Annotated in this window: 48 protein-coding genes, 1 tRNA gene and 1 pseudogene (2 of these 50 running past the window's edge); 21 read left to right on the top strand and 29 right to left on the bottom strand. The window is 70.5% G+C overall.

Going from position 1 to position 57,671, the window contains the following annotated elements; genetic code table 11:
• From AC3EVP_RS12165 to AC3EVP_RS12100, 14 genes are all read right to left on the bottom strand, one after another.
• Positions 1–376: the beginning of an MraY family glycosyltransferase gene (locus AC3EVP_RS12165; protein WP_435129131.1), read on the bottom strand. The gene continues 977 nt to the left of window position 1, outside the view; the window shows 376 of its 1,353 coding nt (coding positions 1–376); its start codon is at positions 374–376; the stop codon falls past the left edge of the window.
• A gap of 378 nt (positions 377–754) precedes the next feature.
• Entirely contained in the window at positions 755–1,435 is a 681-nt protein-coding gene (locus AC3EVP_RS12160) for an arsenate reductase/protein-tyrosine-phosphatase family protein (protein WP_435129128.1), read from the bottom strand.
• A complete protein-coding gene (locus tag AC3EVP_RS12155; protein WP_335974763.1) occupies positions 1,432–2,079 on the bottom strand; it encodes an L-threonylcarbamoyladenylate synthase in 648 nt (215 codons plus the stop codon). The genes AC3EVP_RS12160 and AC3EVP_RS12155 overlap by 4 nt, the downstream gene beginning before the upstream one ends.
• 53 nt (positions 2,080–2,132) lie before the next feature.
• Complete coding sequence (gene prmC, locus AC3EVP_RS12150; RefSeq protein ID WP_335974766.1) at positions 2,133–2,978, bottom strand: peptide chain release factor N(5)-glutamine methyltransferase; 846 nt, start codon at positions 2,976–2,978, stop codon at positions 2,133–2,135.
• Positions 2,979–2,991: 13 nt separating this feature from the next.
• Positions 2,992–4,071 (bottom strand): peptide chain release factor 1, encoded by a 1,080-nt coding sequence (gene prfA / locus AC3EVP_RS12145; RefSeq protein ID WP_335975252.1) that lies wholly within the window; start codon positions 4,069–4,071, stop codon positions 2,992–2,994.
• Positions 4,072–4,215: 144 nt separating this feature from the next.
• Positions 4,216–4,440 (bottom strand): 50S ribosomal protein L31, encoded by a 225-nt coding sequence (rpmE, locus tag AC3EVP_RS12140; RefSeq protein ID WP_202236258.1) that lies wholly within the window; start codon positions 4,438–4,440, stop codon positions 4,216–4,218.
• A 147-nt stretch (positions 4,441–4,587) separates the two neighbouring features.
• Entirely contained in the window at positions 4,588–5,706 is a 1,119-nt protein-coding gene (locus tag AC3EVP_RS12135; protein WP_435129123.1) for an LCP family protein, read from the bottom strand.
• 197 nt (positions 5,707–5,903) lie between these two features.
• Entirely contained in the window at positions 5,904–7,931 is a 2,028-nt protein-coding gene (gene rho / locus AC3EVP_RS12130; protein WP_435129120.1) for a transcription termination factor Rho, read from the bottom strand.
• A 362-nt stretch (positions 7,932–8,293) separates the two neighbouring features.
• Complete coding sequence (thrB, locus tag AC3EVP_RS12125) at positions 8,294–9,217, bottom strand: homoserine kinase (RefSeq protein WP_335974779.1); 924 nt, start codon at positions 9,215–9,217, stop codon at positions 8,294–8,296.
• A 285-nt stretch (positions 9,218–9,502) separates the two neighbouring features.
• Positions 9,503–10,567: a threonine synthase gene (gene thrC / locus AC3EVP_RS12120; protein WP_335975255.1), complete on the bottom strand. Its 1,065-nt coding sequence runs from the start codon at positions 10,565–10,567 to the stop codon at positions 9,503–9,505.
• A 34-nt stretch (positions 10,568–10,601) separates the two neighbouring features.
• On the bottom strand, positions 10,602–11,951 hold the full coding sequence (locus AC3EVP_RS12115) for a homoserine dehydrogenase (RefSeq protein WP_335974783.1): 1,350 nt from the start codon (positions 11,949–11,951) through the stop codon (positions 10,602–10,604).
• A gap of 300 nt (positions 11,952–12,251) precedes the next feature.
• Positions 12,252–13,643, bottom strand: coding sequence for a diaminopimelate decarboxylase (gene lysA / locus AC3EVP_RS12110; protein WP_335974787.1), 1,392 nt, complete (start codon positions 13,641–13,643; stop codon positions 12,252–12,254).
• Between the two features lie 146 nt (positions 13,644–13,789).
• A complete protein-coding gene (gene nrtL / locus AC3EVP_RS12105; protein WP_435129115.1) occupies positions 13,790–14,926 on the bottom strand; it encodes an ArgS-related anticodon-binding protein NrtL in 1,137 nt (378 codons plus the stop codon).
• A 57-nt stretch (positions 14,927–14,983) separates the two neighbouring features.
• The gene (locus tag AC3EVP_RS12100) at positions 14,984–15,442 is read right to left on the bottom strand and encodes a response regulator (protein WP_435129112.1); all 459 of its coding nucleotides are present in this window, start codon (positions 15,440–15,442) and stop codon (positions 14,984–14,986) included.
• Positions 15,443–15,599: 157 nt separating this feature from the next.
• Between AC3EVP_RS12100 and AC3EVP_RS12095 the strand changes: the two genes are divergently transcribed.
• Positions 15,600–15,671, top strand: a tRNA-Arg gene (locus AC3EVP_RS12095).
• A gap of 543 nt (positions 15,672–16,214) precedes the next feature.
• Here AC3EVP_RS12095 and AC3EVP_RS12090 read toward each other — a convergent pair.
• A complete protein-coding gene (locus AC3EVP_RS12090) occupies positions 16,215–16,466 on the bottom strand; it encodes a DNA cytosine methyltransferase (protein ID WP_435129419.1) in 252 nt (83 codons plus the stop codon).
• A 109-nt stretch (positions 16,467–16,575) separates the two neighbouring features.
• On the opposite strand from AC3EVP_RS12090, the gene AC3EVP_RS12085 reads away from it, so the two are divergent.
• On the top strand, positions 16,576–17,382 hold the full coding sequence (locus AC3EVP_RS12085; protein WP_435129109.1) for a DUF6602 domain-containing protein: 807 nt from the start codon (positions 16,576–16,578) through the stop codon (positions 17,380–17,382).
• A 71-nt stretch (positions 17,383–17,453) separates the two neighbouring features.
• On the opposite strand, the gene AC3EVP_RS12080 is transcribed toward AC3EVP_RS12085, so the two are convergent.
• The 3 genes and pseudogenes from AC3EVP_RS12080 to AC3EVP_RS12070 form a co-directional block, all read right to left on the bottom strand.
• Positions 17,454–18,563: an SRA domain-containing endonuclease gene (locus AC3EVP_RS12080; protein ID WP_435129106.1), complete on the bottom strand. Its 1,110-nt coding sequence runs from the start codon at positions 18,561–18,563 to the stop codon at positions 17,454–17,456.
• A gap of 718 nt (positions 18,564–19,281) precedes the next feature.
• The gene (locus tag AC3EVP_RS12075; RefSeq protein WP_435129103.1) at positions 19,282–19,719 is read right to left on the bottom strand and encodes a phosphotransferase family protein; all 438 of its coding nucleotides are present in this window, start codon (positions 19,717–19,719) and stop codon (positions 19,282–19,284) included.
• 929 nt (positions 19,720–20,648) lie between these two features.
• A pseudogene (locus AC3EVP_RS12070) lies at positions 20,649–20,956 on the bottom strand (helix-turn-helix domain-containing protein); the annotation flags it as partial.
• A gap of 266 nt (positions 20,957–21,222) precedes the next feature.
• Here AC3EVP_RS12070 and AC3EVP_RS12065 point away from each other — a divergent pair.
• The 5 genes from AC3EVP_RS12065 to AC3EVP_RS12045 all read left to right on the top strand — a co-directional run bounded on the left by AC3EVP_RS12065 (position 21,223) and on the right by AC3EVP_RS12045 (position 25,762).
• Positions 21,223–22,209: a DUF4129 domain-containing protein gene (locus AC3EVP_RS12065; RefSeq protein WP_435129100.1), complete on the top strand. Its 987-nt coding sequence runs from the start codon at positions 21,223–21,225 to the stop codon at positions 22,207–22,209.
• Positions 22,206–22,742: a hypothetical protein gene (locus tag AC3EVP_RS12060; protein WP_435129097.1), complete on the top strand. Its 537-nt coding sequence runs from the start codon at positions 22,206–22,208 to the stop codon at positions 22,740–22,742. Before AC3EVP_RS12065 ends, AC3EVP_RS12060 begins: the two co-directional genes overlap by 4 nt.
• A gap of 64 nt (positions 22,743–22,806) precedes the next feature.
• Complete coding sequence (locus tag AC3EVP_RS12055) at positions 22,807–23,814, top strand: AAA family ATPase (protein ID WP_435129094.1); 1,008 nt, start codon at positions 22,807–22,809, stop codon at positions 23,812–23,814.
• Positions 23,811–25,157: a DUF58 domain-containing protein gene (locus tag AC3EVP_RS12050; RefSeq protein ID WP_435129091.1), complete on the top strand. Its 1,347-nt coding sequence runs from the start codon at positions 23,811–23,813 to the stop codon at positions 25,155–25,157. Before AC3EVP_RS12055 ends, AC3EVP_RS12050 begins: the two co-directional genes overlap by 4 nt.
• Positions 25,154–25,762 carry a hypothetical protein gene (locus AC3EVP_RS12045; protein ID WP_435129088.1) on the top strand — a complete coding sequence of 203 codons (609 nt, stop codon included), beginning with the start codon at positions 25,154–25,156 and terminating at the stop codon, positions 25,760–25,762. Before AC3EVP_RS12050 ends, AC3EVP_RS12045 begins: the two co-directional genes overlap by 4 nt.
• 134 nt (positions 25,763–25,896) lie before the next feature.
• Here AC3EVP_RS12045 and AC3EVP_RS12040 read toward each other — a convergent pair whose 3' ends face one another.
• Entirely contained in the window at positions 25,897–26,556 is a 660-nt protein-coding gene (locus AC3EVP_RS12040) for a TetR/AcrR family transcriptional regulator (protein ID WP_435129085.1), read from the bottom strand.
• 72 nt (positions 26,557–26,628) lie between these two features.
• On the opposite strand from AC3EVP_RS12040, the gene AC3EVP_RS12035 reads away from it, so the two are divergent.
• Positions 26,629–27,204 carry a cupin domain-containing protein gene (locus AC3EVP_RS12035; RefSeq protein ID WP_435129082.1) on the top strand — a complete coding sequence of 192 codons (576 nt, stop codon included), beginning with the start codon at positions 26,629–26,631 and terminating at the stop codon, positions 27,202–27,204.
• A gap of 283 nt (positions 27,205–27,487) precedes the next feature.
• Here the strand turns inward: AC3EVP_RS12035 and AC3EVP_RS12030 are convergent, their stop codons facing one another.
• Positions 27,488–28,408, bottom strand: a complete 921-nt coding sequence (locus AC3EVP_RS12030; RefSeq protein WP_335974842.1) for a TerC family protein — start codon at positions 28,406–28,408, stop codon at positions 27,488–27,490.
• A 342-nt stretch (positions 28,409–28,750) separates the two neighbouring features.
• Between AC3EVP_RS12030 and AC3EVP_RS12025 the strand changes: the two genes are divergently transcribed.
• From AC3EVP_RS12025 to AC3EVP_RS12015, 3 genes are all read left to right on the top strand, one after another.
• On the top strand, positions 28,751–29,614 hold the full coding sequence (locus AC3EVP_RS12025; protein ID WP_335975259.1) for an isocitrate lyase/PEP mutase family protein: 864 nt from the start codon (positions 28,751–28,753) through the stop codon (positions 29,612–29,614).
• A gap of 55 nt (positions 29,615–29,669) precedes the next feature.
• Positions 29,670–29,945: a hypothetical protein gene (locus AC3EVP_RS12020; protein ID WP_435129078.1), complete on the top strand. Its 276-nt coding sequence runs from the start codon at positions 29,670–29,672 to the stop codon at positions 29,943–29,945.
• Positions 29,946–30,506: 561 nt separating this feature from the next.
• Positions 30,507–31,751, top strand: coding sequence for a cytochrome P450 (locus tag AC3EVP_RS12015; protein WP_435129075.1), 1,245 nt, complete (start codon positions 30,507–30,509; stop codon positions 31,749–31,751).
• 85 nt (positions 31,752–31,836) lie between these two features.
• Here the strand turns inward: AC3EVP_RS12015 and AC3EVP_RS12010 are convergent, their stop codons facing one another.
• Together AC3EVP_RS12010 and AC3EVP_RS12005 are read right to left on the bottom strand one after the other, a co-directional pair.
• Complete coding sequence (locus AC3EVP_RS12010) at positions 31,837–32,610, bottom strand: hypothetical protein (protein WP_435129072.1); 774 nt, start codon at positions 32,608–32,610, stop codon at positions 31,837–31,839.
• Between the two features lie 402 nt (positions 32,611–33,012).
• Positions 33,013–34,524 (bottom strand): hypothetical protein, encoded by a 1,512-nt coding sequence (locus AC3EVP_RS12005; protein WP_435129069.1) that lies wholly within the window; start codon positions 34,522–34,524, stop codon positions 33,013–33,015.
• 296 nt (positions 34,525–34,820) lie between these two features.
• On the opposite strand from AC3EVP_RS12005, the gene AC3EVP_RS12000 reads away from it, so the two are divergent.
• From AC3EVP_RS12000 to AC3EVP_RS11985, 4 genes are all read left to right on the top strand, one after another.
• The gene (locus AC3EVP_RS12000; RefSeq protein ID WP_335974856.1) at positions 34,821–35,072 is read left to right on the top strand and encodes an acyl carrier protein; all 252 of its coding nucleotides are present in this window, start codon (positions 34,821–34,823) and stop codon (positions 35,070–35,072) included.
• A 47-nt stretch (positions 35,073–35,119) separates the two neighbouring features.
• Positions 35,120–36,376, top strand: coding sequence for a condensation domain-containing protein (locus tag AC3EVP_RS11995; RefSeq protein ID WP_435129066.1), 1,257 nt, complete (start codon positions 35,120–35,122; stop codon positions 36,374–36,376).
• Positions 36,377–36,399: 23 nt separating this feature from the next.
• Entirely contained in the window at positions 36,400–36,606 is a 207-nt protein-coding gene (locus AC3EVP_RS11990; protein WP_435129063.1) for an MbtH family protein, read from the top strand.
• Positions 36,607–36,693: 87 nt separating this feature from the next.
• Entirely contained in the window at positions 36,694–38,025 is a 1,332-nt protein-coding gene (locus AC3EVP_RS11985; protein ID WP_435129060.1) for an FAD-binding oxidoreductase, read from the top strand.
• Between the two features lie 77 nt (positions 38,026–38,102).
• Here the strand turns inward: AC3EVP_RS11985 and AC3EVP_RS11980 are convergent, their stop codons facing one another.
• The 3 genes from AC3EVP_RS11980 to AC3EVP_RS11970 all read right to left on the bottom strand — a co-directional run bounded on the left by AC3EVP_RS11980 (position 38,103) and on the right by AC3EVP_RS11970 (position 42,750).
• The gene (locus tag AC3EVP_RS11980) at positions 38,103–40,643 is read right to left on the bottom strand and encodes a non-ribosomal peptide synthetase (protein ID WP_435129057.1); all 2,541 of its coding nucleotides are present in this window, start codon (positions 40,641–40,643) and stop codon (positions 38,103–38,105) included.
• Positions 40,644–40,708: 65 nt separating this feature from the next.
• Positions 40,709–41,074, bottom strand: a complete 366-nt coding sequence (locus AC3EVP_RS11975; RefSeq protein ID WP_435129054.1) for a cupin domain-containing protein — start codon at positions 41,072–41,074, stop codon at positions 40,709–40,711.
• Complete coding sequence (locus tag AC3EVP_RS11970; RefSeq protein ID WP_435129051.1) at positions 41,071–42,750, bottom strand: condensation domain-containing protein; 1,680 nt, start codon at positions 42,748–42,750, stop codon at positions 41,071–41,073. Before AC3EVP_RS11970 ends, AC3EVP_RS11975 begins: the two co-directional genes overlap by 4 nt.
• 274 nt (positions 42,751–43,024) lie before the next feature.
• On the opposite strand from AC3EVP_RS11970, the gene AC3EVP_RS11965 reads away from it, so the two are divergent.
• The 5 genes from AC3EVP_RS11965 to AC3EVP_RS11945 are packed head-to-tail and all read left to right on the top strand — an operon-like array spanning position 43,025 to position 51,332.
• Positions 43,025–45,571 carry an amino acid adenylation domain-containing protein gene (locus AC3EVP_RS11965; RefSeq protein ID WP_435129048.1) on the top strand — a complete coding sequence of 849 codons (2,547 nt, stop codon included), beginning with the start codon at positions 43,025–43,027 and terminating at the stop codon, positions 45,569–45,571.
• Complete coding sequence (locus AC3EVP_RS11960) at positions 45,568–47,064, top strand: argininosuccinate lyase (RefSeq protein ID WP_335974887.1); 1,497 nt, start codon at positions 45,568–45,570, stop codon at positions 47,062–47,064. The genes AC3EVP_RS11965 and AC3EVP_RS11960 overlap by 4 nt, the downstream gene beginning before the upstream one ends.
• The gene (locus tag AC3EVP_RS11955; RefSeq protein WP_435129044.1) at positions 47,061–48,014 is read left to right on the top strand and encodes a GHMP family kinase ATP-binding protein; all 954 of its coding nucleotides are present in this window, start codon (positions 47,061–47,063) and stop codon (positions 48,012–48,014) included. The genes AC3EVP_RS11960 and AC3EVP_RS11955 overlap by 4 nt, the downstream gene beginning before the upstream one ends.
• Positions 48,001–50,292 (top strand): pyridoxal-phosphate dependent enzyme, encoded by a 2,292-nt coding sequence (locus AC3EVP_RS11950; protein WP_435129041.1) that lies wholly within the window; start codon positions 48,001–48,003, stop codon positions 50,290–50,292. The genes AC3EVP_RS11955 and AC3EVP_RS11950 overlap by 14 nt, the downstream gene beginning before the upstream one ends.
• Positions 50,289–51,332 carry a GntG family PLP-dependent aldolase gene (locus AC3EVP_RS11945; protein WP_335974892.1) on the top strand — a complete coding sequence of 348 codons (1,044 nt, stop codon included), beginning with the start codon at positions 50,289–50,291 and terminating at the stop codon, positions 51,330–51,332. Before AC3EVP_RS11950 ends, AC3EVP_RS11945 begins: the two co-directional genes overlap by 4 nt.
• 57 nt (positions 51,333–51,389) lie before the next feature.
• Here AC3EVP_RS11945 and AC3EVP_RS11940 read toward each other — a convergent pair whose 3' ends face one another.
• The 4 genes from AC3EVP_RS11940 to AC3EVP_RS11925 form a co-directional block, all read right to left on the bottom strand.
• Positions 51,390–52,157, bottom strand: coding sequence for an endonuclease/exonuclease/phosphatase family protein (locus AC3EVP_RS11940; RefSeq protein WP_435129038.1), 768 nt, complete (start codon positions 52,155–52,157; stop codon positions 51,390–51,392).
• A 72-nt stretch (positions 52,158–52,229) separates the two neighbouring features.
• A complete protein-coding gene (locus tag AC3EVP_RS11935; protein WP_435129035.1) occupies positions 52,230–53,813 on the bottom strand; it encodes an amino acid adenylation domain-containing protein in 1,584 nt (527 codons plus the stop codon).
• 63 nt (positions 53,814–53,876) lie between these two features.
• Positions 53,877–54,929 carry a hypothetical protein gene (locus tag AC3EVP_RS11930; RefSeq protein WP_435129032.1) on the bottom strand — a complete coding sequence of 351 codons (1,053 nt, stop codon included), beginning with the start codon at positions 54,927–54,929 and terminating at the stop codon, positions 53,877–53,879.
• An 85-nt stretch (positions 54,930–55,014) separates the two neighbouring features.
• On the bottom strand, positions 55,015–56,316 hold the full coding sequence (locus tag AC3EVP_RS11925) for an MFS transporter (protein ID WP_335974905.1): 1,302 nt from the start codon (positions 56,314–56,316) through the stop codon (positions 55,015–55,017).
• Positions 56,317–56,408: 92 nt separating this feature from the next.
• On the opposite strand from AC3EVP_RS11925, the gene AC3EVP_RS11920 reads away from it, so the two are divergent.
• Positions 56,409–57,671, top strand: partial view of a condensation domain-containing protein gene (locus AC3EVP_RS11920; RefSeq protein ID WP_435129029.1) — the 5' portion only. The gene runs 63 nt beyond the window's last position; 1,263 of the gene's 1,326 nt are visible here — the first part of the coding sequence; its start codon is at positions 56,409–56,411; its stop codon lies beyond the right edge, outside the window.

The raw sequence follows: 57,671 nt of genomic DNA, 5'->3' as shown, positions 1-57,671 counted from the left end.
GGATGGCCAGGCCCTGGAAGACCATCACGCCCGCGGCGATCATCTGCACGCCGAGCTTGATCAGCGCGTCCACGCCCCACTTGTCGTCGAGCACGCCCAGCAGCCAGATCAGTCCGGCGCCGGAGAGCAGCGCCCGCGGCTCGCTGGAGAGTTTGAAGACCGCGGAGAGGTTGTTGAGGTGGGCGGCGACCAGCAGCCCCGCGCACAGCCCGCCGAACATCGCGATACCGCCCAGCCGCGGAATCGGCTCCTTGTGCACGTCCCGGTCGCGGATCGGGGGCATCGCGCCCGCCGCGATCGCGAACTTCCGCACCGGGCCGGTCAGCAGATAGGTGACGGCCGCGGAGACGCACAGGGTCAGCAGGTACTCGCGCACAGGCAGCCTCCGACGTATTCGGGGGTGCGGCGGGCACGCGCACACGTCCGGGGGATCTTCACAGCGTCACACCCTAGTGGTGGCCGGGCCGGGACCGCGAACACCTACCCAGACTCACAGGGGGCCCGGAGGGTTCCCGGGCACCGGTAGCGGGCAGGTAACAAAGTCGCGCTCGCCATGGCGGCCGCCGAAACCGCAGGTCGGCGGCGGGTGCGCGCAATGCGCCCGGCGGCGGCGGGCGCACGGGGCCGCCGCGGAGCGACCAAGATCACGTTCAGGACGCAGCACGGCGGCGGTCAGGTCACGGCCGCCGGGCCGCCCGTGCAGGGGCGTGCGGGCGTCTCCCGCGGCCGGGCGGCGGGGCGTGCGGCCGCGGGCTCAGACCCGGGCCGGAATCCCGGTGAGCGCGGTCACGACCGGGTCCAGGGCGTCCTGGATCTCGTCGCCGATGCTGCGGAAGTACGTGATCGGGGCGCCGTACGGGTCGTGGACCTCGTCGGCGTCCGGGCTGGGCGCCAGCAGCCAGCCGCGCAGCGCGGCCGCGGCACGCACCAGCGCGCGGGCCCGCTCGGTGACGCTGCCGTCGGGCAGGGTGGCCGGGTCTATCGCCCGCACCAGCCGGGTGAACTCCTTGAGCGTGAAGGTGCGCAGGCCCGCCGCGTGGCCCATCGAGATGACCTGGGCGCGGTGGTCGCGGGTGGCGGTGAGCACCAGGTCGGCGTCGATGACATGGTCGTCGAGCAGTTCGCGGCCGGTGAAGTCCGCGGTGTCCGCGCCGTGTTCGGCGAGGACGGCCGCGGCGTGCAGCTCCATCGGGGCGCCTTCGTGGCCCCAGGTGCCGGCGGACTCCACCAGGATGGCGTCCGCGTCGGCGCCCAGCCGCTGGGCGAGGCCGTGCCGCATCAGCCGCTCGGCCATCGGGGAGCGGCAGACGTTGCCGGTGCACACGTGCAGTACGCGCAGCACATCGTGGGGGGCGTGGACGGGGAGGCCGGCTCCCCCGATCGCGGTCGGTGAAGCGGTGAGTCCTCGTATGGCACGCCCGTTGGGCGCGGTCAACGGCGCTCCTGGAGGTCGGGGGCGACCTTGCGCAGTTCCTCGGCGCTGATCGCGCCCGCCCGCAGCAGCACCGGGACCTTGCCGGTGACGTCGACGATCGAGGAGGGCACGGCGGCGGGCGTCGGGCCGGCGTCGAGGTAGACGGCCACGGAGTCGCCGAGCATGCCCTGGGCGGCGTCGCAGTCCTGCGGGGAGGGCATGCCGCTGAGGTTGGCGCTGGAGACGGCCATCGGGCCGGTCTCGGTGAGCAGTTCGATGGCGACCGGGTGCAGGGGCATGCGGACGGCGACGGTGCCGCGGGTCTCGCCCAGGTCCCACTGGAGCGACGGCTGGTGCCTGGTGACGAGGGTCAGGGCGCCCGGCCAGAAGGCGTCGACGAGTTCCCAGGCCTGCTCGGAGAAGTCGGTGACGATGCCGTGCAGGGTGTTCGGGGAGGCGACCAGGACCGGGGAGGGCATGCTGCGGCCGCGGCCCTTGGCCTCCAGCAGGTCGCCGACGGCGTCCTTGTCGAAGGCGTCGGCGCCGATGCCGTAGACGGTGTCGGTCGGCAGCACCACGAGTTCGCCGCGCTTGACCGCCGAGGTGGCCTCGCGCAGCCCCGTGACCCGGTCGGTCGCGTCCGCGCAGTCGTATCGCCGTGCCATCTTTGTCTCCCTGCGTAGTGGTCTGTCGTCCTGCCGAGGCAGGGCCCGGGTCATCAGGGCATCGCCTTGCGGGCCGTGGTGAAGCGCGGCCGGTTGTTCAGGTCCGGGTGGTCGGCCGCGTCCGCCCAGCCGGCGTCCTCCTTGAAGATCCACGGCACCTGGCCGCCCTGGGAGTCGGCGTGCTCGACGACGACCACGCCGCCGGGCCGCAGCAGGCGGTGGGCGGCGCGTTCGATGCCGCGGATGGTGTCCAGGCCGTCCTCGCCGGAGAACAGGGCGAGTTCGGGGTCGTGGTCGCGGGCCTCGGGGGCGACGTACTCCCACTCGGTGAGCGGGATGTAGGGCGGGTTGGAGATCACCAGGTCGACCTGGCCGTTGAGTTCGGGGAACGCGGCCAGCGCGTCGCCGTGCCGCAGGTCGACCTTGCTGCCGGCGACGTTCTTGCGGGCCCACTCCAGGGCCTGTTCGGACAGCTCCACCGCGTGCACCCGGGAGCGGGGCACCTCCTGGGCCAGTGCGAGGGCGATCGCGCCGGAGCCGGTGCACAGGTCGACGATGAGCGGCTCGGCGACGTCCATGGCCCGGACGGCGTCTATCGCCCAGCCGACCACCGACTCCGTCTCCGGGCGGGGCACGAACACCCCGGGCCCGACCTGGAGTTCCAGGTAGCGGAAGAAGGCGCGGCCGGTGATGTGCTGGAGCGGTTCGCGGGCCTCGCGGCGGGCGACGGCCTCCCAGTAGCGCGCGTCGAAGTCGGCGTCGGCCACGGTGTGCAGCTCGCCGCGCTTGATGCCGTGTACGTAGGCGGCCAGTTCCTCGGCGTCGAAGCGGGGCGAGGGCACGCCCGCGTCGGCCAGGCGCTGGGCGGCCTGGGCCACCTCGGCGAGCAGCAGGTTCACGTGGGGCCCCTTCTCAGCTGCCGTCGCCGGCGGCGGCCAGCTTCGCGGCGGAGTCGGCGTCGACACACGCCTGGATCATCGCGTCGAGGTCGCCGTCGAGCACCTGGTCCAGGTTGTACGCCTTGAAGCCGACGCGGTGGTCGGAGATCCGGTTCTCCGGAAAGTTGTACGTCCGGATGCGCTCGGAGCGGTCGACGGTGCGGACCTGGCTGCGGCGGGCGTCGGACGCCTCGCGCTCGGCCTCCTCCTGGGCGGCGGCCAGCAGCCGGGAGCGCAGGATGCGCATCGCCGACTCCTTGTTCTGCAGCTGGCTCTTCTCGTTCTGGCAGGAGACCACCAGGCCGGTGGGGAGGTGGGTGATGCGGACCGCGGAGTCGGTGGTGTTGACCGACTGGCCGCCGGGGCCGGAGGAGCGGTAGACGTCGATCCGCAGGTCGTTGGGGCCGATCTCGACCTCGACCTCCTCGGCCTCCGGGGTGACCAGCACGCCGGCGGCAGAGGTGTGGATACGGCCCTGCGACTCGGTGGCGGGCACGCGCTGCACGCGGTGCACCCCGCCTTCGTACTTCAGGCGGGCCCAGACGCCCTGGCCGGGCTCATGGGTGCTCTTGGCCTTCACGGCGACCTGGACGTCCTTGTAGCCGCCGAGGTCGGAGGCGTTGGCGTCGAGGATCTCGGTCTTCCAGCCGACCCGCTCGGCGTACCGCAGGTACATCCGCAGCAGGTCGCCGGCGAACAGCGCGGACTCCTCGCCGCCCTCGCCGGCCTTGACCTCCAGGATGACGTCCTTGTCGTCGCTGGGGTCGCGCGGCACCAGCAGCAGCCGCAGCCGGTCGGTCAGCTCCTCGCGCTGCTTGTCCAGCTCCTTGACCTCGGCGGCGAACTCCGGTTCTTCCGCGGCCAGTTCGCGGGCGGTCTCGGCGTCCTCGCCGGCCTGCCGCCAGGAGCGGTAGGTGGCGATGATGGGGGTGAGTTCCGCGTACCGCTTGTTGAGGCGGCGGGCGTTGGCCTGGTCGGTGTGGACCGCGGGGTCGGCAAGCTGCTTTTCGAGGTCGGCATGTTCGCCGATCAGTTCCTCGACCGCCTCGAACATCATGGCTTCCTGGAGGAGTAGGTACTGCCTGGGACCGGGGCGCCTGGGACGCGGCGCCGCCGGCTTCGGACGCGGGGCAGGACGACAAAGCGCCGGTCCGGTCGCCCTGGGCGGGGCGACCGGAGACCGGCGCTGGTCGGGCCGCTACTTCTTGGCGGACCCGGCGTTCTTGCCGAAGCGGGCCTCGAAGCGGGCCACGCGGCCGCCGGTGTCGAGGATCTTCTGCTTGCCCGTGTAGAACGGGTGGCACTCGGAGCACACGTCCGCACGGATCTGGCCGCTGGTCTCGGTGCTGCGGGTGGTGAAAGAGGCGCCGCAGGTGCAGGTGACCTGGGTCTCTACGTACTCGGGGTGGATCTCGCGCTTCACGGGTGCTCCTAGGTTCGGGAGGGCGCCGGGTCGCTCCTGCGGGTTTGCGTGAGCGTGAACCGGGACCAGCGGACCAGTCTGCCAGGACTGGCCGCAGCTACCAAAACCAGCTCCGGGCCCGAATCATTCCCGGGATGTCCGCCCAGGTCAGCGCGGTGCGGACGAGGAGCTGCCGACCACCTTGCCGGCCTTCTCCCGCTCGGCGACCGAGCCCTTGGTGGCGTCGGCGGGGATCGGCTTGTCGGCGCGCAGCGCGGCCCACACCCGCGCGGCCTGGGCCTGGATCGGCTCGACCCGGTTGTGGTCGGCGGGGTCGTAGCGGACCGGCAGCGTCACCATGTGCACATGGTCCGGTCGCAGGTGCTGCACGCTCTGGGCGAGCCCCATCAGCTTGTTCACCGAGCCCAGGCCGGTGTCGGTGGTGACCGCCTTGGTGGCGGTGTCGGCGACGGAGAACAGCTTCTCCGGGTTGGTGAACAGCCCCAGGCCGCCGACCCGGTGGATCAGCGCCTTGATGAACGCCTGCTGGAGCTGGATACGGCCCAGGTCGCTGCCGTCGGCGACGCCGTGCCGGGTGCGGACCAGGCCGAGCGCCTGGTCGCCGTCGAGGGTGTGGGAGCCGGCCGCCAGGCTCAGGTGGCTCTTGTCGTCGTGGATGGCCTTCGTGGTGGTCAGCGGCACCCCGCCCAGCGCGTTGACGAGGTTCTTGAAGCCGGTGAAGTCGACCTCGATGTAGTGGTCCATCCGCAGCCCGGTGAGCTGCTCGACGGTCTTGACCGCGCAGGCGGGGCCGCCGGTCTCGTAGGCGCTGTTGAACATGACCTGCTGCTGGGCGGGCTCGGCGGCGCCCTTGGCCCCGGTGCACGCGGGGCGGTCGACGAGGGTGTCACGCGGGATGCTCACCACGCTCGCCGTGCGGTGGCCCTTGGCCAGGTGCACGACCATCGCGGTGTCCGAGCGGGCGGTGCCGCTGTCGTGGCCGTACACGCGGTTCGCGCCGGAGCGGGAGTCCGAGCCGAGCACCAGGATGTCCATCGAGCCGTTGCCGAGCTTGGCCGGGCGGTGGGTGCCCAGCGCGCCGTCGATGTCCACGCTGTGGATGTTGGCGTTGAACCGGTGGTAGAGGTAGCCGGCGCCGCCCGCGCCCAGCAGCACCACCCCGGACACGGCCCACGCGGTCGCGTGCAGGGCCCTCCGGCGGCGCCTGCGGCCCTCTCCGGCCCCACTGGGGCTGGAGCCGGTCCGCGGCTGCTGTGCGTCCGGCATGGGCAGCACCTCGGCTTCCTGCGTCCTCGACGAGCCGGTCCCCCGGACCTTCCATCGTGCGCCCCCGGGGCCGGGTGCCGCCATCCGAGCGCCGGGCCACTCCACCGGCACAACGCAGGACCGCCCGCGTATCCCCAGGTCAACGGGGTTACGCGGGCGGTTCGGCCGATTACGGCGACATGCGCCGCCGGCGACGGTCAGTCGTTGTTCTGGCCAGGGGTGGTCTTGGCGATCTGCATCAGGAACTCGGCGTTGGACTTGGTCTGCTTCATCTTGTCCAGCAGCAGCTCGATCGCCTGCTGCGAGTCGAGCGCGTGCAGCACCCGGCGCAGCTTCCAGACGATCGCCAACTCCTCGCGGTCCAGGAGGATCTCCTCCTTGCGGGTGCCGGACGGGTCGACGTCCACCGCGGGGAAGATGCGCTTGTCGGCGAGCTTCCGGTCGAGCTTGAGCTCCATGTTGCCGGTGCCCTTGAACTCCTCGAAGATCACCTCGTCCATCCGCGAGCCGGTCTCGACCAGCGCGGTGGCCAGGATGGTCAGCGAGCCGCCGTCCTCGATGTTGCGCGCGGCGCCGAAGAAGCGCTTCGGCGGGTAGAGCGCGGTCGAGTCGACACCGCCGGACAGGATGCGGCCGGAGGCGGGCGCGGCCAGGTTGTAGGCGCGGCCCAGGCGGGTGATGGAGTCGAGCAGCACCACCACGTCGTGGCCCAGCTCCACCAGGCGCTTGGCGCGCTCGATGGCGAGCTCGGCGACGGTGGTGTGGTCCTCGGCGGGCCGGTCGAAGGTCGAGGAGATGACCTCGCCCTTCACCGAGCGCTGCATGTCGGTGACCTCTTCGGGCCGCTCGTCGACGAGGACGACCATCAGGTGGCACTCGGGGTTGTTGGTGGTGATCGCGTTGGCGATCGCCTGCATGATCATCGTCTTGCCGGTCTTGGGCGGGGCGACGATCAGACCGCGCTGGCCCTTGCCGATCGGCGAGACCAGGTCGATGATCCGGGTGGTCAGCACGCCCGGGTCGGTCTCCAGCCGGAGCCGGTCCTGCGGGTACAGCGGGGTGAGCTTGTTGAACTCCGGACGGCCGCGGCCGGAGTCGGCGCCCATGCCGTTCGCGGAGTCCAGGCGGACCAGCGCGTTGAACTTCTCGCGCCGCTCGCCGTCCTTGGGCTGGCGCACCGCGCCGGTGACGTGGTCGCCCTTGCGCAGGCCGTTCTTGCGGACCTGGGCGAGCGAGACGTACACGTCGTTCGGCCCCGGCAGGTAGCCGGAGGTGCGGATGAACGCGTAGTTGTCGAGGATGTCGAGGATGCCCGCGACGGGGATCAGCACGTCGTCCTCGGCGACCTGCGGCTCACCGGCGCCGAACTCGTCCCGGCCCCGGCCGCGGCCGCGGCGGTCGCGGTAGCGGCCCCGGCGCCGGCCGCGGCCCTCGCCGAACTCGTCGTCCTCCTGCTGGCCCTGCTGGTGCTGGCCGCCGCCCTGGTGCTGCTGGCCGCCGCCGCCCTGCTGGCGCTCCCGGCGGCTCTGGCCGCCGCCCTGCTGGCCCTCGCCGCCGTCCTCGCCGCGGTTGCGCTGGCGGTCGCGCTGCCGCTCACGGCGGTCCCGGGGGCCGCGCTGGCGGTCCTGGCGGTCGTCCGCGCCGCCCTGGTGCCTGGTGTCGCCGCCCTTGGCCTCCCGGCCCTCGGCGGTGTCGGCGACGGCCTCGGCGGCCTTGTCGGCGCCGCTGTCGGCCGGTGCCGCCTGCGCCCCCTGCGACTTCTCGCCGGCCGCGGCGGCGGCCTTCGCCTTCTCACCGGCCGGCTGGCCGGGGATCTCGATCTGCTGCTGCTTCGCCTTCTCCGGCTCCTTCACGGCCGGTGCGGCGGCCGCCGGGGCCTCGGCGGCCTTGTCCGCCTGCTCCAGGCGGGCGCGCGAGGTGGCGCGGCGCTTGGGCTTCTCGGCCGGCGCGCCGGCCGCGGGGGCCGCCTTGTCGGCCGCGGCGCCGCCGCCGGCCTGGCGCTCCTTGATCGTCTCGATGAGCTGGCCCTTGCGCATCCGCGCGGTGCCCTTGATGCCGAGACCTGCGGCGACCTGCTGGAGTTCGGCCAGGACCATGCCCTCCAGGCCGGTCCCGGACCGACGGCGCCGGGCGGCCGTGGCAGCACCGGAGGCAGGCGCGTCGGCTTCGGACGCGGCGACAGTGTTGTCTGCGCGCACGCCCATCAGATCGGTGGTGTCGCTCACGAAGGGTCCTTCCCTGGAGCGGGCGTCGGCCTGTCTGGCTCGGCGACCGGTCGTGCTGTCCGGGTCTTCGCGTTCCCGCTGCTTCGACCCGGGGCGGTGGTCTGCCTGATGACGGCAGAAATACATGAATGCTCTCGGCACGGAGAGAACTCGTACCGAATCCGGAGCGTGCTCGGCACGTCCCGCAGAGGCTGTCCGGCCGACCCGGACTGGCTGCCTATACGGGGTGGGAGGCTCCCGGAAGAAGTGCGGTCCCACTGCGGGGACACAGCCCATCGCGCCCAAAGGGCGGCGAATGCTGGCTTGAGGTTAACACTACCCGGTCCAACAGATATTCCCCCTCTCTTCGACCGGCAATCGTGTCACTGCCCACCTGCGAGCGGCAGGACACTCGCCCCGGCGGCGTCCAGCGCCAGGCGGTTGGCCGCCCAGCCGTCCCCGGCGAGCCGGGACACCTTGTCCGCGGCCCCCTCGTCGGTCAGGGCCAGTACGGTCGGCCCGGCACCCGACACGACAGCAGGGACGCCATCGGCCCGCAGACGGTTCACCAGCGCCAGGGTCTCCGGCATCGCCGGGCCCCGGTACTCCTGGTGCAGCCGGTCCTCGGTGGCCGGCAGCAGCAGCTCGGGGCGCCTGGTCAGCGCCTCGACCAGCAGCGCGGCCCGGCCCGCGTTCGCCGCGGCGTCCACGTGCGGCACGGTACGGGGCAGCAGCCCGCGCGCGGTCTCGGTGAGCACCGGCACCGCCGGCACGAAGACCACCGGGACCAGCGAGGCGGCCGGCTCCATCCGGACCGCCCGCGCGGCCCCGTTCTCGGTCCAGGCCAGCGTGAAGCCGCCCATCAGGCACGCCGCCACGTTGTCGGGGTGCCCTTCGATCTCGGTGGCCAGCTCCAGCAGGGCGGTGTCGCCGAGCCCCGCCGGGCCGCCTATCGTCACCGCGCGGGCGGCCATGATGCCCGCGCAGATCGCGGCCGACGACGAGCCCAGGCCGCGGCCGTGCGGGATGCGGTTGGCACACACCACCTCCAGGCCGCGCGGCTGGCCGCCGAGCAGGTCGAAGGCGGTGCGCAGGCTGCGCACGACCAGGTGCTTCTCGTCGCGGGCCAGGGTGTCCGCGCCCTCACCGGCGATGTCCACGTGCAGACCGGAGTCGGCTACGCGGACCACCACGTCGTCGTACAGCCCCAGGGCCAGGCCGAACGCGTCGAAGCCAGGGCCGAGGTTCGCGCTGGTCGCGGGGACGCGCACTCTTACTGCGGCGGCGCGGAACGCAGGACCGGCCATCGTTCGACGAATCTCCTTGGTGCGTACGCCCTGCGGGCGTGGCTCCGTTGCCATGCGGCAAGGCGGGAAATGGCGATGCGGCGGCATCAGCCGGAACCGGGCGCGATTGCGCCGCTGGGGTAAGCCTATCGAAACAAGGTTCCCCCGCGACATAGGGCGCACGGACCGCGCGTGATGCGTGTCGCCGCGGCGGTGTGCGCCCCTTACGGGGGTGGCTGCTGGGAAAAGGGGTGCGCGGGAGGGGCGCGGGGAGCACACGGCTCCCCGCGCCCCTCCGCAAGGGGTTCAGGCCAGGCCGAGTTGCGTGGCGGCGGCGTCCGCGTCGACGGGGACCGTGATGGGCTGCGGGGCGCCGGCGACGGCCCAGTCCGGGTCCTTGAGCCCGTTGCCGGTGACCGTGCAGACGATGCGCTGGCCGGGGTCGACGCGCCCCTCGTCAGCGGCCTTGAGCAGCCCGGCGACGGAGGCGGCGGAGGCGGGCTCCACGAAGACGCCCTCACGGCCGGCCAGCAGCCGGTAGGCGGACAGGATCTGACGGTCGGTCACCGCTTCGATGAGCCCGCCGGACTCGTCGCGGGCGGCCTCGGCGAACTGCCAGGACGCCGGGTTGCCGATCCGGATGGCGGTGGCGATGGTCTGCGGCTCGCGCACCGGCGCGCCGTTGACGATCGGCGCCGAGCCGGCCGCCTGGAAGCCCCACATCCGCGGGGTGCGGGTGGCCAGGCCGTCGGCGGCGTACTCGCGGTACCCCTTCCAGTACGCGGTGATGTTGCCCGCGTTGCCCACCGGCAGCACGTGGATGTCGGGCGCGTCGCCGAGCGCGTCCACGATCTCGAACGCGGCGGTCTTCTGCCCCTCGATCCGCACCGGGTTCACCGAGTTGACCAGGGCGACCGGGTACTTCTCGCTCAGGCCGCGGGCCAGGTCCAGGCAGTCGTCGAAGTTGCCGTCGACCTGGAGGATGCGGCTGCCGTGCACCAGCGCCTGGCCCATCTTGCCCAGCGCGATCTTGCCCTGCGGCACCAGCACCGCGCAGACCATGCCGGCGCGGACCGCGTACGCCGCCGCCGACGCCGAGGTGTTGCCGGTGGAGGCGCAGATGACCGCCTGGGCGCCGGCCTCCTTCGCCTTGGTGATCGCCATGGTCATGCCGCGGTCCTTGAAGGACCCGGTGGGGTTGGCCCCCTCGACCTTGAGCCGGACGTCGCACCCGGTGCGCTCGGACAGCACCTGGGCCGGCACCAGCGGCGTGCCGCCCTCCAGCAGCGAGACCACCGGCGTGTCCGCGCCCACCGGCAGGCGGTCGCGGTACTCCTCGATGATGCCCCGCCACTGGTGGGTGCCGGACATTCGGCGCTGCTCGACCTTGACGTTCATAACGGTGCTACTCCCCTTCAACGCGCATGATGCTGGCCACGCCGCGTACGGTGTCGAGTTCCCGCAGAGCCGCGACGGTCGCCGACAGCGCGGCGTCGGTCGCGCGGTGGGTGACGACGACGAGCGAAGCCTCGCCGCCCGCGCGCTGCCCGCCACTGCTCTGCTCGACCGCGGCGTCGTCGCCGCTGCCTTGGTTCCTGCCCTGCTGCCGCACCGTGCCGATGGACACTTCGTGCCGGGCGAACACCGTCGCGACCTGAGCCAGGACACCCGGTTTGTCCGCCACGTCGAGGCTGATGTGGTAACGGGTGACCACATCGCCCATGGGGCTGACCGGCAGCCGCGTGTACGCGGACTCGCCTGCTCCGATGGTAGCCGCGAGCTTGTTGCGGCAGGCCGTCACCAGGTCGCCGAGGACGGCGGAGGCGGTGGGAGCGCCGCCCGCGCCGGGCCCGTAGAACATCAGCCGGCCGGCCGCCTCCGCCTCGACGAAGACGGCGTTGTACGCCTCGCGGACCGAGGCGAGGGGGTGGCTGAGCGGGATCATCGCCGGGTGCACCCGGGCGGTGACCGAGCGGCCGTCGGCGCTGCGCTCGCAGATCGCGAGCATCTTGACCGTGCAGCCCATCTTGCGCGCGGAGGCGATGTCGGCGGCGGTCACCTCGGTGAGGCCCTCGCGGTGCACGTCGTCGATGGTGACGCGGGTGTGGAAGGCGATCCCGGCCAGGATCGCCGCCTTCGCGGCGGCGTCGAAGCCCTCCACGTCGGCGGTCGGGTCGGCCTCCGCGTAGCCGAGCGCGGTGGCCTCGTCCAGCGCCTCGCTGTAGCCGGCGCCGGTGGAGTCCATCTTGTCGAGGATGAAGTTGGTGGTGCCGTTGACGATGCCCAGCACCCGGTTGACCCGGTCCCCCGCCAGCGACTCGCGCAGCGGCCGGATCAGCGGGATCGCCCCGGCCACCGCGGCCTCGTAGTACAGGTCGACGCCGTGCTCGACGGCCTTGGCGTGCAGGTTCGCGCCGTCGGCGGCCAGCAGCGCCTTGTTCGCCGACACCACCGAGGCGCCGTGCTCGAACGCGGTGGTGATCAGGGTGCGGACCGGCTCGATGCCGCCGATCACCTCCACCACCACGTCGATGTCGCCGCGCTTGACCAGCGCGGTGGCGTCGGTGGTCAGCAGCTCGGCGGGCACCCCGGCGCGCACCTTGTTCGGGCGGCGGACGGCGATCCCGGCCAGCTCGATCGGCGCCCCGATCCGCGCGGCGAGGTCGTCCGCCTGCGTCGTGATGATGCGCGTGACCTCGGAGCCGACCACACCGCACCCCAGCAGCGCCACCTTCAGCGGACGCGTACGCATCATCCGACCTCGTCTCTCGTCACACGTGTCTGGCTCGTCGAACGGGGCCGGGCCCCGCCCCCGCCGGCCCGCTCGCGCGGGGTGCGGAGGGCGCCCGCACCTCGTTGAAAGGACCAGTCTCACGCACCGAACGGGAGAAACCACGCCCTGTCCGGATCGCGAGACCCGCCGTACGCCCCATGAGATCTTCCGCCCCCGCGCGGGCGGAGCCGGACGAATTCGGGGAGCGCGCCGAACCGCACGCGCAACCCTCCGCCGGTGAACGGTCCCGGAAGCGGCGCCGCCCACCGGCGGAAGCGGGCCTCAGCCCACGTCGAGCGCGAGCAGGTCCTCCTCCGTCTCGCGCCGCACGATCACCCGGGCCTCGCCGTCGGCGACCGCGACCACCGGCGGCCGCAGCGCGTGGTTGTAGTTGCTGGCCATCGCCCGGCAGTACGCGCCCGTCGCGGGCACCGCCAGCAGGTCCCCCGGCGCGAGGTCGGCCGGCAGGAACGCGTCCTTGACCACGATGTCGCCGCTCTCGCAGTGCTTGCCGACCACCCGCGACAGCATCGGCTCGGCGTCGCTGGCCCGCGAGACCAGCGCCACGCTGTACTCGGCGTCGTACAGCGCGGTACGGATGTTGTCGGACATGCCGCCGTCGACACTGACGTACGTCCGCAGGCCGTCGAGCGGCTTGACGGTGCCCACCTCGTACAGCGTGAAGGCGGTCGGGCCCACGATCGCCCGCCCGGGCTCGACGGACAGCCGCGGCGGGGTCAGCCGCGCCGCGTCGCACTCGCGGGCGACGATCTCGCCGAGCGCCTTCGCGATCTCGTGCGGCTCGCGCGGGTCGTCCTCCGGGGTGTAGGCGATGCCCAGGCCCCCGCCGAGGTCGATCTCGGGCAGTTCCACGCCGTGCTCGTCGCGCACCTCGGCGAGCAGCGAGACCACCCGGCGGGCGGCGACCTCGAACCCGGCCATGTCGAAGATCTGCGAGCCGATGTGGCTGTGGATGCCGGCCAGCTCCAGGCTGTCGAGCTGGAGCACCCGGCGGACGGCCTCGGCGGCCTGCCCGTCGGCCAGGCCGATGCCGAACTTCTGGTCCTCGTGCGCGGTGGCGATGAACTCGTGGGTGTGCGCCTCGACCCCGACGGTCACCCGGATCTGCACCCGCTGCCGGCGGCCCTGCCGGGTGGCCTCGGCGGCGACCCGGGCGATCTCCTGGAAGGAGTCCAGCACGATCCGGCCGACGCCCTCGCGCACCGCCCGCTCGATCTCGGCGGCGCTCTTGTTGTTGCCGTGCAGCGCGATCCGCTCGGCGGGCATCCCGGCGTCCAGGGCGACCGCCAGTTCGGTGCCCGAGCAGACGTCGAGGTTCATGCCCTCCTCGTACAGCCACCGCACCACCGCCCGGGACAGGAACGCCTTCCCGGCGTAGAACACGTCGGCCTCGTGCCCGAAGGCGGCGCGCCAGGCGCGGCAGCGGGCCCGGAAGTCGGCCTCGTCCAGGAAGTAGGCGGGGGTGCCGAACTCGGCGGCGAGGTCGCGTACGTCCAGGCCGGCGATCTCCGCGGCGCCGTCGCCGTTGCGGGTGACGGTGCGCGACCAGATCCGCGGGTCGAGGGCGTTGAGGTCGGCGGGCGGGCCGGCGTAGTGCCCTTCGGGCAGGACATCGGCGTGGCGGGGGCCGGCGGGGTGTGCGGAACGGCTCACTTGGGGCTTCCTCGGGGCGGTCGTGGTCCGGGCGGGGCAGGGCCCGGGCGGTTGTTCTGGTGGGGTGGGGTCCGGCTCGGGTGGGCTCCGGTCCGGGTGGGTCCGGCCGCCGGGGGTCAGATCCGGTGGGGTCAGATGCGGTGGAGTCAGATGCGGTCGGGGGCGCTGATGCCGAGCAGGCGCAGGCCGTCCGCGAGCACGATCCCCGCCGCGTCGGTGAGGCGGAGCCGGGCCGCGTGGACGGCCGAGGGTTTCTCGTCGCCCTTCGGCAGGACCGGGCACTCGTCGTGGAACCGGGCGAAGGCGTCGGCGAGGCGTTCCAGGTGCCGGGCGACCCGGTCGGGGCCGCGGCGGCGGGCGGCGCTCTCCACCACGCGGGGGAAGTCGGCGATCAGGCCGAGGAGTTCGGTCTCCGCGGGGTGGTGCGGCAGGCCGGGCGGGCCCGGTGGCGCCGTCGCGGACCCGTCGCCGTCGACGAAGGTGCCGCTCGTACCGCTTCCTTCGACCGTACACGGGTCCGCTTCACCGTACGGGTCGTCGTACGGGGCCGGGCCGTCGGACGGCATGCCCAGGTCGCGGGCGTTGCGGAGGAGGGCGCGGGTGCGGGCGTGGGCGTAGCGGACGCGGAAGAGCGGGTTGGCCTCGGTCTGGGCGAGCAGGGCGGCGCGGGCGGCGGCGTCCAGGCGCGGGGGGTCCTCGGCGGGCGGGCGGAGCAGGGCCCAGCGGGTGGCGTCGGGGCCGAGGAGGGTTTGGAGGGCGGCGTACGTGAGGGGGGTGGGTGCGCCGTCGGTGGGCGGTTCGGCCACGTCCAGGGGCTCGGGCGGGGTGCCGGGGTGGGCGCCCGCGGCCCGCAGCAAGCCGTTCACCACTTCGGCGACGAGCGTGCCCCGTACGGTGCCGGGGGCCGCGGCCACGGTGGCGTGCAGGTCGGCGAGGCCGTCGCCGTACCCGTACCGCTCGCGCTGCTCGCGGACCCGGTGGACCACGACATCGTACGCGCGCGAGCTGAGCGTGATGTTCAGGAAGCCGGCGCCGGCGATCTGCACGTCGGCGATGCCCGGTTCGCGGGTGAGGCGGCGGCGCAGGATCTCCGCGACCTCCCGCGGGGTGCGGCCGGCCGGGCCGGCGAGCTGGAGTGCCACGTTCGTGGCGTAGTCGCCGCAGCCGGGGCGGGGCGGGCGCTGCACCACCACCTTCTCGGGGACCGCCACGGCCAGCTCGGCCGCGTCGACGGCACGGCGCACCGTGGTCAGGACGGCGCGGGACAGCTCGGCGGGGGTCACGGGAAGAGCGTAGGCGAGGGTGGGGGTGGGGCGGCGAGCGGGTTTACGGGGTGGGGCTCACGGGGCGGGTGCGGTTTCGGGGTCCTTCGGCGGGGCGGGGTCCGTGGGGGAGGTCGGGTCCTTCGGCGGGGCGGGTGGGCGCGGGCCGCGCCGGACCAGCCTGCGTACGGTCTCCACGAGCACCGCGGGCTCGAACGGCTTCGCCAGATACGCGTCGACCCCGCCCGGACCGCCGGCCGCCTCCGGGAGGCCGCCGGCGCTGACCATCACGATGCCCACCTGGCGGGTCCGCGGGTCCGCCCGCAGCCGGCCCGCCGTCCGCACCCCGTCGAGGCGGGGCATCACCACGTCGAGGGTCACCACGTCCGGCTGCACCGAATGCACGATCTCCAGGCACTCGGCACCATCGGCCGCGGTCACCACCTCGAAGCCCTCCAGCTCCAGGTTGACCCTGATCAGCTGCCGGATGACCCTGTTGTCGTCGACAACGAGCACCCGGCCGGACGCGCCCGCCACACCCGGAATCGTAGGCGCCCCCTCGCGACGCGTCCGCGTTTTGCCCACTTCTTCCCCGCCAGGGGTGAACCCTCCCCCGGGCCCCGCCCGACCTCCCACCCCCACCCCGAAACCCCGTCACGCCCACCCTCCCCAACCTGCTAATGTTCTTCCCGTCGCCCCCGTAGCTCAGGGGATAGAGCAACGGCCTCCGGAGCCGTGTGCGCAGGTTCGAATCCTGCCGGGGGCACACTGTGCAAGTGTGCCAAGACCCCGCCGCCAGCCACCTCGCTGCGTGCGGGGTCTTCGTCTGTGTGCGGCCAGATGCGGCTCGCGGCAGCCGTCTGACGGTGATCACGTTGTAATAGCGTGTTGATCTTGAAGGGCTTCGCAGGGGACCGGAGAGCGTCTCACGGACTTCCGACGCACGCAGGTAACGCCGGAAGCCACGTCGCCCACGAGGCGATGAGTCAGCGGTGGACGTCCAGGTGGAGAAGATCTGGAGAGCAGGCCGATCGGGGGTGCGTCGGCTGCGGGAGTGCCGCCGCTCCACTGCGGCAGACGATCAGCACGGCGCAACGGCGTGTTTGCGGGACACCGAACTCCTCTGCATTCAATACTCCGTGCACGACCGAGCAGCCCTCGGCGGGGAGCGCTTTCCCTATTTCCTCCAGGCTGGCAAGGCGGTTCCGCTTGCTCCAGCACGACGGTTTCGTAGGGTCGTCCGGATTCCACGGCAGCAAGGGCCCATCGCAGCGGTCCCAATATCAGACTCGTACGCGGGTCGTCCATGTCAGCCAAGCATGCCGAGATGTTCTCCCGATGCACTACCCGTTGAACAAGGTGCTGCACAGTCGCTAGAGCGCGCCGCCTCCCACCATGACCAGCGACGGAAAACCTGGCACGGCGGTCCAGCCACCAGGACGTTCGCATGCGGGAAGTCGACCGGGGAGAACTTACGGACGTCTCCTTCCACGGTTGCTAGCCCTGCGGCGCGACGTCTAGCACAAGCATGCCGATCCCCTTCGATAGCAACGGCCGGCACACCCAGGCTCACCGCCCCCTTCGCGTTGCTTACGAACCGGACACTCCCGCCTCCACTGGCCCGCGCCGAGCCTCGGACCCACCCGGTGAGTACAGCGTATAATCAATAGATGACTTCAGAGAAACTAGCAAATATCTTGAGCTCCGTGGCAAAAAGGATGCGCGCCGACTTTGAGCAGTCGCAGAACTTCAATCATAACGGCGAGGCCGGAACGTCGCGCGAGGTGCTCATCCAGCAGTTTCTTTCTGGATATCTGCCAACTCACGTTGAAGCAGTGCACAACGCAGAAGTCATCGCAACGAATGGCGATGTATCGCCACAGTCGGACATTGTCCTTATCGACCGCGGAACTCCGCCATTCACCACCCTTCAGGGCTTCCGTATCATTCCAAACGAATGCGTATACGGCGTGGTTGAGGTGAAGACCAAGCTCGACGGAGCGCAACTGCTGGACGCTTGCGGCAAGATCGGCCGGATGCGCAAGATGCCCAAGACGGCATACCGCCCCATTTCTGGGGTCATCGTCCGATCCACTAAGGCGTATGGCCAGACGCATGACTTCTTTCCAACATCCGGAATGATTGTGGCGTTTGACAGCCTCAAGTTGGAGACCATCGGGGCTCATCTTGTAGATTGGTGCCGGACCCGCAATCCCATTGAATGGCCGGACAGTGTGTGGGTCGCGGGAAAGGGGCATCTGCAATGGGGAGACCCTCGCACGGGCTCACTCTTCAGGTCTCCGGTGGCTGGCGCTTCGCTATTCCAGATCGACGCCGAACCCGAGCAAGATATCCTGCTGGCGCTGGCGCTTCACCTCAACATCCACTTCTCTGATGCCTGGATGAATCCGCTCGACCTCATCCCCTATGCGGGAGCCGCGCCGTTGGGGCACATCGCCAACCATTGGACGATTTAGAAAATGGCGCAAACTATCTCTACACCGCTAGAATCGTGGCGACGGAGAGATAGTTTGCACCCGTGGTCAACCTAGGAAGCGACCGGTTTAACGAAATGGCCATCGTCGGATCGATACACCACCTGGACATCATAGCGATCGAGCAGCGTGTACATGTCGGGCGTGGGGGCTGCCGGCAACAGGATTACGCGCTTAGGCTCGCCCTCATGTTCGGACGTCTTAATGTAACGGCTGTAGTCCAGGATCTGACCTAGGGCCATTCGGATGTCCTCTCGGGAATTCGAGCCCTTTGCCTCATACAGAACGTGATCCGTTGCATCGTACAGGTCGGTGCGAAGCGTTGAGGTGAGGCCCTTTACCTTAATCTGGAACGCACCGGTCTTGTGGCCAGCAGACTCCAAGTGGGCTTGGTAAGCCTGCGTCAATTCGGCCTCATGTCGGACGGCGATCGTCGCGGCTGTGGCGGCACGGATACTCAGCTTGGTACCGAAAGCCTCAGGAACGACGAAAGTACCACTGGTTTCCGCGTTGGGAGTGGCCTTTCGTCCGGAGGTCCCCTTGCGAACGCGCTGCTTAGGAAGCGGCAGAGCGCCGGTCGTTGCCGGTTCGGACTGGAACATCGCCGCGGTAACAGCTTGGTAGGCTACGAACTCGGCCGTGGTCTCTTCGGCGGGAGGGATCACGTCCTGCGCTACGTGCTGAACAGTCCCATCGGGACGCAGCCGGAACACGATGACGCTGCGGTCCTGACCATCTTCGCCATGGACTCGGCGCCAGACGTACGGCTGCATGCCGTCCAGCGTGAACGTCCCTAGGTATCGGTGCGTCTTTTTACCGCTTCCAGGAATCTTTCCCACGCGGGTGAACACGCGAAGTACCCGGCCCTGCTCTGCATGTCGCAGGATCGCCCGGTTACCTGAGCCGGCGGTTCCGTCAAAGGTCTGGTCACCGGATTTGCCTGCCCCGGTGTACTCGAAGACCGGCCCCAGGTCGTCTTGCTCAGCCAACCAGCCGTCGTAGTAGCCCGCTTGCTCGCCCACGTCAGGGTCAGAGTAGAGGTTGACGCTGTTCTTGTGGCCAGAAGGACAGATCCCTCCCTGAGGGCTTCCTCCGAACACGGCACGGATCTTCGCGCGCGTATGTACGTCACCGGGGTTGATCACTTCGACGCTTGCGGTCATGAACAGACCCTAGATCACCCCACTGACAGTCCAACCAGCCCTGTATTGAAGCGCACGCGCGCCCCTGGCTGGCGCACTCGCCGCTGGCTGGGGTGCAGGCGGCCCCGTAGCCGGCCCGGAGTCGACGTCATCGATCACCCGCCTCCGGCCGACGTGGCGTGAATGTGCATCCTGGGCACCATGGCCAACTCCGAAGGCCCATAGGTGAAGGTGCACTTCGGACGTGAGGTTGAGGACAACTGACCTCCCGCCGGGCGGAGAGCCTGTGGGCCGTCGACCAGGGCGACGGCACCCGGTGGGCCGTCGAAGTGGTTCGGCGATCGGAGAACTGCACCATCCGCTTCATCGTGCTGCGCGATCGCGGTTCAGGAGCCGCACGACAGAGCGTGATCAACGCGTTCAAGGGGCTCGGCGTCGACGGCGAGGGGAGTCGCCACCGCCGCCGCTGAGTCCCCGCTGCTGTACTGCATGGGAGCGTCCGAGCTTCGTCATCTGCGCGGCCTCAGAACGCGCCCCAATCGCGCCGACTGCCGTTTGTCCGGATGGTCTCCACCCGTCGTACGAACTCCTCAGCGGCTCGCGGCTCAGCCGCCGCCTTCCCGCCCAGCCACAGCGTCATCATCAACTCGCGGAGGCTGGCCAGCACTTGGTAGCCGGGCCAGTTCATGATGTCGAAGCCGTAGTGGTGGACGAACGACTCGTGCTCCGCGCGGGTGTGTTACCCGAACCGGTCGTAGAACAGCGCCGTCTGGATCAGGTCCCACTCGCGGGGTGCCAGGGCGAAGCCGTCGAGGTCGATCAGTACCGCCTGGCCGGCGCGGTCTCGCAGCACGTTGCCGATGTTCGCGTCACCGTGGATCAACCCGAAGGGGAGCACGAAGTCGAGGCGGCCATACGCCTGAGCCAACTCGGCGGTGAGGTCGGCCAGGAACGCGATATCCCCGGGGTCGACGCCCGCACCGAGCTGCCGCACCGACCCCCGCACCCTCGCCACCGGATCGAAGTACGGCAACCCCAGCGACTCCGGTTCCTCCAACCAGTGCACCCGTTTCAGCGGGTCCGCCAACTCCGGCAGCGTGGCGCGCTCCTCCGTGAACGCCTCCCCCACGCCGCCGCCACCCGCCACGTCCACCGCCCCTTGACCACCGCTCTCCATGCCCCGACGGCGCGCAGGCGCGACCCACCCCCCGTTCTCGCCGGACAGCTCGGAACCGCTGCTTCTACGCGCCCGACACCCGCCATGCGCTTGCCGCACTTCGTTCACACCGGTCGCGTGTCTCCCCCGGCAACGGGCCATCCCCGCAGGCGCGGGGAGCACGCCGTGGCGGTGAGCGCCGAGGACGACGAGGCGGGGCCATCCCCGCAGGCGCGGGGAGCACACCGTCGCCGAGTGGTCCGCGAACGACCTGTCGGGGCCATCCCCGCGGGCGCGGGGAGCACTTTCTGACCTGGGACTCTATCGGCCGATGGGGTCGGATTTTGCAACTTCCGCCACTCGGGCATACCGAACAAAACGGCCTCGCACTTCCACATCGCTCCGCTGCGCGTCGGCCTCACGAGACGCGGCTCGCGCAACGCGCCCGCGAAGGTCGGCACTTGAACAACTCGCACCTACGTCGTAGGGGCGTAATGATCACGCCTCCACCGTCGCTCGATCCCAACTCCGCCCTGATCAGGGCCATTCAACGAGTAACCGCTCCCCCGGCCTCCGGAGTCGTGTTCGCAGGTTCGAATCCTGCCGGGGGCACTTCCGGAGAAGCCTGTTGACCTGTGGAAACGCGAGCCTGACGGGCTTTTACTTTGCCTGAAGAGGTCCCGCGTCCTGACCGTTGTCGTTTCAGTCACCGAGCTTCGGCCGCAGCCCAGTGACCTGCCACTTCTTACCTGGTGACCATGTCGGCCGAGGTGCCTGAACGCCCCTTCGTCCAGCCTGGTGGGCCATGCGTGGGCCACCGAGAGCATCAATTGCCGCTCCCCGCGTGGCGTAGGCCTCTGACCAGCAAATACAGGGTGTCGCACCCTACTGACGTCCTGTTAGACACACGGTCCGGTGGACCGGCGAGGACCTGCGCGTTCATGCCGTGCTTCCAGGAGCACGAATGCCTTCGACGATGCTGTCCGCATCGCCTCCGCGAGGGTCGGCGCGAGGGCGGCCAGGACCTCGACGGCCTCGGTGATGTACCGGTACGCGGTCGTGGTCCGATGCCGAACCCCGCCGCGAGTTGGGCATACGGGTGGCCGTTGCGGAGATGGGCAAGGGCGCGGAGCGCCTGACGGTCAGCGCTCCGGCGTCGCCAGCGGGTGCCGAGCTCCCGGCGCCGCCGCCGCACCTTGGCGGACAGGAAACGCAAGGCAGAACTGGACACGTCGACGCCCGACGGGCAGACAAGCACACGAAGCCTCTGGTGGAGACGGATTTCTTGGTCGAAAACCCATCTACCAGGGGCTTCACCCGTCTGTCAGCCCAACTGACCATTCCGCCAGACAGGATGGAAAAGGCTCACGGCAGGAAAGGTCGGTCAGGGTTGCCGTAAGTCGGCAATGAAGCGGCGTGCCTCGCTGTGTCAGGATTTCGTCAAGTGGGGGATCGGCGACAGTGACCGGAGACGGCGCGCATGGGCTGGCCGATCACAAGGGAGTCACAAGGGAGGGGGGTGGCGTGGGGCTGCGGCACGCGGCGGGCGGGCGACGGCGGCACAGCACGATCGGCGCCGTACAGGCCGCGTTGGCCGTGCTGGTGGTGGGCGGGGTCGCCCTGGGAGCACTGCTGCTGCACCCCGACACGGGCCTGTTGGCCAAGGGCCGCGGGCCGCTCGGCGGCAACCCCGTCCTCGTGGTCGGCCTCGCCCTGCTGTCGCTCCTCGGCGGCTTCGCGCTGCGCGAGAAGTACCGAGAGCAGGTAGGCGCAAACCGGGAACTCAACCCGGTGGAACAGCGGGTGGTTGACGGCGTGAGCCGCGTCCTGCTGGCCGCGACACTGGTCGTCCCGCTCCTCATCCTGGTCCTGCACCGGTTCGGTTCGTCCGGCAGCCATGAGACCGGCCAGGGGCACGGCCGCGAATCGTCACCGTTTCCCAGCCCGCAACCAGACCCGGCACCCACCCCGCTACCCCCACGGCATGCCGGGCACGCGGGCCACAGCATGCACTTCGGGCTGACGCGCATCCTGCTCGGCCTCGGCATCGCCCTGCTTGTCGCGGTCGTCGTGATCGCCGGGCTGCGTTTGGGGCGGTATGTGCCCCGGCCACCAGCGGCAGAGGCCCCGGCGACGTACGCGACGCTCGACGACGAGCAGGAACGCCTGGTCCAGGCCGTGGACTCCGGGCGCCGTGCCCTGCTGGACGGAGCCGACGCCCGCGCTGCCGTCATCGCCTGCTATGCCGCCATGGAGGAGTCGCTCGCCGACTCCGGGGTGGCCCGGCGCGCCTCGGACAGCCCGCAGGACCTGCTGGAGCGGGCCGTCGCCAACGGCCTGCCCACAGGGGCGGCCGCCGCCGCGCTCACCACCCTGTTCCGCGAGGCCCGTTACTCCACGCACCCGATGGACGGCAGCCACCGCGACCGTGCCGCGGCCGCGCTCGCCGAGATCGCCCACAGCCTGCGCTCGCGGACGCCTGGACCCGAAGCCGTGGTGGATACCCCGTGAAGGCGCCCACCTGGATACGGACCCTCGTCAACTCCGTGCCGTCAAGGCCCGGTTCGGTGCGCCACTCGCTGTCCGTGCTGGGCACCGTCGCGGTCGCGGCCGAAGTGCTGCTCGCCCTGGCCGACGGTGCCGCCGCGGCCGCCACCGGCCTCGCCCTCATCACCGCGGTGGCGCTGGCCCTGGGGCGCTATGCCGCGGGCGGCGCCGCCCAGGACAGCGGCTATCGCAGGCCGGTGCGCCTGCTGGGCAGCCGGGCCCCGGCCCTCGGCGGGTGGCAGCGCATCGTTGCCAAGGCCCTCGCGGACGACGGCGAAGCGCACCTCGACACCCAGCTGCGGCCGCAGTTGCAGCGGCTGTTCGCCGCCCGGCTGGCCGAACGGCACGGCGTGGCGATGTACCGGAACCCGCAACGGGCCCGGGCGCTGGTCGGAGCTGAGCTGTGGCCGTGGATCGATCCCGAGGCGACCGCTCCGCAGCCCACTCTTCCCGAACCCGTCCTGCGCGCCCTGCTCGACTGCCTGGAAGCCCTGTGACCGCTAGCGCCGCAACCGACCCCGCAGCCCGCGCGCCCCGACCCCACCCCGTGAGGAACCGACCGTGACCACCCTCCGACCCACCCCGGAACACGACACCCTGACTCCCCGGCAGGCGGGCGAAAGGGCTGCGGCCGTGCTCGACGAGATCCGCACGGCCGTGGTCGGCAAGGCGGAACCACTGGCGCTGGTGATGCTCGGCATCCTCGCCGGCGGCCATGTCCTCATCGAGGACCTGCCGGGACTCGGGAAGACGCTTCTGGCACGCTCCTTCGCTACCGCTCTGGGCCTGGACTTCCGCCGCATCCAGTTCACCCCGGACCTGCTGCCCTCCGACGTCACCGGAGCTCCGTTCTACGACCAACGGACCGCCGACATGGTCTTCCGGCCCGGACCGGTGTTCACCCACCTGCTGCTCGCCGACGAGATCAACCGCACCCCGCCCAAGACCCAGGCCGCGCTGCTGGAGGCGATGGCCGAGTCCCAGGTGTCCGTCGACGGAAACACCCGGCCGCTGCCGGAGCCCTTCGTGGTCGTCGCCACCGCCAACCCCATCGAGTACGAGGGCACGTACACCCTGCCCGAGGCCCAGCTCGACCGGTTCCTGCTGCGGGTCCGTATGGGCTATCTGGCGGCGTCGGAGGAGGTGGGCATGTTGCGCGCGCGTGTCGATCGGGCGGCGCCCGAGGCAGTGCTGCGCACGCTGAGCGGTCCGGGCGAGGTGCTGGCCATGCGGGCCGCCGTCGAACGCGTCGAGGTGGACGACGACCTGCTGGAGTACGTCGTCGCCCTGGTCGGCGCCACCCGGGCCCACCCGCACATCCAGGTCGGCGCCTCTCCGCGCGGCGGCCTGGCCCTGGTGCAGCTCGCCCGCGCCCGTGCCGTCCTGGACCTGCGGGACTACGTGACCCCGGAGGACGTCAAGTCCGTGGCGGTGCCGGCCCTGGCACACCGCGTCACCCTCAAGCCGGAACTGTGGGTCCGGCAGATCGACGGCGACGACGTGATGCGCGAGATCGTGCAATCCGTGCCCGCCCCGCAGACCATGCCGCGCACTCCGATCGCGTCATGACGGATCCAGTGCCGGCCCGCGGAGCGGCCGCCGCTGTCCGGCGGGCCCTGGACGGCCGCCACGACGGGACCGCCGAACCCCCGCCGCCTCCGCCGCCCGGCTGGCGCGTCGGTGAACGCGTCCTACGGCTCGGCACGTTGGCCGTGGTCGCGCTGGCCGCCGCGCTGGTCACCGGACGCCCCTGGGTACTTGCTCTCGCGGCCGCACCCCTGGCGCTGATCGCCCTCACGCTGCCGAGCGGGCCGCGTCCGGAGGCGGTGACGGCCGAGGCGGAGGTGGAGCCGCGGCGGTGCTTCGAGGGCGAGCAGCTCAGGGTGCGGATCACGGTGTCCTACGACGGTGAGTCCGGCCGCCTGGACCCTGGCGTCACCCTCGGCCACGGGGTCGGGCTCGACCACCTCGCGGTCGGCCCGCACCGCGTCGATCTCGTCCTGACCGCGCAACGCTGGGGCCGCTGGACGCTCGGCACGGTCGACGTCGACGTCTACGACCGCGGCGGGCTGGCCCGGCGCACCGTGCGGGCCGAACTCGGTGAGGTCGCCGTCTTCCCCCTGCCCGGACACGCCGGCCTCACGCCCATCCCGGTCCGGCTGCCGCAACGGCTCGGCGAGCACACCGCCGTGCAGCGCGGCGAGGGCGTCGAGGTCACCGGCGTGCACCCGTATGTGCGCGGCGAACGTCAGCGGCGGGTCCACTGGCCGGCCACCACCCGTCGCGGCGCCCTGCAGGTCCACCAGTTCGCCGCGGAGCGCACCGCCGACACCGTGGTGCTCCTGGACGTGCTCGCCGACGTGGTCGACCCGGTCAGCGGCACGTCCTCGCTCGACGAGACCTTCCGGACCGCTGCCGGGCTGGTCCGCGCCTACCTGCGTACCCACGACCGGGTCGGCGTCGTGTCGGTGGGTGGAGCGACCCGCTGGCTGCAACCGGGCAGCGGCCAGGGGTACTTCTACCGCATCGTCGAGAGCGTGCTGGAGGTCCGCAAGGACCGCGCGTACCGCACGGAGGGACTCAGCCTGCTCCCACCGCCCGCGTTGCCCGAGGGAGCTCTGGTGTACGTCATCACGCCGCTGACCGACCAGCGGATTCTCGACATCCTGCACCAAGTGCGCGCACGGGCCAACCCGACGGTCGTGGTCGAGATCCCCACCGGCGACCCAGTCGTGGCACCCGGCGACACCGAGGGCGAACTCGCGCTGCGGCTATGGCGGGCCGACCGCGACGCCATGCGCTTCGCCTTGGTGGAACGCGGCATCGCGGTCGTCACCCACCGACCGGGCGAAACCCTCGACCTCGCCCTTGCGCCGCTGCTACGCACCCGCATCCACGGGGGGACCCGATGACCGCCGTCCCCGCCCGGCCAGGCTCGCACCCGCCCGGCAGCCGAGCCGCCCAGCTCCTCGGACGCCTCACCTCCCGCATCACCGACCGGTTGCTCGGAACCGCCCTTGCCGTTGCCGCCTGCGATCCGCCGGCCGCCCTGCACGCACCGCTGCCGGTCAGGGCGCTGGTGGTCGGAGCGGCAGCGGCCGCGTGGTGGGCAGCTCCGATGGTCGACGCCCGCCCCGTCCTGACCTCCATGCGCTGGCGGACCATCGCGGCCCGCCGCAGGACGACTGTGCTGCCGGCCGCGGCCATCGCGGTCGCCGCGGCCACCAACCCCGCAGTCTGGCTCGTCGTCTGCATCGCCGCCCTGCTGCTCGCCTACCTGCTCGTCACCGACGCCTGGACGGTTGGTGTCACCGCCCCGCCCGGCCGCCCGCAGGCGACACCCGCACTGGCGGCCGCCGCCGCGACCGCAGTGGTACTGCTCGCCGCCCAAGCGCCGGTCGCGGGCACCTCATGGGCACGTCTGCCCGCCTCACTCGCCATCGCCGCGACCGCGGTTTGCCTGGTACTGGCCCTGGGCGCCCGTCGCAGCCGCCCGGCTGACCGCCGAGACCACTGACGGGTTTGCCGCCTATCTCGGCGGCACCCCAAAGACCGCCAAGTGGGGCCGAATCCCACTGAGCCTCTTCCAACCTGCCGGTGACGGTGTGCAGTTGGGGTGACAACGTGGCGGTCAGGTGTCCCGGAGGGATCTCACCTCCGGGCTCCCACAGATCCCGGCGTGACAGCACGCCGCGCCGGGGAAGGCAGGGGCGTGCGGGCCGGGGGGAGGGAGATTCCGTCGAGCAGCAGGGTCAGGAGACGCTCCCAACCGGAGTACGACCGGCTGTCGATGGCGGCGGACATGCCGCACAGGGCCATGCCGAGGTCCTGCGCGGTGACGTCGGCCCGGATCGTTCCGTCCGCCTGCGCCCGCGCCAGGGTCGCGTCCAGCTTTTCGAGGAAGGTCCGCAGCGCCGCCGACACCTCGGCGGCGTCCGTATGGGCCGGATCGGCCATCGCCGCCCGTGCGCCGGCGTTCGCCTCCAGGAAGCGCAACACCTCCCGCAGCGCTTCGGTGAGCGCCGCCCGCCCGGATTCGTTCGCGTCCACCACCCTCTGCACGGTGAGCGCCATACTGTCGAAGCTGTCCGCGATCAGTTCTGCCGCAAGGGCGGCCTTGGTGGGGAAATGCCGGTAGACGGTGCCGAGCCCCACCCCGGCGCGCGCCGCCACCTCGTCCATCTGCGTTCCGAGCCCGGACGCGGCGAACACCTCCCGCGCCGCCGTGAGGATGCGCTCTCGGTTACGCCGCGCGTCCGCCCGCGACGAGGCTGCCGCCTTCAGCGGGCGGACAGGCGGGTCAGCAGGCATGTTTGACACTCTACCCGGACGGTTCCTAGGCTAGAAACGGAAGTGGAAGTCCGCTTCAGATCGGAGTCAGGGATGTCATTCTCGACGGGGTCGGCGTGGTCGGCTTCCGAGCTGGTCACCCGCGCGGACAAGGTGCCCAGCGTGTGGGCCTGGGGCGGACGATGGAGTCCACTGGTCTCCTCGGACGACGCCGGCGGGAGCTACTCGATCCTGGAGCAGACGATGCCGGCGCAGGCCGGACCTCCGCCGCACGTCCACGAGCACAACGACGAGGTCTTCTACATCCTCGATGGCGAGGTCCGTCTCCAGATCGACCACGACGTCGCCATCGGCACGGCAGGGGACCTCGTGCGGATACCACGCGGGGTGCCGCACGGGTTCGCGGTGAAGAGCGACACCGCGCGTTTTCTCAACCTCTACGTCCCCGGCGCCCTCGACGTCGTCATCTCGGCACTCGGGACCCCCGCGGCCGGGCCGGGCCTACCGGCCGACGGTACGGAGCGGTCGCCGGGCCCGGAGCAGGTCGCCGCGCTCGGCAGGCGGTTGGAGGAACTGGCCGCCCAGAAGTGGACGGGGCAGCAGGACCTGCTGGCCGCGTTCCGGCCCGCCTCCGGCGGTCTCGGCGTCAGCGGTCCCGACGGGCGCTGAGGTCCCGTATCAGCGCCTCATCACCCCCGGTCCGCCTCCTACCTCAGGAGGGCGGCAACGTCCTCGCATGACGTTGCCGCAGGCCGGACGCTCCTCGGCGATGCCCGCGCGCCCCGCAACTCGTGAGCCGGGGGTTTCGGAGTTCGCCGGCGAACCGGCGTTCACGATGCCGACGAGCGGACGACGAGGGGGCGACGATCTCCGGCCGGTACGGGTGCGGGCTCCGCGTCGAGGGGCCCTCGTCTGGCGTGGCGGTCATCCGGCCGGCCCGGGCCCCGCGGGGTCAGGCGCTCAGGGCGACCGACCCCGCCAGCACGGCGACGATCACCGCCAGGCTGACCAGGGAGGGGATCTCCGGCACGCTGTGGCTGATCGTCTTGTGCGCGGCCTGGAGGACCAGCTTCACCGCGATGAACGCCAGGATGACCGCCAGGCCCTTGCTCAGGTGGTGGAAGCGGTCCAGCAGCCCGGCCAGCATGAAGTACAGCGCGCGCAGGCCGAGGATGGCGAAGGCGTTGCTGCTGTAGACGATGAACGGGTCGTCGCTGACCGCCAGCACCGCGGGCACGCTGTCCACCGCGAACACCAGGTCGGCCGCCTCGATGGCGACGACCACCGCGAGCAGCGGCGTGGCGACGCGCCGGCCCGCCTCCCGGACCAGGAACCTCGCCCCGCTGTACTCCTCGCGGACCGGGACGACCTTGCCCAGCAGCCGCACGGCCAGGCTGCGCCCCGGGTCGAACTCCTCGTCCTCGCCCCGCAGGATCTTGTAGACGCTGTACAGCAGGATGGCCGCGAAGACGAACAGCACCGCGGAGAACCGGGTGACCACCGCCACGCCCGCCGCCAGGAAGAGCCCGCGGAAGACCAGCGCGCCCAGGACGCCGAAGAACAGCACCCGGTGCTGGTAGGGGCGCGGCACCTTGAAGTAGCCGAAGATCAGGGCGAAGACGAACAGGTTGTCGACCGACAGGCTCTTCTCCAGCAGCCAGGCGGTGGTGTACTCCACGCCCGCCGTGGTGCCAAGCACGCCGAAGACGAGGCCGGCGAAGACGACCGCGAGGCCGACCCAGAACCCGCTCCACAGCGCGGCCTCCCGGAAGCCGATCACCTGCGTGTCGCGGTGGGCCAGCAGGTCGACGGCCAGGGACCCGATCACGACGGCGGCGAACGCGAGCCACAGCCACAGCGGTACGTCGGGCACCTGGCCCTCCTCGGGCACGGCGGGGACACGGACACGGGCTTCCGTCTCCGCCCAAGCCTGGCCGACCCGGCCGCCGCTGTCCGCAGACGCGGCCGGACCGGCCGCCGGGCCGCCGGGCCGCCGGCACCGGGGCCGTCCCAACACGGCGTCCATCCGCGGTAGTTCCGTGACGTTTCTGCGGTGAACGGTCTAACCCGTACGAGTGACCAAAGGCTTGCCCATCTATGCATCAAGTGTGGGCACAGGAAAGGTATGGGTTTGGCAATGAAGCCGTGCCGTGTACGACGGCCTCACCTGCCCTCCGGCAGGCGCCTTTCACCCCCACGAGGAGTCACGATGAAGTTGAAGTACGGAAGCAAACTGCGCGAGGACATCGCCGCGCCGGGCACGACCCCCCTGATCGGCGTCTACGACATGTACTCGGCGTCGCTGGCCGCAGAGCACTTCGACGGCATGTTCGTCTCGGGCTTCGGGTTCGCCGCGTCGTACTACGGGCTGCCCGACATCGGGTTCATCGCGTGGCCGGACATGGTGGCCTTCGTGCAGCGGCTGCGCGGCGCCTTCCCCCGCCACCACCTCCTCGTGGACATCGACGACGGCTACGTGGACCCGGAGGTGGCCTGCCACGTCGTGGAGGGCCTGGAGCGGATCGGCGCCTCGGGCGTGATCCTGGAGGACCAGAAGCGGCCGCGCCGCTGCGGCCACGCCGACGGCAAGCAGGTCCTCCCGCTGGAGGAGTACCTGGAGAAGCTGGAGATGGTGCTCGCGACCCGCCGGGACCTGGTCGTGGTGGCGCGCACGGACGCGACGGAGGAGGAGGACATCCTGCTCCGGGCCGAGCGGCTGGCCGCCACGGACGCCGACGTCGTCCTGGTGGACGGCGTCCGCAGCGTGGAGTGGATGCGGCGAATCCGCGCGGCGGTCGGCGACAAGCCGCTGCTGTTCAACCAGATCGCCGGCGGCAAGTCGCCCCGGTTGTCGCTGGGCGAACTCACCGAACTCGGCATGGACGTGGCGATCTACAGCACCCCGTGCCTGTTCGCCGCGCACGCCGCGATGGAGTCGGCACTGCTCGAACTCAAGGCCACCGACGGCCGTCTGCCCGCCGTGGACCCCGCGCAGGGGATCGGTGTGGCGGCGTCCACGAAGCTGCTGGAGCGGAACATCGCCCGCCACCACCCGGAGCCCGAGACGGTCGGCGCGTGAGCTGCCTGCCGCGTCCGGCCGCGGGCGGGACGACGGGGGAAGGGCGGGTTCCCCGATGAGCGCGGACTTCCCACGGGCCCGGGCCCGGGCCCGGGCGGTGCTGCTGCTGACCGCGGCGGCGCTGGGCTGCGCCGCGGCGCCGGCGGTGGCCGACGGGAGCCTGGTCACGGTCCTGGACAACTCCCACTCCGACTCGATCCTGGAGGTGGACCGGACGGCCAACCTCCAGACCGGCCACGGCGACGCCGGCAGCGACCACGACGGCAGCGCGGTCGACGCCCTGGAGGTCCTCTTCGGCGCGGGCGGCCAGGGTGAGGACGGTGACGACTGAGCCGACCGGCGGAAGACGGTAGGCGTCCGCGCGGGTCCTCCGGAGTTCCCGTCACCGGGTGCTCCGGGCCCTTCGGCCACCGGGCGATCCGGGTGCTCCGGGTCGGCCCGGGGCTCCGGGGCTCCGGGGCTCCGGGGGATCGCGTACGGCGCCGGGCGGTCGCGCGGCGGTGTACGTGGCCGCCCGACGGCTTCGAAATTCCCCCGTCCCTCCTGCGAGAAGCCTCCGAGCTGTACGGCAACGTCATCATGGGCCCTCCGCGCTGACCCGCGCGCGACGCACCACCCCGATCACCGCCCACGGCTCCGGACCCGCCCGCCGGTTCCGCCACCGTCCAAAGTGGCGTACCAGGCACCGCTCGGCCCCGTTCGGACGGCTCGTGACACCAGGGCGAAGGACGTCGCCGTTCGCCCCCATCACCCTGAGATCGGTCAGGATCGGGGCGGGCCGCAACAGTGCCAGCATGGCGCTGGCGGATCTGATGGAAGCCGTGGTCGCCTCCGACGCCACCGAGATGCCGATGCGTTCGTGTCCGGAACATCCGAGATGGCGAGGAACACCATGAGAATCACCGCACCGGACCCGCGTGACCGCGTACGGCTGGAGAGCATCGATCTCGCGGACACGGCGCTGTACGCCGAAGGCGACGCGCATCTGGTCTGGCAGACGCTTCGGGCGGAGCGCCCGCTGTTCTGGCAGAGCCGTCCCTCGGGCGAGGGATTCTGGGCCGTCACCTCCCTCAAGGACGTGCGCAGAGTGCTGTCTGATCACAAGGCGTTCACTTCGGAGGCCGGTACGGCGATCGCCATGCTCGAAGGCCCGGACCCGGCGGGCGGAACCATGATGCAGTCAACTGACCCGCCCCGGCACCACGCGTACCGGCGGCAGCTCGCCGGCCGGTTCTCCCGTCACGCGGCGGCCTCGCAGGCGGAGTGGGTCCGGTCCTTCGTCAGAAAGACCATCGAGCCCGCGCTGGACGGCGAGGTGTGGGACGCGGCCGCGGCGCTCACCCGGCTGCCCATGGCGGTGGCGGCGCGCATGATGGACCTGCCGGACGAGGACATCGATCCGCTGATTCACCTGGCCTTCGCCTCCTTGGCGCCTGGGGACCCGCACTTCGGTGAGGGCTCCGAGCAGGAGACGGCGCTGTCGGCCCACTGCGAGATCATCGGATACTTCGAGGAGAGGCTCGTCGAGGTTCGCAAGAAGCCCGGCGGCGATCTGATCAGCCATCTGCTGACGCTCACGGTGGACGGTCGTCCCCTGACGGGCAGTGAACTCCTCGTCAACTGCCTCAGCCTGCTCCTCGGTGCCGTCGTGACCACGGCCCAGGCGATCTGCGCGACGCTCGCCGTGCTGCCCGGACCGGGAGGCGAAGGACACTGGCCCCGTGATGCGCCGCTGGACGGCCTGGTGGACGAGGCGCTGCGCTGGTCTTCGCCGGTGCTCCACTTCATGCGCCGGGCACGGACCGATGTGGAGATGCACGGCCGGACCATACGTGCGGGCGAGGCGGTCACCGCGTGGATCGCCTCGGCCAACCGCGACGACGCGGTGTTCGAGCGGCCGTACGAGTTCGACCCGAGGCGTACGCCCAACCCGCATGTCGTGTTCGGTGCCGGTGTCCACCGGTGCATCGGCGCCAACTTCGCCCGGGTGATGGTGCGGGAGGCGTTCGCCGAGCTCATGGATGCGACGGAGTCCTTCAGCATCGCCGGCGGGTATGTCCACCTGCTGTCCAACGAGATCGCGGGGTGCGTCAGCCTCCCGGTCCGCCTGCGGGCCGCGCGGCGGACGGCTCGGTGAGGCGGAGCCGTACCAGGGGAACGAGAGGGCGCCTCCCGCCGGCCGCCACCCGGAAACCGGCCGCGCAGCGGGAAGGCCGTCCCGTTCAGCCGCGCCCTCGCGAACGGCTGAGGTCGGGAAGCAGCGCGAGATGCTCCTCGCGTACCACGTCGAACCTGAGGGCGAACGCGACCAGGGCTTCACGCTTGGAGTGCATGCGGCCTTCGTCCAGGTACTTGGCCCACTGGCTGACCGGAAGCTTCTGGTCCGTCAGGTAGTCGATGTGGTAGTTGATGCTACTGCGGTTCGCCCCCCTGAACTGGTCGGTTCCTCTCAGCCTCTCCACCACCTCCTGCACCGAGGGAACTGCCGCCATGGACGAACCGCGCAGACGCGGCTCGCACAATGCGACGAGAACGGCGAAGTACTTGCTCGCCTTGTCCAGCTTGAACATCTCCGACTCAGGCACGCTGGCGGCCTGTTCGGGGCCGAGCATGAGTGGCGGCGGGGTGAACACCGTGATTTCACTGATGCTCGCGCCCGCGGGGATCAGGATGCGTGACATCTCGAACGGGATCACCATGTCCAGCTGGCAGGGGCGCACCTTGACCAGTTCGGTTCCCCCTTCCAGGTTCTCGATGACGAAGGTGGCGCTGGTGGTGAAATTCGAGAAGAGGAGATGATGATCGTAGACTTCGAAGGCACCGATGCTGGGCGCGACTCCGGGTTGGAACTCGCCCGTGCGGCCCGAGATGCCGAAAACAAGTCGATCACCGACCCTCAGATTACTCCGCTCCCTCGCACCGGGTTCGCCGGGAATGCGAGCGCCGATCTTCCAGGTCACGATCACTTCTACATCGGATTCGATTTTCGTATGCATGAAGAGCGCTTCCCTGTCGTCCGATCGCCACTGGGTACGACTACTGACGCCGATGGCGCACGGTTGACCGGCGGGCGCCATCGGCAGAACTTCAGAGCAAACCGCCTCGTCCCGACGGAGGGCATGTCCTCATCCGCCGGTCGACGTATCGAAAAGCGGGAAAATCCACACCGTGACGGCGTGGCGCAATGGAATCGAGGGATTCAGTTCCTCGCTCGGACCAGGCCTATCGAACGCAGCCACGCACGGAGCTGCGGCCACCGTGCCAGAGGAAACGGCAACAACTGACGGATGAGATCTCTCTCACGCGAATCCCCCCCAGGAAAAGTCACCAAGGGCACCTTTTCGGGCCCTCGGCCTTCGTGTCGACCGCATGCATCGTAGGACGCATGTGCGAGCAACTCAAGACCCGTTATTCCCATGCATCACATCCAAAACCTCAGTTTGATAATCAAATGTCCATTTTGGCGGATGTCCCGGGTGAACCACTTCCTGGACCGCGCCCGGGGCCGAGGTGACGGTGAGGGCGAGGTCCGTCCGCGGCGAGGCGGACCCGTGGGCATCCGCGGCGAAGACCTTCACGAGGTGTTTTCCGGCCGCCCAGGCGATGTCGGGCGTCCAGGTCCAGCTCGCGTCGTGCGCGACCGGCGCCCACCCCAGGCGTCTGCCTCTCTCCCAGAACTCCACCCGAGCCGCTCCCGGAGCCGTGCCGGCGGCCCGCACGTCCCCCGCCGCCCAGACCCGCCGGTCATCCGAGGGCACGGTGAGGACGGGTGGGCCGAGTGTGTCGAGCACGGTGAACTCGACCACCGTGCCGTCCGACCGGGCGCCTTCCCCGTTGACTGCGACGACTTCGACCGCATGCCCTCCCCGGGCCCACGGCTTGACCGGGGCCCAGGACCAGCTCGCCTCGGCGGCCACTGGAGTGGACCCGACCTGCCGGCCGCCCTCCCAGAAGCTCACCAGGTCGGCGCCTCTGGCCGTCCCCGAGAATCCGAGCATCGAACCCGCCACTCGCTGTCCCGGCTGCGGGGCCGACACCGTCGGAGGTCCGAACCCCCCGCCCTCCTCAGCCGCGGTGGCCCGGACGTACTCCTCGATCAGGGACCTGTCGCCGTCGGGGTCCTCGTGGCCGTGCCGCGCCCTTCCCATTTTCGGGGTGATTCCGTCGATCAGGAGGTTGACGATGCCCATGATCAGCGGAAGGTTCCGGGCGGCCACCTGGTTGTGCCGGGTGATCGATGGGGAGTCGGCGAAGAAGAAATTGAAGTTCTGGTAACCGCGAAAAAGGTCGAGATAAGGTTCTATCTGTTCCCCGTACTGCTCGTCCGCCGGCGCGGAGAAAAGATAGATGTTGGAGCTCCGGCCGATCCCGCCGCGCACCGCTTCCGGGATGACGGAGTCGAGGACGCGCACGTTCTCGGCAGAGACGTCCTGACCCATCATGTACTGCGCCGCACCCGGTTGTTCCGTCATCACGTAGCTGCCTATGGCGAACTGGGGGGCGCTCGCGAGGATGTTTCGGAACCCATAGCGCAGGCCAAAGTAGAGCGCCGCGCTACCACCCTTCGAACTCCCGATCAACGTGCAGTCGGCCGGCGTCAGCGAGAGGAAGCGCATGACCTTCGAAATGAGTGCGGCCACGGCCGACTCGATGGAGAAGTCCATGCCCCTGCACAAATAGTAGCTGCACTGCCCGTCGAATCGGTCGCGAATCCACAGGACATTGGCCCGTAGGCCGTCCAGCACACCGTACGCGAAACCGAAATCCTCGGGGGCGTGGAAGTTCGCAAATACGACGACCAGGTGCCGGTTGCCGTTGCGAGCATGCGAGAACCGAAATTCAACAGGGTGGGCCCCGGAGTCATCGATTCCCCGGAACCGCTGTCGCTCGGCATGACCACGGACAGACATGAATGCCCCCAGAAAGTCGGGTTCAGCGCATCAAGCGAGAGCCCACCATACGTCACACCACCGTCAGCGGCCACGGTTCGATTTTTGCCCGCTGTGCCCGTCTTCGTCATGGTTGGCCATGGGCCGGAAGACGGTGGTGGCACCATCGGGCCACCGCGGACGAGGCTGTTCCGGGGTGATCCTGACCGGTGTCAGTACAGACGCATCCGGTCGATCAGTAATTTACGGTTCCGCCGCTGCCAACATGCGGGTCGTCGGACCAGGGATCGCGCAGCGATCGTGAGGAGCACTCCGAAATGGACCTACGTTCCCAAGAGGCGCCGGATCGTGTCGGGGCCCTGACCGAAATCTGGCGGCAGGTCCTCGGAAACCCCGAACTCGACGAGGACTCGGACCTCTTCGAGAACGACGGATCGTCGTTGCACGTGCTGCAGATCACCGGCCTGATCCACACCGTGCTCGGGATCGACGTGAAGCTGCGGGACGTGTTCTCGCACACGTCGCCGCGCGGTCTCGCGGTCTTCCTGGAAAACGAGCAGGGCCGGTGACCGCATCCCGGGCAAAGGCCACCACGGGTCCGACGTCGCTCACGGAAATGGCCAGGCTGACAGGCGAGTTCGCCGACTGGCACAACCTGCACTACTCGACGATGTGGCTCACCGGGGAGCTGGACCTCACCGCGCTTCGCGACGCGTGGTGGCGGGTCTGCCTGCGTCATGACGTCATGCGCCGGACCTACCTCTCGGCGGATGAGGCACGCACCTTCGGCGACCCGCAGAGCACGGTGGAAATCCACACCGCCGATACGGACGCCGCGGCCATCGAGCTGATGCGCCGCACCCTCGGCAGCCCCTTCCGGCTGGACGGGCCGGGATTCTCGCGCGTCGTCGTCGTGCAGTGCGGCCCGCGGAGATTCCTCTTCGGGATCGCGATAGACCACATCGTCAACGACCTGACCTCGTGGCTGCGCATCCGGGCGGATTTCACCGACTTCTACAACCGCGCGCTGGCCGGCGACGCCGGCGACATCACGCCCGTGGGCAGCTACCAGGACTTCGCCACGGAGCAGCGCCGTCTGTTCGCCGGGGCGTGGGGAGCGGAACGCAGGGCGTTCTGGCGCTCCTACACCGAGGAGTTCGGGGTCTTTCCCCCGCCGTTCCCGGTGGGCGCCGCGAACACCGGGGAGTACCGGAGCAGGACGGTCACCAGGGACCTCCCGGCGAACGCGAGGTCCCTGGTGCGCGACTTCGCCCGGCGGGCCCGGGCCACCCCTTTCGCGGTGGCCACCGCCGGCGTGCTCGCGGCCGCGCAGGAAGTCACCGGCGATCCGCTGGTGGGGATCTCCGTCAACCAGCACGGTCGGACGCTGCCGGGTACGGCGCAGACCGCCGGCCTGTTCGTCCAAACCGTCCCGATGCACCTGGGGAAGCGGTTCGGAAGCCCGCACGAAACGGTCCGGGACGTGTTCCTGAGGACTCTGGACGTCTTCGAGTACAGTCTTCCGCTCCTCGTCTGCGGACGGTACTGGAACGAGACCCTGATGGCGGCGGACAAGGAAGCCGGACTCTACGTGGGGTTGAACGAGCAACCGCCCTCGTCGTTCAACTTGGCGCCGTTCACCGGCACCGACGCGGAGTACGTGCACCTGGACTTCCCCGGCGGGAAGCGGTGGCCGCAGACCGTGGTCGTCTCATGGAACCTCTACGAGACGGGCCCGCAACTCGTCGCGCAGTACAACGAGAACTTCCTGCCGGGCGACGCTGTGGAACGGCTCCTCACGTCAGCCGAGAGGTTCGCCCTGCAGACCGGTGGAGAGGACGTGCGGCCCTCTCCCGGCACCACGGGACAGTGACCGCCTTCTGAGGCAGGAGTGACATGTTCGACGACAACCGACGTGAGTTCCGCGTCGTCCGCAACGACCAGGAGCAGTACTCGATCTGGCCGACCGGGCGGGAGTTGCCCGCCGGCTGGTTCGAGGCCGGGGCACGGGGGACGAAGGCCGAATGCCTCGACCAGGTCGGCCGATCCTGGACGGACATGAGGCCCGCCAGACTGCGCGAGGTCCTGTCCACCGACGGGTGACCTGTCTCCTGACACCCGATGGCTTCGGCGGGGCCACTTGTCCACCGATCCGCACCGCGTGCAGAACGACTGGGGAGTCGCGTACTGATGACTGCTTTCACGGGTGAGTTCTGGCGTGGCGACTCCACCGGCTTCGCGGCAGCCGCGACGTCGCGCCTCTTCAACCACCGACGGCCGGCAGCGCGGCCGCGGGCGGTGCTGCGCGCCGCGCACGCGGCCGATGTGGCCGCGGGGGTGAAGCTGGCAGCGGCGGAGGGCTTGCAGGTCGCCGTCCGCTCCGGCGGGCACAGCTGGCCCGCTTGGTCGCTGCGCGAGGACACCCTGCTCATCGACCTGGCCCGGTTCACCGGGATGTCCCACGAGCCCGGCAGCGGCATCGTGGCAGTCGGTCCGGCGGTGCGCGGCGGCCTTGACCTGGACCCGTACCTCGCCGGGCACCAGCGGTTCTTCCCCGTGGGCCACTCACCCACCGTGGGCATGGGCGGGTTCCTCCTGCAGGGCGGCATCGGCTGGAACTGCCGCGGTTGGGGCTGGTCGGCGGAGTCCGTCGAGTCCATGGAAGTGGTGACCGCGGCCGGTGAGCGGGTGCGATGCTCGGAGACCGAGAACGCGGACCTGTTCTGGGCTGCCCGCGGATCGGGTCCCGGCTTCTTCGGAGTGGTCACCGAGTTCCGGCTGCGCACCCGCCCGCGGTTCCGGGCACTGACCCGCTCCACTTACGTATACCCCGCCGAACTCGCCCCGGAGGTGCTGTCCTGGTACCTCGCGGCGCGCAGCGAGGTGCCGCCGACGGTGGAGCTGGCCGCCGTCGGCTGCACCCCGCCCGGCTCCGACACTCCGGTGCTGATCATCGACGGTCTCACCTTCGACGGCGGTCCCGCCTCGCTGGCCGCGCTGGGCACCTGTCCTGTGGTCGGCAAAGCCCTGGCGAGCAGCGTCGCCCAACCCGTGGACTTCGCCGACCTCCAGGCAGAACAGCTGCGGGCCAACCCCGAGGGGCACCGCTACTTCGCGGACAACGCGTTCCTCACAGGTGCCCCCTCGCAGCTGCTCCCGGCGCTGATACCCGCTTTCACCCCACTGCCCACCGACCGGACCTTCACGGTCCTGGGCGACTTCACCCCCCTGCTGTCGCGCCCCCGACCGGAGATGGCCCTGTCGGTACAGACGGACCTGTACTTCGCCGCGTACGTCATCGGCGCATCCGCGGGGGACGACGCCCGGTGCCGTTCGTGGCTGGACGGCGTCATGGACCGCGTGGCACCGCACTCGGCGGGCTGCTACCTGGGCGACAGCGACCTCGCCGTCCGACCGGACCGGATCATGTCCGCCGCGGCGTGGTCGAAGTTCCAGCAGATCGCCGCCATACGCGACCCGGACGGCCGCTTCCCCGGCTACCTGGGGACTCCCCTGCAATAGCATCCGTCCGCTGCCCGGGGGCGACCGCAACGCGTGCGGTCGCCCCCGGGTACTCCTGTCACATGGGTGGCCGGAGCTCAGAGCATGGCCACGAGCTCAGCGACAGTCGGGTTCCGGACCAGTACCTGGGCCCGCAACTGCACACCGAGGTCGGTCCGGATTCTGCTCCGCAGCCGGGCCGCCATCAGGGAGTCCCCGCCCAGCGAGAAGAACCCCTCGTCGATGCCGACCCGCTCGACGCCCAGTATCTCGGCGAACAGTTCGCACAGCCGCTCCTCGCGGTCCGTGCGGGGGCCGCGTCCGGCACCGCCGCCGTAGTCGGGCTCCGGCAGGGCCTTGTGGTCCAGTTTCCCGTTCGGCGTCAGCGGAAGCTCGGACAGCTCGACGAACGCCGAGGGCACCATGTAACCGGGCAGTGTCCTGGCCGCCTGTCCGGCCAGCGCGACGGCGTCCACCACCCGTCCCTCGTGCGGAACCACGTAGGCCACCAGGCGCTCCCCGCCCTGCGCTTCCCGCCTGACGACCACCGCGACCTTCCGGACGCCGTCCTGGCGTGCCAGGACGGTCTCCACCTCGCCGAGTTCGATGCGGTATCCGCGCACCTTGACCTGGTCGTCCGCCCGGCCCACGAACATCAGCACGCCGTCGCGCGTCCAACGGGCCAGATCCCCCGAGCGGTACATCCGCGCGCCCACACCGTGGAAGGGATCGGGCACGAAGCGCTCGGCGGTCAGTGCCGGCCTGCCGAAGTAGCCGCGGGCCAAGCCGACGCCGCCGAGATACAACTCGCCGACCGTGCCCGGCGGAACCGGGTTGAGGTACTTGTCCAGCACGTAGACCCGCCGGTTGTCGAGCGGTCGGCCGATGGGGACGTCACCCGTCAGGTGATCCGCCCGCTCCACCCGGTGGTGGGTGGCGGCCAGGGTGGCCTCGGTGGGTCCGTACAGGGGGCGTACCACCAGACCCGGACACGCCTTGAGCACGTTCCGCACGGCGACCGGCGAGACCACCTCACCGCCTGGGTACACATCGACCATCCCGGTGAACGCCGCCGCCGAGTCATCGGCGATCATGCGGAACAGTCCGCCGGAGAACACGGCGCCGGTCACACCGTGGCGGTCGACGAGGTCCTTCAGACTGCGCGCGTCGAGGTCTCCGGGCGGCGCGATCACCAGCTGCCCGTTCCTGAGCAGGGGCGCCCACATCTCACCCGTGGACGGATCGAACGCCAGCGGAGAGTGCACCAGCATCCGTGCCAGCGACGCGTCTCTCCAGCAGTTGTCGAGCGCCAGACTCACCGCGCTCTCGTGGGACACCACGATGCCCTTCGGCACTCCGGTCGACCCCGAGGTGTACATGAGGTAGGCGGCCTGCTCCGGCAGGGGCTTGCGGTCGGGGCTCCCCGCCACCGCGCCCTGGGGGCTGCCCTGCGAAACGTCGATCACCATCGCGGCCCCGCGTGCCGCCTCGTGGTCGGCGTGCGGGGTGTCGGTGAGGAGGACCCGGGCTTCGGCCGCCGCCATGATGCCGATCATCCGCTCCGCCGGGTGGGCCAGGTGCAGCGGCAGGTAGCAGCCACCCGCCTTGAGCGCCGCCAGGACCGCGACGACGAGTTCCGGCGAGCGGTCCATCAGGACGGCCACCGGCTCTTCACGTCGGATGCCCGCCCCGACCAGACGGTTGGCCAGCTCGTTCGCCCGTGAGTCCAGTTCGGCGAAGGTCATCGACGCGTCGCCGCAGACAAGCGCCACCGCGTCCGGCGTCGCCAGGACCCGCGCCTCGAACAGTTCCACCAGGGTGTGCTCGCCGACCTCGCGAGACGCGCCGCTGGAGGTCTCCAGCAACGCCTGGCGCTCCTCGGCTGACAGCAGTTCCGCACCGGAGAGCGCGGTGTCCGGTGCGAGCGAGAAGGCCGGCAGCAGCCGGACCAGCCGATCGGCGAGCGACTGCGCTGTCGCGCGGTCGAACAGATCGACGTCGTAGGCGAGTTCCCCGGCGATCCCGGCCGGCGCCCCGTCGGGCCCATGACGTTCCGTCAGAACGACGGAGAGGTCGAACCCGGAGGTGTCCGCCGGACCGATGCGGGACGTGGCATCGTCGTTCACCAGCACGGCCACCTGGACCAGCGGGCTCCGCCCGGCGTACTCGGTGAGGTCGATGATCTCCGCCAAGCGCTCGACCGGCATACCGTGCACCGCCCGGGCCATGCGGTCGGCCTCCCGCGCCTGCGCCAGCACCTCTCGCAGGCCCGGGTCCCCCGAGGTGTCGATCCGCAGCACGAGGTGGTTCGCGAAGAAGTCCGCCGGGTCCTTGTGCGGAACACCCGGGCGCGCCGCGGCCGGCGCGGCGATCGGAATGTCGTCACCGGCCCCGAGCCGGCTCAGCAGGACAGCCACCGCGGCGCAGATCGCCGTCGACATCGTCGTCCGGGCTTCCCGGGCGGCAGCGAGGACGGCCCGATGGGTCTCGGGGGGGACGTCGAACCGGTGCAGTTTTGTCACTGGCGAGCCGTGCGTCTGCCGGGGGCGGTCCGTCGGCAGCACCAGTTCCTTCGGTAGCGAGGCCAGAGTTCGTCGGCAGTACTCCGTGAGCGGTGCAGCGTCGTCCGTGGTCGGCATGCCGCCCTCCATCCAACTGTTGGTGTTCTCCGTCTGATCAGGCACACCCGGCTGTCAGCGCGGCATCAGTACGGGCTCTCGTCCTCACTGACGAACCTGACGTGGCGTTCGTCCTGTTCGTCGAACGCGGGCGCCACGGTCAGGACCATCTCCATCGACCCGAAGTAATGAATCCGGGTGTTCGGCGGGATCGCCATCAGGTCGGTGGCACCGACGGCGACCGGCCGGCCATCCAGGTAGAACGTCCCCCGGCCCTGGACGACGTAATAGATGTAGGTACTCCGCACGTTGAGGAATTCCTGGAAATGGCCTCGCTCGACCTTGACATGGACGACGGTCGCCGACGGGTCTTGCCGGCCGTAGACCGTCAGGTCGATGCCGTGCTTGCTGAAGCGCCGGGCGTCCTCGACCGTGTGCCGGTACATGGTCATCGGACGTCGGCGGCCGAGGGCCGGCGCGCCGCCGACGCCGCCTCGAGTTCGCTCGGCGAGGAGAACTCGAAGACCAAGCTCGTCGGGGGCCGCCAGCCCGAGAGCGACGCGTAGCGCGACAGGAGCTTGGGGACGAGCAAGGAGTAGCCACCGGCCTGGAAGAAGTCGGTCTGCTCGTCGATGTCGTCGCGCTCCAGGATGTCGCGGAACGCCACGAGCCACGGCGAGTCCGCGCGATCCTCCTGGCCGGCAGCCGGGCGGGGCGGGGTCGCCGGCGCGGCCTCCTCGACCGCGTCGCGGACTTCGGGTGCGGTCTGCGCCGCGCGCGGGGACGGCGCGACCTCGGCCAGGGCCAGGGAACCGATCGGCTCCAGCGGGTTCGCGGCGTAGGCGCGAAGCAGGGTCTCGAATCCGGTGGCGATCAGCTCCACGTCGTCGGAGTCGAACCGCTGCGTCGAGTAGTCCCAGGACAGTTCATAGCCGTACTCGCCCTCGTCACCGTGGAGCACGGCACCGGGCGTGACGAAGACGCTGAGGTCGAAACGAGCGCTCCGCGTGCTCAGGGCGACCTGCATGTCGACCGTGAGGCCGGGCACGTCCACCGCCGGGAAGGGCCGGTCGTGCATGCCGAAGGTGACGTTGAACAGGGGGTTGTCCAGCCCCTTGCCGCTGAGCCCGAGCGCCTTCACCAGGTCCTGCACCGGCGCCGATTCGTGATCGACGGCCTCGAAGATCGCGGCCAGAGCGTCCACGCCCACCTCGCTGCACGGGGCGCTGGGGTCTATCACCAGTCGGACCGGCACCGTGTTGACCATCATGCCGACCGTGTTCTCGAACCGTGCCGGACAGTTGGCCATCGGCATGCCGATGACCAGGTCGTGCTGACCCGAGTAGCGGCGGCAGAGTTCGGCGTAGACCGCCAGCATGGCGGAGAAGACCGTGTGGCCGCCCCGCTGGGCGGCGGTCCGCACCTCGGCCATGAGGTCGGCGGGGAGCGACTGCCGGTACTGCCCGCCACGGTAGTCGAACAACTCCGACCGCTGCTCGGCCAGTTCGGGGAACTCCACAAGGAACGCGGCGTCCTTGAGGTTCTCGGTCCACCACTCGACGGAAGCGGCGACCGCCTCGCGGTACTCGTCGGAGGTGATGTGCGCTACGTATTCCTGGTACGACGGAGCACCGACCGGGAGGAAGGACCCGCCCGATTCCTCTGCCGCGTACTGCGCGAGCACATCGCGGAGGAACGCCACGGTGGACCTGCCGTCATGGACCAGGTGGTGCTCGGTCATGAAGAGCTGCCAGTGGTCGTCCGCCAATCGGACCATCATCCAGCGGGCCAGCGGCGCCGCCTGTAGGTCGAACTCGGTGTGCATCTGCTGGTGCAGCAACTCCGCCCGGCGCCCCTCGCTTTCCTCGACGCCACGAAGATCGTACTCAGGAATGTCCAGACTGACCTGCTCCACGATTTCCTGGTGCGGCACCGGAGAGTCCAGATCGCATATCCGCAGCCGCATCGCATCGTGCCGGCCGACCGCGTCGACGACAGACTTCCGGAGTACCGCAGAATCGACCCGTCCGTGGAAATTGACCACCGCGGAACTGTAGTAAGCGCGGCTGTCAGGAACCGTCTGGTGCTGTAGCCAGACGATCTGCTGTTGAGCGCTGAGCGGGAACACCAGGTCTCCTTGTCGATACGACTGGGGGCGAGTATGCAGGCACACAGGCGTCGGTCCGGTACTGATATCTGCCAGTACGAACGGCTCCGGCCGGTCCCTAGCCTGGCGTCCACAAAGCGCCAATGCCGCCGGACCGCGTTTCGCCGCGCGGCCGGCGGCCATTGACCGTCCCGGCGAAACGATTCGAGCGGCACGGTGCCCGCATTCCACTCTTCGGGTCAGTCACGCCCTGGAATCCGAACCGCCAGTGCGTTCTGCCAGAAAGGCTGGCGTTGTGCCGGAGCAGCTCGAGGCGGGCCGCGGCGGACAGCCGCGCGGCGCCGGGCCGATGCGGCCGCTTCCTGACCGCCGCGCGCACGAGCTCTTCGAGGACTGCGCGCGCAGCGCCCCGTCGGCCACCGCCGCCGTACACCGCGGGACCCGCTGGACCTACGCAGAGCTCGACGCCGCGGCGAACCGGGTGGCCGGGACGCTGCTGGCGGCCGGCCTGCGGCCCGAAGGCGTCGTGGCAGTCATGAGCCAGCGCTCACTTCACTGGCTGGCCGCGATCCTGGGAGTCTTCAAGGCAGGCGGGGTGTACCTGCCCATCGACCCGGCCTACCCCGACGAGCGCGTCGCCGACATGCTGCGCCGCAGCGGCACTCAGCTGGCCCTGGTCGAGGACGAGGCATCGGCACGTCCGGTCGAGGCCGCGGCGGTTCCCACGCTTGCGCTGGTGCCCGCATCGGCGGTCGACGCACGGCCGGTTCGCATCCGGACCGGGACGCTCGCCTACGTCTACTTCACCTCCGGGTCCACCGGGGCGCCCAAGGCAGCCGCGTGCGAGCACGCCGGAATGCTCAACCACCTCCTGGCGAAGGCCGACACGTTCGCGCTGGGCCCGGGTGCGGTCGTCGCCCAGAACGCGTCCCAGTGCTTCGACATCTCGCTCTGGCAGGCGCTCGCGCCGCTCGTCGTCGGCGGCAGCACCGTGATCATCGACCCCGAGCTCATGCTGGACGTCTCCGCGCTCTTCGCACTGCTGGCTGCGGAGAAGGTCGACGTGCTGCAGGTTGTCCCTACCTACCTGGACGTGATCGTCACCCGACTCGAGGGTGGGGACCGGGTGCCGGCCTCCCTGCGCATGCTCGGCGTCACCGGTGAGGCCGTCAGCCGGCAGGTACTCACCCGCTGGTTCGCCCAGTGCCCCGAGATTCCGGTCGTCAACGCCTACGGCGCCACCGAGGCATCGGACGACACCATGCACGAGGTCATCCGCAGCATGGCGGACCACGACCAAGTCACCGTCGGCAGGCCGATCGACAACGTCTTCGTCGACGTGGTCGGCGCGGACGGGCTGCCGGTGGAGGGAAGCGCCGTCGGTGAGATCACCTTCTCCGGCGTCTGCGTCGGCCGGGGCTACCTCAACGATCCGCGGCGGACCGCTCAGGCGTTCGGCGACGATCCGGCCCGTCCCGGACTGCGCCGCTACCGCACCGGGGACTTCGGGCACTGGCTGCCCGACGGACGGCTCAGATTCGTCGGTCGGCGGGACGAGCAGATGGAGACCGGCGGCGTCCCTGTCGAGGTCGGCGCGATCGAGGCCCGGCTCCTGCAGGTGCCCGGAGTCCGAACAGCCTGCGTGATCGTCGTCCCGGACGCCGCGGGCAGGCGCCTGGCCGGCTTCTACACCGCTGCGGCGCCGATACCGGAGGTTCATGAAGTGCTGGCCGGGACGCTGCCGGCCCGGTTCGTCCCGCCCACCCTGCGCTGGCTGACCGAACTCCCGCTCACCGACAACGGCAAGGTGGACAAGCGGGAGCTGGCGGATCTGGAGACCAACCTCGCCGGCGGCAACGCCCTCATGCCTCCGCGGACCGCCACCGAGCGGCGCATCGCCACCGCGTGGGCGGAGGTGCTGGGCCTGGCGCTCGACGAGGTCGGCCGCAAGGACGACTTCTTCGAACGGGGCGGCGGATCTCTGGAAGGAGTCCGGCTCGTCGTACAACTCGGCGGGCTGGTCTCGCTGGTGGACCTGATGGCGAACCCGGTACTGGCCGACCTGGCGGCCGCGGCCGACGGCCCCCGCCCGGCCGGCTCTTCGCTCCTGCAGGCCCTTGCGGTGCCCGAAGACGCGGCTGTGGCTCTGGTGTGCGTCCCGTACGAGGCCGGCAACGCGCTGAACTTCGGGGCACTGGCGCAGGCGCTGTCCGGGTCGGACGTGGCGGTGTACGCGGTGGAACTGCCCGGCCACGACGTCACGCGGCCACACGACCGGTTGGCCGGATTCGACGGCCTCGCCGAGAGGTTGAGCCGGGAGGTCCTGGACCGCGTCGACCTCCCCGTGGCGCTGTGGGGCCATGGGGCCGGTGCGGCGCTCGCGCTGGCGACGGCCCGGGCGCTGCAGAGCGCCGGGGCTCCCCCGCTGCACCTGTTCCTGGCCACGGCAGCCGAACGGGAAGCCGCGGACGGCGCGTCGGCCCCCGTCGGGTCGGAGGACGTCGGCGCCTGGCTGCGCACCTCGGGCGCCCTCATCGACGTGGACCAGTGGCGCTCCCCCCGCAGCAAGCTGATCGAGCGCGCCTACTGGCACGACCTCGGCGAGGCGGAGCGCTGCCTCGCCGCATGCACCAAAACCCTCGACCTGCCCGCGACCGTCGTCATCGTCCCGCGGGCGCCGGGCGAGGGGGACTCGGCGGCACGCTGCGCCTCGGTACTGCCCGCTGCCCGAACCACGCGGTTCGCGGACGCGGGCCGCTATCTCGTCCGCAGCCACCCCGCTGCGGCGGCAGATCTCGTCACCGCGACCATCGCGGCCATGGAGGAGGGCGACATCCGTTGAAGCTGACCGGTCGGCTCGCTGCGACGCCGGACGATTTCATCAGGCAGGAGTTCCTCGAGCCGCAGTTCCGGCACGAGGTCGCCAACCTGCTGCGCTGGTACGTACTGATCGAGAAGGCGCTCCTGCGCGAGTACCACCGCCTCGGGGTACTGTCGGCCGTGCAGGTCGGCCGGCTGGCGCAGGCGCTTGACGGGTTGACCGCCGAGCAGCTCACCGCCGGCGCCGACGCGGCCCTGTCCGACATCGCGCTGGCGATGGAATCCCAGGTCGCCAAGGCACTTCCGGAGCCCGTACCGGCCTGGCACGTGGACCGGAGCCGCAACGACCTCCAGGCCTGCGCCCAGTTGCTGTACGGCCGTGAGCAGGTGAGCGGAATCGCCTCCATGCTCGGCGAGTTGGCCGAGGTCGCGCACGAGCGGGCAGGCCGCGACATCACCTCCCCGATGCCCGGCTACACGCATCTGCAGTCCGCGCAGATCATCACTCCGGGCTTCTATCTCAGCGCCGTGGTGGAGCATGTGCTGCACGTCTCGGCCAGGATGCTCGGCACCTATGACCGGATCAACCTCTCGCCGCTCGGCGCCGGCCCGATGGCCGGCCAGGAACTGGCCTGGGACCGGGATTGGTTGGCGCAGGCGATCGGCTGCGCCGGCCCGGTTCGGCACGCCCTGACCGCGGTCGCCTCACGGGAGTGGCTGCTCGACGTCGCATCCGACATCGCCTCGGCGGGCGTGGGCTTCAGCCGCATCCTGACCGACCTGATGGCCTGGTCTTCCAGCGCGTACGGCCTGGTCGAGCTGCCGGACGAGCTTGCCGGCATCTCAGCGGCCATGCCGCAGAAGAAGAACTACCCGCTCCTGGAACGTCTGCGCGGCCGCACCGGCCACCTGACCGCCTTCTACGTCGACTTCGCCACCGGCCAGCGGAACACGCCCTACAGCAACATGGTGGAGGTCTCCAAGGAGGCCGGCCTGCACACGGGCACCATGTTCCACACCGTCCGCGCGGTGCTCGCCGGATTCCACCTGGTCCTCGACAGGTTGCAGTGGCGCACCGACAGGATGCGCGCCGTCTGCGAAGAGGACCACTTCGGCGGCTTCAGTCTTGCCAACGAGCTGACACTGCGGGCCGGCATCCCGTGGCGGACCGCCCAGGTCATCGCCGGCCGGTACGTCTCCGCCGTACTGGCGAAGGGAGCGGGAAAGGCCGGGATCAGCGACCCGGAAGCCCTCGGCGCAGCGGCACGGGAGGCGGACCATCCGCTGGAGGACCCGGGCTCCTACCTGACGAACTCCCTGGACGTGGACGCGCAGTTGCGCGCGAAGGTGTCCGCGGGCTCGGCGAGCCCCGCCTCCGTGAAGCTGGTGCTGGCCGCGCAGCGAGAACGGCTCGACGCGCTGGCGGAGCAGTGGAACGCGCGCAGGGTCACGGTGCAAAGCGCGATCGCCGCCACCGATGACGCCCTGCGGCGCGCGGCCGAGGGAGCCGTATGACGGGTCGGCGACTCGTCATACGGCCGTCGGACCACCACCGGCCGCCCTCCCGGTCCGTCGCGGTCAGCTCGGCCTTCGGCACCTTCGGGGAACTGTTGCAGGGCGCGCTGCCCGGCGGGCCCGACTTCCTGGTCACTCTTCCCATCGCGAGGTGGGCCACGGCCATGTTCACGTACGAGAGCACACACGAGGGCATCGAAGTCGTCCCGGAGACCAAGTCGAAGGCGCGCAGAGTCGCCGAAGCCGTGCTCGCGCGCTACGGGGGCGGCGGGGGGGCGCTCAGGCTGACCGGCTCGCTGCCGGAGGGGAAGGGCCTGGCGAGTTCCTCAGCCGACCTCGTGGCGACCGCGCGGGCGGTGGCGAGTTCGCTGGGCGTCGATCTGCCACCGCAGGACATCGAGGACCTGCTACGCGGGATCGAACCGACCGACGGCGTCATGTACCCGGGGGTCGTGGCGTTCGAGCACCGCAACGTCGCGCTCCTGGCCCGGTTGGGTGCCCCGCCTCCCATGACGATCGTCGGCATCGACGAGGGCGGCACCGTGGACACGGTCGCGTTCAACCGGATTCCCAAGAACTTCACGGCCTCGGAACGGGACACCTACGCACATCTGCTGGACGAGGTGCGGACCGCCGTACGGGCTGGTGACGCCGCCGCGATCGGCCGGGTGGCCACCCGCAGCGCCCACCTCAACCAGCGTCTGTGCCACAAGCGGACCCTGAACGCGATGACCGCTCTCAGCGCCGAGATCGGCGGGGTCGGTGTGGTCACCGCGCACAGCGGATCGACGATCGGGCTGATGCTCCCGCACGACGTCCCGGGCTTTCGGACCCGACTGGCCGAGGCCATCAACCGGTGCGGTCAGCTCGTGCACAGCGAACGGGTTCTCTGCTACCAGACCTTGAGTTTCGAGCCGACAGGAAACGGACCACGCAATGATCTTCGATGACCTTGTCGACGCGGTCGGCCACACCCCCGTCGTTCGGCTGCGAGTGGCCCGCGCGGACGTCACCGTGGCTGCCAAGCTCGAACTGCAGAACCTCTTCGCGATGAAGGACCGGGTCGCCCGTCAGGTCGTGCGCGAAGCGCGGGAGAACGGAGTGCTCGCTCCCGGGGCGCCGATCATCGAGAGCTCGTCGGGCACGATGGCGCTGGGGCTCGCCCTGGTGGGGAACATCCTCGGCCACCCGGTCCACATCGTGACCGACCCCCGCATCGACGCCATCACCCTCGCAAAGCTCAAGGCCCTGGGCTGCTCCGTGCACGTCGTCGAGGCGATGACCGCGAATGGCTGGCAGAGCGCCCGGCTGGAGCGGCTTGCCGCTCTGCGGCAGGAGTACCCGGGGGCGTTCTGGCCGCGGCAGTACTCCAACCCGCAGAACCCGCTCGCCTACACCGCGCTGGCCGAGGAACTGGTGGCCGATCTGGGCCGGATCGACGTGCTCGTCGGCGCAGTCGGCAGCGGCGGCTCGCTGTGCGGCACGGCTCGGGCCCTTCGCCGGGCCCTGAAGTCCGCAGGCACGACCGATCCGCTGCGGGTGATCGGAGTCGACGCGGTCGGCAGCGTGCTGTTCGGCCAGCCGGACAGACCGGGACGCAAGCAGAGCGGCATCGGCAACAGCCTGATCCCGGGCAACCTCGACTACGCCGAGATCGACGAGGTCCACTGGCTGAATGACCGGGAGGCGTTCGCCGCGACCCGTGAACTCGCGCGGGCCGAAGGCATCTTCGCCGGGAACTCCTCGGGTTCGGTCTACCAGGTGCTCAGGCATCTGGCCGCGACCGTCGCTCCCGGCACGCGTGTCGTCGGCATCCTCCCGGACCGGGGCGACCGCTATGTGGACTCGATCTACGACGACCGCTACTGGGAGCAGGCGGGCTTCGCGGAACTCCCGGTCCGCGGCGAGCCGTTGCAGGTGCGTTACGGCACCGAGACCGAAAGCTGGGCGTGGGCTCAGGTGCCGTCCACCCCGCGCAGGCGGCTGGTGTTCGTCGAGTCGAACACCACGGGCACCGGGATGCTCGCCCTCTCACGCGCCAGGCACCTCGGTCTGGAGCCGGTGATGGTCACCAACCGGCCGAGCCGGTACCCCGGCATCGGAGAGGCCGACTGCGCGATCATCCGGTGCGACACCAACAGCGCGGACGCGCTGGCGGCGGCCGTACGCGCCCACCTGTCTCCCGACGACGTGGCCGGCATCACGACCACCAGCGAGTTCTACCTGGAGGCCGCCACCGGGCTGGCCGCATCCCTCGGCCTTCCCGGCAATCCGCCCGAGGCCGTCGCCGCATGCCGCCGCAAGTCGGCGACGCGCCGGCTGCTGACGGAGGCGGGCCTGCCCCAGCCGGTCTCGGTGCCGGTGACGCGCGCGGCCGACGTGCGCGGGGCGGTCGAGGCCACCGGCCTGCCCTGCGTTGTCAAACCGGTCTCGGATTCGGCGTCCACAGGGGTGCTGCTGTGCGCCTCCCTCGAGCAGGCCCAGGAACACGCCGCGAAAATCCTCTCGATCACGCACAACGTGCGCGAGCAGGCCGTCCCGCAGGAGGTGCTCGTCGAGGAGTTCGTCCAGGGGCCGGAGTACAGCGTGGAGACGATCTTCGCTGACGGCTCGCTCCACGTCGTGGGCATCACCCGCAAGACGGTGTCCGCCCCGCCGTCGTTCGTCGAACTGCGGCACACCTTCCCGGCACCGCTGGACGAGGCCGCGGCGTGCGAGGTGGAGCGGGTGGTACGGGCGGCCATCGAGGCAATGGGGCTGCGCCACGGCGCCTGCCACACGGAACTGCGCCTGACCGCCGCGGGACCGGTGGTCATCGAGATCAACGCCCGGCTCGCCGGCGGCATGATTCCCGAGCTGATCCGGCTGGCCGGCGGGCCCGACCTGCTGACCCAGCAGCTGCGCGCGGCCGCCGGGATGGATGTCCAACTGCCGGCGGGGACGCCGCACCCGGCCGGTGTCGCCTTCCTCACGAGCTCCGCGCAGGGACGGCTGGCGGGTGTGGAGGGCGTCGAGCAGGCTCGGCAACTGGCCGGTGTCGCCGAGATCCAGATCTCGCGCCGGCCGGGCGACCCGGTCAAGCCCGCCACCGACGCCTACGACCGGATCGGCTACGTCATCGCCTCGGCCGGCTCCGGACCCCAGCTCGACGAGGTGCTCGATGCGGCACTGGACCGCGTCACCGTCAAGTTGGCCGACGACTACACCACCAAGGATCAGCTGACATGATCGAAATGAGAAGCGACACGTTCACCCTGCCCACCGAGCAGATGGTGGCGGCGATGGCCGAGGCGGTCCTCGGGGACGACGTGTACGGCGAGGACCCGACCGTCAACCGGCTGGAAGAAGCGGCCGCGACCGCTGTCGGCAAGCCGGCAGCGTGCCTGATGCCCAGCGGGACGATGGCGAACCTCGCCGCCCTGCTGGTGCACGTGCCGCGCGGCGGGAAGGCCCTCGTCGGCGACGAGAGCGACATCTACCTGTACGAAGCCGGCGGTGCGAGCGTCTGCGGCGGTGTCGTGTACGAGCCGATCGCGACGCAGCCGGACGGCACTCTCGCCCTGGACGACCTGGCCGCCGGCTTTCCACCCGATCCGGACGATCCGCAGTTCGCGTTGCCGGGGCTCGTCTGCGTGGAGAACACCCACAACCGGATGGGGGGCCGGGTACTGAGCGGGACGTACCTCGCCGAGGTCCGCCGCTTCGCCGACGCCCGCGGCGTCCCCGTGCACATGGACGGCGCCAGGATCTTCAACGCCGCCGTGGCATCGGGCGTGCCCGCCGACCGCATCGCCGCCCACGCCGACTCCGTCCAGTTCTGCCTGTCCAAGGGCCTGTCGGCGCCGATCGGCTCGATCCTGGCGGGCGAGGCCGACTTCGTCGCGAAGGCGCGGCGGGTGCGCAAGATGCTCGGCGGCGGCATGCGGCAGGGCGGTGTCTTCGCGGCGGCCGGTCTGGTCGCGCTGGACTCGATGGTCGACCGGCTGGCCGAGGACCACGCGGGTGCGGCAAGGTTGGCCGCGGGTCTGGCGGAGGTGGACGGGATCGACGTCGACCCCGGTTCGGTGGAGACGAACATCATCCTGTTCCGGGTGACGGCCGAGGGGCTGGACGACGACCGCTTCCTTCGTGGCGCCCGTGAACGGGGGCTGGCGATGGGCGAGTTCGGCCACGGCCGGATCAGAGCCGTCACGCATCGCGGCCTCGGCCCGAAGGATGTCGACGCGGCCCTGGGGATCGTGGCGGACGTGGTGCGCGAGGCACGGTGAACCATGAACGGGTCGGCCGGGTGGCGCGTACGCCGCCCGGTCCGGCCCGTTCGGGGCTCACACCAGGAAACGCGCCTGGCAGTAGGAATGGTCGGACTCGGTCGGCGTCACGGTGGTGGTGAGCAGCCGTACCGCCTGGCCGTACAGGATGTGGTCCTTCTGCCGGTTCGCCGGCGTTGTGGGAGTGCGGTCGAAGGCGCTGAGGTAGCGCCCGGGACACAGCGCCTCGGCCAGCAGGTCACCCACCCGCGCGTCATTCAGGTCGAGAGCCGCCAGCGCCGGACCGGCCTCGCCGAGCGCCACCAGGTCCGCCGCGAGCATTGCCCACATCGGCGCGAACGTGGGATCGGTGGGGCTCACACCGAAGTGGTGCAGCGGGAAGCAGTGCCCGTTGACCAGTCCGAGCGTGCGGCCGCCCAGATCCACCTGCCCGACGACATAACCCTTGTCGTGCAGTTTCCAGCGCTCCCCGTTCGGGCCGGCGCCCTTCAGCCCGGGATTGGGGAACTGCTTGTACACGGCGTCCTGGATGGGGAAGCGGGACACGATTCCGAGCGCCAGGGACGCCCGCTCCGCCATGTGGGAGCCGCTCGTCGGGAACGACACCGAGTAGCCGTATCCGGCCCGCCTCGCCAGGTACTGTGCCTGGCCTTCCCGGCGTCCGTGGTAGTCGTGGGCCTCCTGCAGGCAGACCACGTCGGGCCGGTGGGCCGCCAGGACTCCCGCGTAGTAGTCGAGTGAGGGCTCCGCACCGCGCTGGTGGGACTCCCCGAGGATGCCTCCCCCGATGTTCCACGTCGCGATCGTCAGGGGCGTGTGGTTCATGGGCGCATCCTCTGCGGGCTGTTGCCGGGCCGGGGAGGTGGAGCGGGCGTTCGAGGTCCCGTGGACCGCCGTTCACGGACGTGCGGTGCGGCGTGGCATCGCCATGTCCCGCAGCGCACGGCGGTCCAGCTTCCCCGAGGCCGTCAGCGGCAGCGCGGGGACGAAGTGGTACCGGTCCGGCAGCATGAAGCCCGGCACGTTTTCGCGCATGTGCCGCCGCAGCACCGCCTCGGGTCCGTCCGCGCGCTGATCGGCGAGCACGACGCATGCGACGAAGAACTGGGTGCCGGCCGGACTGGTGACCACGGCGGCCGCGGCGTCCTTGACCAGTGCGTGGGCCCGCAGGAACGACTCCACCTCACCGGGCTCGACGCGGGCGCCCCGGACCTTGACCTGCTGGTCGTTGCGGCCGACGTAGTCGAAGGAGCCGTCCGCGAGCCGCCTGGCCAGATCCCCGGTCCGGTAGTAGCGGCGCCGCCCCGTCGGGGTGTCCAGGACGACGAAGCGCTCGGCTGTCAGCTCGGGCCGGCCCAGGTACCCGATCGCGACCGAGGACCCGGCCACCACCAGTTCTCCGACCTCGCCGTCAGGGAGCAGTTCCATCCCCTCACCGCGTACCTCCACCACCAGGTGCGGCAGCGCCGTGCCGATCGGCGAGCGCACCGCACCCCCGAGGTCCGCCCGGCTGAGCACCCGGCAGGTGGCGACGCACGTCACCTCGGTCGGACCGTAGACGTTCACGACCGTCGGCGGAGTACCCCGATAGGTGTCCGCAAAGGCCGAGATCACGCCGAGATCAACGCTCTCGCCGCCGAGCACCACGTAGCGCAGGGCGAGTCGGGGCCTGCCGGCCTCCTCGTAGCAGTAGGCAAGTGCCCCGAAGGCCGTGGGGACCTGGGAGATCAGGGTCACCTCCTCCCGGCGGAGCAACTCGACGAAGTCGGGCACCGACAGAGCCACCGGGGACGGCACCACGATCGCCGTCCCTCCGGAAGCCAGCGCGAGCCAGAGCTCGTTGACGGACCCGTCGAAGATGAACGGGTGGGAGAGCGTGACACGGTGCCTGCTGCCCAGGCCGAGCACCGGCATCTCGCTGCGGAGCAGTTCGAGCACACCGGCGTGTGCGATCATGCAGCCCTTCGGGGTGCCGGTCGAACCGGACGTGTAGATGATGTACGCCAGTTCGCTGCCATCGAGCTCGATCCGCGGTGGCGGGAGCGGCTCCTTCCGCCCGGTGTCCGGAGCGACCACGCGCACTTCGGTGAGTCCGCAGGACGCCACGTGCTCGGCGTCACCGATGACCAGCTTGATCCCGGCGTCACCTGTCAGATAGCGCAGACGCTCGGCCGGGTAGGACGGTTCGAGCGGCACATAGGCCGCTCCCGCCTTCAGAACGGCGAGGATGGAAACCGGGATCTCGACCGAGCGGTGCAGGAGAATCCCCACGCGGTCGCCCACGCGTACCCCCTCCGCCACGAGTTCAGCCGCGAGTCGATCCGATACCAGGTCGAGTTCCCGGTAGCTCAGCGTTCGTCCGTTGTCGCGCAACGCCTCAGCGGCACCGCGCAGTGCCGCGACCCGGCGGAACAGGTCGGGCAGGGAGATCGCGTCGTCCAGATATGCCCGCTGCTCGTCGGCGGTCACGGCATTGCACATGGGATGTCTCCCCCGGTTCTAGGGTGTCCGGAAGCTTCCGCAGGGATCTGCTCGCGCGTCGGTCTATGCCTCTCCACGGGCGAACCGCCTGGTTTCCACCGCGCTCAGGACGCCGCCGTGGTAGTCCTGGAAGACCGCTCCGCGAGCCGCCTTCGGCGTCTCGGCCTTGGCGCCCAGGCGGACATGGTCGATCCCCCGGGCGCGCGCGTACGCGAACGGCAACTGGAAGAGCAGGTTGACGTACAGTGCGAAGCGCTCGCCGCCCTCCTCTCCGTCCAATCCGACGTCGTACACCTCCAATTCGTCCTCCCAGGCGACAATCGTCTGCACGCCGCGGATACCGGACGACTGGGCGGTGAACACGAAGAGGTCGATGTCGGGATTCTCCTGCAGTTCGGAGTACCGCAGATCCACGAACTCGGGCCTTTCCGAAGTCCCCTTGCCGGCGTAGTGCAGCGAGATCAGTTCGGCCGCCCACGCGCTGACCTCGTCCCAACGCGCCCGACTCACCGCCATGGGTACCGCGGCGATCTTGCGCCGGTCCCGGTGGATCGTGTTCCGCACCTTCGACGGGAGTCCGCTCTCCCACCGGGGGTCGGACAGGCCGAACATGTGTGCCTCACGCCCCAGTCCGGTCCAGACGATGCGATCGTGGCTCGCGGCGGCCAGGACGTTCCGGGCTTCGGTGTACACGTAGGGGAACGCCAGGCACCGCTCCTCCTCCGCGGCGAGCCGGGCGAGTTCGATCAGAAGGCCGTGCAACTGGCCTGGGGTCGCGTCCGGATCGACATGGAGGCCGGTGCGCCGGTCTCCGCATCCGCCGACCATCAGGGTGGCCTCGGGCGAGCACCCGTCACCGGCTCCATCCGGCAGCCCCCATGAGCGCGGGTCGTAACCCGGGTCGGGCCACGCCTTCATACGGGACCGGTAGACCGGTATCGCCGCTCGCAGCCGGGACCCGTCGGTCCACTCGAGGTAGCGGCTGGACCACCTGGCATCCCGCTCCTTCTGAAGAAGCCGGCTGTACGAGGAGGCGAAGCCGGCCGTCCTGTCGAGCGCATCGAACTGCTGACGGTCGAAGTCCGCGATGGCCGAGGTGAAGTGGATGTCGCCCATGTGCAGTCCCCACAATCTGTTTCCATGGCAACAGCCGCCCCGGGCCGTGTGCGGGCCGGGCCCCCGGAACGGTCCTGACGTACCGTCACGACACGACGGGATCGGCCTCCGGATCGGGGCGGGGGATGTCGCGCATCCGGCGGAGCGGAGAGAAGAACACGAGCCAGCCGGATGCCCACACACCGATGACGGAGACCCACAGCGAGGGGCGCACCCCGATCGCCGTGCCCAGCAGTCCGCCGAGGATGCCGCCGATGGGCATCGTGCCCCAGACGACCCATCGGACGGCCGCGTTCATCCGCCCCATCAGGTCAGGAGGTGTCACCGACTGCCGGTAGCTGAGCTGCGCGATGTTGTAGACCATCATCGCGAAGTAGCCGGCGCCCCAGCCCACCGGGACAAGCAGTACCCCCCAACCGCGCCAGGCCGCCGCGGCAACGACCTGCGGCGCGGCGAACACCAGCACGGACACCCAGATGATCCGGGCCGATCCGATCCGCTTGGCCAACCGGCCGGCGAACGTGCCGCCGACGATTCCGCCGATGGAACCGCCCGCCATGATCAGTCCGACGAAACCGGGCCGCACGTGCAGCACCCGGACGAGGAAGACCATCATCAGCGCCGTGTTCATGCTGCTGAAGAGGTTGCCGGTGCCGGTGCAGGCGACGATCCTGCGGAGAATCTTGTCGGTGACGATGAACCGCAGGCCCTCGGCGATCTGACGGCGCAGCGTCTGGTCGGTCCGCCTCGGACGCGGCGGTTCCTCACCCTTGCCGATCGCGAAGAGGGAGCCGACCGAGACCAGGTAGGAGATGGCATCGGCCGTCAAGGCGCCCGCCGCTCCGAATGCCGCGACCAGGCCGCCGCCCAGGCTGGGACCGGCCATCTGCGAGAAGGCACCGGTGGTTCCCAGCTTGCTGTTGGCGTCCATCAGTTGGTCGGTGCGCACCAGTGAGGGCAGATAGCTCTGGTAGGAGACGTCGAAGAACACCGTGCACACGCCGGCGGCGAGCGCGACGAGATAGAGCTGCGCCATCGTCAGGCCGTCCAGGGCGGCGGCCAGCGGGAGCGAGCCGATGAGCAGCAGGCGCAGGAGGTCGCAGGCGACCATGATGGAACGCTTGGAACCGCGGTCCACGAGCGCGCCCGCCGGCAGCGCGATCAGTGCGAACGCGGCAGTGGTGGCGGCGGTCAACAGGCCGACCTGGAACGTGCTCGCCTTGAGCACGACGACCGCCACGAGCGGAAGAGCGACCTGGGTAACCGCCGAACCCATCACACTGACGGTCTGACCGCCCCACAGCAGCATGAAATCCCGCTGCCGCCACAGGTTCGGGCGATCGGTCTTCGCCCCGGCGTCCTGCAAATCGTCCGCTACATTCGTCACGGCCGTCAACCTAGCATGTCATGTTCAAAGCAGGTGATGGCGTCGGTCCTGATATTTGTTAGGACTTCGACGAGCCGTCACCCTGGCAAGCTGTGCTCGGGTTGAACCGGGTTGATGCGCGGCGCCCGGCTTTCTCCACCCGCCTGTCTCATATCGGCACGCTCGCCGACCGGCCCGCCGCGGCCGGAGAATCACGAATCACGGCCGAAACGGGGGACCGAATGGCGAACCGGATTCCCCTGTTGAACGCACAACTCGCTTTCGGGCTCCAGGCGGAGCGCTCGGGACGGCGTTCCACGGTCACCTTGATGTTCCGCACACCGCCTGCCGGCCTGTCCACCTCGGATGTGCAGCAGGTTGTGCAGTCGTTGCTGCTCCGGACCCCGGCGCTGTCCTACCGTATCCGGTTCTCCCGGGGCGGCGCGTACCAGGAGCGGCATGCGGCCGAGTGCGACTTCGCCGAACTCACCGTAGCGGGAGGGGAAGCGGTTTCCGCGGGTGTGACGGAACAGATCGAGGCATTCGAAGTCTCGCTGGACGGCGCCGCCATGGCTGCCCGCCTCCTGCGCTCGCCGGAGGCCGACACCCTTCTTCTCATTTTCGACCACGCCCTGGTCGACGAACATTCGATGGTGCTCATCAGGCGGCAACTGGCTGCTCCCTCGACGCCGGACGCAGGGCAGCACGCGCGCTATCAGGCGGCGGTCCACGACCGGATGGCCGCTGAAGCCGCTGCCGCGGCCGGGCCCGGGGTCGCGTTCTGGCGGGAACGCCTCGACGCGGCCGGCGAATTCCCCCGGCTGAGGCCGAAACCCACCCGGGTCGTTCCCATCGAGAAGATCCCCGGCGTCGCCATCCCCCGTTCCTTTCGCGGTTCCCTGTTCCCCTACGTCCTCTTCTCGATCCACCGCGCACTGCGTGACGTCTCGCAGCCCGGACCGACCGTCATCGGCTACCCCTGGGGCGGCCGGAACCCCGCGTACACCGACGTTGTCGGCTGCTTCATGAACACCGTCATCTCGCTGGGCGCGGCCGGAGCGCGGCAGGCACCGGCCGACGCAGCCGGGTTCCTCCGGGGATGGTACGGGGAACTCGACCACGCGGACGTGCCGTTCAGCACGGTCGTCGGGCTGAGGTCCGCGTTCTCCGGCGCCGTCACAGCGCAGCTCAGCTACCAGCGCGCCACGGAGCGCACAGTGGTGATCGCCGGTGTCCCGGCCGTCGAGACCGCACCCAGCCGCGGTCGAGGGCCCCAGGGGCCCGTGGTCCTGGCCGGCGCGACGGTCCACGACGAGGAGCTCGGGCTCCGGCTGCTCATCGACGAGCAGAGCGCCGGCTACGGAGCCCAGGCATTC

The sequence above is a fragment of the Actinacidiphila sp. bgisy144 genome, assembly GCF_057708105.1.
The sequence above is the reverse complement of the archived record's forward strand: the minus strand, read 5'-3'. Positions and strand labels throughout refer to the sequence as shown.

Bases quoted from the DNA above. Each gene is read 5' to 3' on its own strand.
- AC3EVP_RS12155 (WP_335974763.1), bottom strand. From the start codon at position 2,079: ATGGCACGGCGATACGACTGCGCGGACGCGACCGACCGGGTCACGGGG.
- prfA (WP_335975252.1), bottom strand. From the start codon at position 4,071: ATGTTCGAGGCGGTCGAGGAACTGATCGGCGAACATGCCGACCTCGAA.
- AC3EVP_RS12135 (WP_435129123.1), bottom strand. From the start codon at position 5,706: ATGCCGGACGCACAGCAGCCGCGGACCGGCTCCAGCCCCAGTGGGGCC.
- thrB (WP_335974779.1), bottom strand. From the start codon at position 9,217: ATGGCCGGTCCTGCGTTCCGCGCCGCCGCAGTAAGAGTGCGCGTCCCC.
- thrC (WP_335975255.1), bottom strand. From the start codon at position 10,567: ATGTCCGGCACCCACCAGTGGCGGGGCATCATCGAGGAGTACCGCGAC.
- AC3EVP_RS12115 (WP_335974783.1), bottom strand. From the start codon at position 11,951: ATGATGCGTACGCGTCCGCTGAAGGTGGCGCTGCTGGGGTGCGGTGTG.
- AC3EVP_RS12085 (WP_435129109.1), top strand. From the start codon at position 16,576: ATGACTTCAGAGAAACTAGCAAATATCTTGAGCTCCGTGGCAAAAAGG.
- AC3EVP_RS12080 (WP_435129106.1), bottom strand. From the start codon at position 18,563: ATGACCGCAAGCGTCGAAGTGATCAACCCCGGTGACGTACATACGCGC.
- AC3EVP_RS12075 (WP_435129103.1), bottom strand. From the start codon at position 19,719: ATGGAGAGCGGTGGTCAAGGGGCGGTGGACGTGGCGGGTGGCGGCGGC.
- AC3EVP_RS12050 (WP_435129091.1), top strand. From the start codon at position 23,811: ATGACGGATCCAGTGCCGGCCCGCGGAGCGGCCGCCGCTGTCCGGCGG.
- AC3EVP_RS12045 (WP_435129088.1), top strand. From the start codon at position 25,154: ATGACCGCCGTCCCCGCCCGGCCAGGCTCGCACCCGCCCGGCAGCCGA.
- AC3EVP_RS12040 (WP_435129085.1), bottom strand. From the start codon at position 26,556: ATGCCTGCTGACCCGCCTGTCCGCCCGCTGAAGGCGGCAGCCTCGTCG.
- AC3EVP_RS12035 (WP_435129082.1), top strand. From the start codon at position 26,629: ATGTCATTCTCGACGGGGTCGGCGTGGTCGGCTTCCGAGCTGGTCACC.
- AC3EVP_RS12020 (WP_435129078.1), top strand. From the start codon at position 29,670: ATGAGCGCGGACTTCCCACGGGCCCGGGCCCGGGCCCGGGCGGTGCTG.
- AC3EVP_RS12015 (WP_435129075.1), top strand. From the start codon at position 30,507: ATGAGAATCACCGCACCGGACCCGCGTGACCGCGTACGGCTGGAGAGC.
- AC3EVP_RS12010 (WP_435129072.1), bottom strand. From the start codon at position 32,610: ATGCATACGAAAATCGAATCCGATGTAGAAGTGATCGTGACCTGGAAG.
- AC3EVP_RS12005 (WP_435129069.1), bottom strand. From the start codon at position 34,524: ATGTCTGTCCGTGGTCATGCCGAGCGACAGCGGTTCCGGGGAATCGAT.
- AC3EVP_RS12000 (WP_335974856.1), top strand. From the start codon at position 34,821: ATGGACCTACGTTCCCAAGAGGCGCCGGATCGTGTCGGGGCCCTGACC.
- AC3EVP_RS11995 (WP_435129066.1), top strand. From the start codon at position 35,120: ATGGCCAGGCTGACAGGCGAGTTCGCCGACTGGCACAACCTGCACTAC.
- AC3EVP_RS11990 (WP_435129063.1), top strand. From the start codon at position 36,400: ATGTTCGACGACAACCGACGTGAGTTCCGCGTCGTCCGCAACGACCAG.
- AC3EVP_RS11985 (WP_435129060.1), top strand. From the start codon at position 36,694: ATGACTGCTTTCACGGGTGAGTTCTGGCGTGGCGACTCCACCGGCTTC.
- AC3EVP_RS11980 (WP_435129057.1), bottom strand. From the start codon at position 40,643: ATGCCGACCACGGACGACGCTGCACCGCTCACGGAGTACTGCCGACGA.
- AC3EVP_RS11975 (WP_435129054.1), bottom strand. From the start codon at position 41,074: ATGACCATGTACCGGCACACGGTCGAGGACGCCCGGCGCTTCAGCAAG.
- AC3EVP_RS11955 (WP_435129044.1), top strand. From the start codon at position 47,061: ATGACGGGTCGGCGACTCGTCATACGGCCGTCGGACCACCACCGGCCG.
- AC3EVP_RS11950 (WP_435129041.1), top strand. From the start codon at position 48,001: ATGATCTTCGATGACCTTGTCGACGCGGTCGGCCACACCCCCGTCGTT.
- AC3EVP_RS11945 (WP_335974892.1), top strand. From the start codon at position 50,289: ATGATCGAAATGAGAAGCGACACGTTCACCCTGCCCACCGAGCAGATG.
- AC3EVP_RS11940 (WP_435129038.1), bottom strand. From the start codon at position 52,157: ATGAACCACACGCCCCTGACGATCGCGACGTGGAACATCGGGGGAGGC.
- AC3EVP_RS11935 (WP_435129035.1), bottom strand. From the start codon at position 53,813: ATGTGCAATGCCGTGACCGCCGACGAGCAGCGGGCATATCTGGACGAC.
- AC3EVP_RS11930 (WP_435129032.1), bottom strand. From the start codon at position 54,929: ATGGGCGACATCCACTTCACCTCGGCCATCGCGGACTTCGACCGTCAG.